At 61.2% G+C, this 55,874-nt stretch carries 58 protein-coding genes (1 of these 58 running past the window's edge); 28 read left to right on the top strand and 30 right to left on the bottom strand.

What is annotated here, in order from left to right:
* The 22 genes from ASE11_RS04710 to radA all read right to left on the bottom strand — a co-directional run.
* Positions 1 to 962, bottom strand: the 5' portion of a protein-coding gene (locus ASE11_RS04710) for a polysaccharide biosynthesis protein (RefSeq protein ID WP_056267042.1). It extends 49 nt beyond the left edge of the window; the window shows 962 of its 1,011 coding nt (coding positions 1-962); its start codon is at positions 960 to 962; the stop codon falls past the left edge of the window.
* 10 nt (positions 963 to 972) lie between these two features.
* Positions 973 to 1,827, bottom strand: coding sequence for a dTDP-4-dehydrorhamnose reductase family protein (locus ASE11_RS04705; protein WP_056267039.1), 855 nt, complete (start codon positions 1,825 to 1,827; stop codon positions 973 to 975).
* Positions 1,824 to 3,080, bottom strand: a complete 1,257-nt coding sequence (locus ASE11_RS04700) for a glycosyltransferase family 4 protein (RefSeq protein WP_056267034.1) — start codon at positions 3,078 to 3,080, stop codon at positions 1,824 to 1,826. Before ASE11_RS04700 ends, ASE11_RS04705 begins: the two co-directional genes overlap by 4 nt.
* Positions 3,077 to 4,228: a glycosyltransferase gene (locus tag ASE11_RS04695; protein ID WP_056267029.1), complete on the bottom strand. Its 1,152-nt coding sequence runs from the start codon at positions 4,226 to 4,228 to the stop codon at positions 3,077 to 3,079. The genes ASE11_RS04700 and ASE11_RS04695 overlap by 4 nt, the downstream gene beginning before the upstream one ends.
* Entirely contained in the window at positions 4,225 to 5,184 is a 960-nt protein-coding gene (locus ASE11_RS04690) for an NAD-dependent epimerase/dehydratase family protein (protein WP_056267025.1), read from the bottom strand. The genes ASE11_RS04695 and ASE11_RS04690 overlap by 4 nt, the downstream gene beginning before the upstream one ends.
* A gap of 30 nt (positions 5,185 to 5,214) precedes the next feature.
* Positions 5,215 to 6,507 (bottom strand): glycosyltransferase, encoded by a 1,293-nt coding sequence (locus tag ASE11_RS25205; protein WP_082585525.1) that lies wholly within the window; start codon positions 6,505 to 6,507, stop codon positions 5,215 to 5,217.
* A complete protein-coding gene (locus ASE11_RS04680; protein WP_235501192.1) occupies positions 6,504 to 8,318 on the bottom strand; it encodes a heparinase II/III family protein in 1,815 nt (604 codons plus the stop codon). Before ASE11_RS04680 ends, ASE11_RS25205 begins: the two co-directional genes overlap by 4 nt.
* 518 nt (positions 8,319 to 8,836) lie before the next feature.
* Positions 8,837 to 10,189, bottom strand: a complete 1,353-nt coding sequence (locus tag ASE11_RS25720; protein WP_156406236.1) for a hypothetical protein — start codon at positions 10,187 to 10,189, stop codon at positions 8,837 to 8,839.
* A gap of 55 nt (positions 10,190 to 10,244) precedes the next feature.
* Positions 10,245 to 11,222, bottom strand: coding sequence for a glycosyltransferase (locus tag ASE11_RS26970; RefSeq protein WP_082585523.1), 978 nt, complete (start codon positions 11,220 to 11,222; stop codon positions 10,245 to 10,247).
* Positions 11,209 to 12,072, bottom strand: a complete 864-nt coding sequence (locus tag ASE11_RS25195; RefSeq protein WP_082585522.1) for a class I SAM-dependent methyltransferase — start codon at positions 12,070 to 12,072, stop codon at positions 11,209 to 11,211. The genes ASE11_RS26970 and ASE11_RS25195 overlap by 14 nt, the downstream gene beginning before the upstream one ends.
* Positions 12,069 to 13,319 carry an oligosaccharide flippase family protein gene (locus tag ASE11_RS25190; protein WP_082585521.1) on the bottom strand — a complete coding sequence of 417 codons (1,251 nt, stop codon included), beginning with the start codon at positions 13,317 to 13,319 and terminating at the stop codon, positions 12,069 to 12,071. The genes ASE11_RS25195 and ASE11_RS25190 overlap by 4 nt, the downstream gene beginning before the upstream one ends.
* A 43-nt stretch (positions 13,320 to 13,362) precedes the next feature.
* A complete protein-coding gene (locus ASE11_RS25185) occupies positions 13,363 to 14,439 on the bottom strand; it encodes an acyltransferase family protein (protein WP_082585520.1) in 1,077 nt (358 codons plus the stop codon).
* Positions 14,436 to 16,409, bottom strand: a complete 1,974-nt coding sequence (gene asnB, locus ASE11_RS04675; protein ID WP_082585519.1) for an asparagine synthase (glutamine-hydrolyzing) — start codon at positions 16,407 to 16,409, stop codon at positions 14,436 to 14,438. Before asnB ends, ASE11_RS25185 begins: the two co-directional genes overlap by 4 nt.
* Before the next feature lie 137 nt (positions 16,410 to 16,546).
* Positions 16,547 to 18,703: a bi-domain-containing oxidoreductase gene (locus ASE11_RS04670; RefSeq protein ID WP_056267014.1), complete on the bottom strand. Its 2,157-nt coding sequence runs from the start codon at positions 18,701 to 18,703 to the stop codon at positions 16,547 to 16,549.
* Positions 18,700 to 19,299, bottom strand: a complete 600-nt coding sequence (gene rfbC, locus ASE11_RS04665) for a dTDP-4-dehydrorhamnose 3,5-epimerase (RefSeq protein WP_056267008.1) — start codon at positions 19,297 to 19,299, stop codon at positions 18,700 to 18,702. Before rfbC ends, ASE11_RS04670 begins: the two co-directional genes overlap by 4 nt.
* Positions 19,296 to 20,183: a glucose-1-phosphate thymidylyltransferase RfbA gene (rfbA, locus tag ASE11_RS04660; RefSeq protein ID WP_056267006.1), complete on the bottom strand. Its 888-nt coding sequence runs from the start codon at positions 20,181 to 20,183 to the stop codon at positions 19,296 to 19,298. Before rfbA ends, rfbC begins: the two co-directional genes overlap by 4 nt.
* Positions 20,184 to 20,193: 10 nt before the next feature.
* Entirely contained in the window at positions 20,194 to 21,093 is a 900-nt protein-coding gene (rfbD, locus tag ASE11_RS04655) for a dTDP-4-dehydrorhamnose reductase (protein ID WP_056267003.1), read from the bottom strand.
* Positions 21,090 to 22,160, bottom strand: coding sequence for a dTDP-glucose 4,6-dehydratase (gene rfbB / locus ASE11_RS04650; RefSeq protein WP_056267000.1), 1,071 nt, complete (start codon positions 22,158 to 22,160; stop codon positions 21,090 to 21,092). Before rfbB ends, rfbD begins: the two co-directional genes overlap by 4 nt.
* 102 nt (positions 22,161 to 22,262) lie before the next feature.
* The gene (locus tag ASE11_RS04645; RefSeq protein WP_056266997.1) at positions 22,263 to 22,469 is read right to left on the bottom strand and encodes a zinc-finger domain-containing protein; all 207 of its coding nucleotides are present in this window, start codon (positions 22,467 to 22,469) and stop codon (positions 22,263 to 22,265) included.
* Between the two features lie 5 nt (positions 22,470 to 22,474).
* Positions 22,475 to 23,425, bottom strand: a complete 951-nt coding sequence (locus tag ASE11_RS04640) for a branched-chain amino acid transaminase (RefSeq protein ID WP_056266993.1) — start codon at positions 23,423 to 23,425, stop codon at positions 22,475 to 22,477.
* Positions 23,426 to 23,490: 65 nt separating this feature from the next.
* Positions 23,491 to 23,925 (bottom strand): hypothetical protein, encoded by a 435-nt coding sequence (locus tag ASE11_RS04635; protein WP_056266989.1) that lies wholly within the window; start codon positions 23,923 to 23,925, stop codon positions 23,491 to 23,493.
* Between the two features lie 62 nt (positions 23,926 to 23,987).
* The gene (gene radA / locus ASE11_RS04630) at positions 23,988 to 25,364 is read right to left on the bottom strand and encodes a DNA repair protein RadA (protein ID WP_056266985.1); all 1,377 of its coding nucleotides are present in this window, start codon (positions 25,362 to 25,364) and stop codon (positions 23,988 to 23,990) included.
* A gap of 28 nt (positions 25,365 to 25,392) precedes the next feature.
* On the opposite strand from radA, the gene ASE11_RS04625 reads away from it, so the two are divergent.
* The gene (locus ASE11_RS04625; RefSeq protein ID WP_156406235.1) at positions 25,393 to 26,493 is read left to right on the top strand and encodes a hypothetical protein; all 1,101 of its coding nucleotides are present in this window, start codon (positions 25,393 to 25,395) and stop codon (positions 26,491 to 26,493) included.
* Here ASE11_RS04625 and ASE11_RS04620 read toward each other — a convergent pair.
* Positions 26,477 to 27,529, bottom strand: coding sequence for an NAD(P)H-dependent flavin oxidoreductase (locus tag ASE11_RS04620; RefSeq protein ID WP_056266980.1), 1,053 nt, complete (start codon positions 27,527 to 27,529; stop codon positions 26,477 to 26,479). The genes ASE11_RS04625 and ASE11_RS04620 overlap by 17 nt on opposite strands.
* 78 nt (positions 27,530 to 27,607) lie before the next feature.
* Here ASE11_RS04620 and hpaR point away from each other — a divergent pair, with 78 nt between their 5' ends.
* The 12 genes from hpaR to ASE11_RS04560 all read left to right on the top strand — a co-directional run bounded on the left by hpaR (position 27,608) and on the right by ASE11_RS04560 (position 37,600).
* Positions 27,608 to 28,090 carry a homoprotocatechuate degradation operon regulator HpaR gene (gene hpaR / locus ASE11_RS04615; RefSeq protein WP_056266979.1) on the top strand — a complete coding sequence of 161 codons (483 nt, stop codon included), beginning with the start codon at positions 27,608 to 27,610 and terminating at the stop codon, positions 28,088 to 28,090.
* Entirely contained in the window at positions 28,087 to 28,737 is a 651-nt protein-coding gene (locus ASE11_RS04610) for a fumarylacetoacetate hydrolase family protein (protein WP_056266975.1), read from the top strand. The genes hpaR and ASE11_RS04610 overlap by 4 nt, the downstream gene beginning before the upstream one ends.
* Positions 28,734 to 29,516 (top strand): fumarylacetoacetate hydrolase family protein, encoded by a 783-nt coding sequence (locus tag ASE11_RS04605; protein WP_056266972.1) that lies wholly within the window; start codon positions 28,734 to 28,736, stop codon positions 29,514 to 29,516. The genes ASE11_RS04610 and ASE11_RS04605 overlap by 4 nt, the downstream gene beginning before the upstream one ends.
* Positions 29,513 to 30,985 carry a 5-carboxymethyl-2-hydroxymuconate semialdehyde dehydrogenase gene (gene hpaE, locus ASE11_RS04600; protein WP_056266969.1) on the top strand — a complete coding sequence of 491 codons (1,473 nt, stop codon included), beginning with the start codon at positions 29,513 to 29,515 and terminating at the stop codon, positions 30,983 to 30,985. Before ASE11_RS04605 ends, hpaE begins: the two co-directional genes overlap by 4 nt.
* A gap of 295 nt (positions 30,986 to 31,280) precedes the next feature.
* Positions 31,281 to 32,204 carry a 3,4-dihydroxyphenylacetate 2,3-dioxygenase gene (gene hpaD, locus ASE11_RS04595; RefSeq protein WP_056266966.1) on the top strand — a complete coding sequence of 308 codons (924 nt, stop codon included), beginning with the start codon at positions 31,281 to 31,283 and terminating at the stop codon, positions 32,202 to 32,204.
* A 5-nt stretch (positions 32,205 to 32,209) separates the two neighbouring features.
* Positions 32,210 to 32,656, top strand: coding sequence for a 5-carboxymethyl-2-hydroxymuconate isomerase (locus tag ASE11_RS04590; protein ID WP_056266963.1), 447 nt, complete (start codon positions 32,210 to 32,212; stop codon positions 32,654 to 32,656).
* 4 nt (positions 32,657 to 32,660) lie between these two features.
* Positions 32,661 to 33,488, top strand: coding sequence for a 2-oxo-hept-4-ene-1,7-dioate hydratase (hpaH, locus tag ASE11_RS04585; protein ID WP_056266960.1), 828 nt, complete (start codon positions 32,661 to 32,663; stop codon positions 33,486 to 33,488).
* 13 nt (positions 33,489 to 33,501) lie between these two features.
* Positions 33,502 to 34,347 (top strand): aldolase/citrate lyase family protein, encoded by an 846-nt coding sequence (locus ASE11_RS04580; protein WP_056266956.1) that lies wholly within the window; start codon positions 33,502 to 33,504, stop codon positions 34,345 to 34,347.
* Positions 34,348 to 34,368: 21 nt separating this feature from the next.
* Positions 34,369 to 35,163, top strand: coding sequence for a class II aldolase/adducin family protein (locus ASE11_RS04575; RefSeq protein ID WP_056266951.1), 795 nt, complete (start codon positions 34,369 to 34,371; stop codon positions 35,161 to 35,163).
* 4 nt (positions 35,164 to 35,167) lie between these two features.
* Complete coding sequence (locus tag ASE11_RS04570) at positions 35,168 to 36,184, top strand: 2-dehydropantoate 2-reductase (protein WP_056266949.1); 1,017 nt, start codon at positions 35,168 to 35,170, stop codon at positions 36,182 to 36,184.
* A gap of 40 nt (positions 36,185 to 36,224) precedes the next feature.
* Positions 36,225 to 37,040, top strand: coding sequence for a helix-turn-helix transcriptional regulator (locus ASE11_RS26965; protein WP_056266945.1), 816 nt, complete (start codon positions 36,225 to 36,227; stop codon positions 37,038 to 37,040).
* 167 nt (positions 37,041 to 37,207) lie between these two features.
* On the top strand, positions 37,208 to 37,600 hold the full coding sequence (locus ASE11_RS04560; protein WP_156406234.1) for a uracil-DNA glycosylase family protein: 393 nt from the start codon (positions 37,208 to 37,210) through the stop codon (positions 37,598 to 37,600).
* A gap of 10 nt (positions 37,601 to 37,610) precedes the next feature.
* On the opposite strand, the gene ASE11_RS04555 is transcribed toward ASE11_RS04560, so the two are convergent.
* Together ASE11_RS04555 and ASE11_RS04550 are read right to left on the bottom strand one after the other, a co-directional pair.
* Entirely contained in the window at positions 37,611 to 37,865 is a 255-nt protein-coding gene (locus ASE11_RS04555) for a Txe/YoeB family addiction module toxin (RefSeq protein ID WP_056266939.1), read from the bottom strand.
* Entirely contained in the window at positions 37,862 to 38,113 is a 252-nt protein-coding gene (locus ASE11_RS04550; protein WP_056266932.1) for a type II toxin-antitoxin system Phd/YefM family antitoxin, read from the bottom strand. Before ASE11_RS04550 ends, ASE11_RS04555 begins: the two co-directional genes overlap by 4 nt.
* Before the next feature lie 155 nt (positions 38,114 to 38,268).
* Here ASE11_RS04550 and ASE11_RS04545 point away from each other — a divergent pair, with 155 nt between their 5' ends.
* Positions 38,269 to 39,354, top strand: coding sequence for an aromatic ring-hydroxylating dioxygenase subunit alpha (locus tag ASE11_RS04545; RefSeq protein WP_056266930.1), 1,086 nt, complete (start codon positions 38,269 to 38,271; stop codon positions 39,352 to 39,354).
* A gap of 17 nt (positions 39,355 to 39,371) precedes the next feature.
* A complete protein-coding gene (locus tag ASE11_RS04540; RefSeq protein WP_056266926.1) occupies positions 39,372 to 40,388 on the top strand; it encodes a TRAP transporter substrate-binding protein in 1,017 nt (338 codons plus the stop codon).
* 7 nt (positions 40,389 to 40,395) lie between these two features.
* On the opposite strand, the gene ASE11_RS04535 is transcribed toward ASE11_RS04540, so the two are convergent.
* The 3 genes from ASE11_RS04535 to ASE11_RS04525 form a co-directional block, all read right to left on the bottom strand.
* On the bottom strand, positions 40,396 to 41,016 hold the full coding sequence (locus ASE11_RS04535) for a MarC family protein (RefSeq protein ID WP_056266921.1): 621 nt from the start codon (positions 41,014 to 41,016) through the stop codon (positions 40,396 to 40,398).
* A gap of 148 nt (positions 41,017 to 41,164) precedes the next feature.
* Complete coding sequence (locus ASE11_RS04530; RefSeq protein ID WP_056266918.1) at positions 41,165 to 41,635, bottom strand: MaoC family dehydratase; 471 nt, start codon at positions 41,633 to 41,635, stop codon at positions 41,165 to 41,167.
* 2 nt (positions 41,636 to 41,637) lie between these two features.
* Positions 41,638 to 42,396, bottom strand: coding sequence for an SDR family oxidoreductase (locus ASE11_RS04525; RefSeq protein WP_056266914.1), 759 nt, complete (start codon positions 42,394 to 42,396; stop codon positions 41,638 to 41,640).
* An 86-nt stretch (positions 42,397 to 42,482) separates the two neighbouring features.
* On the opposite strand from ASE11_RS04525, the gene ASE11_RS04520 reads away from it, so the two are divergent.
* Genes ASE11_RS04520 through ASE11_RS04510 form a run of 3 tightly spaced genes read left to right on the top strand, consistent with a single transcriptional unit; the run spans position 42,483 to position 44,785 of the window.
* On the top strand, positions 42,483 to 43,082 hold the full coding sequence (locus ASE11_RS04520) for a 2-hydroxychromene-2-carboxylate isomerase (RefSeq protein WP_056266912.1): 600 nt from the start codon (positions 42,483 to 42,485) through the stop codon (positions 43,080 to 43,082).
* A gap of 30 nt (positions 43,083 to 43,112) precedes the next feature.
* Entirely contained in the window at positions 43,113 to 43,802 is a 690-nt protein-coding gene (locus ASE11_RS04515; protein ID WP_056266910.1) for a dienelactone hydrolase family protein, read from the top strand.
* A 5-nt stretch (positions 43,803 to 43,807) separates the two neighbouring features.
* On the top strand, positions 43,808 to 44,785 hold the full coding sequence (locus ASE11_RS04510; protein WP_056266907.1) for a hypothetical protein: 978 nt from the start codon (positions 43,808 to 43,810) through the stop codon (positions 44,783 to 44,785).
* An 8-nt stretch (positions 44,786 to 44,793) separates the two neighbouring features.
* Here the strand turns inward: ASE11_RS04510 and ASE11_RS04505 are convergent, their stop codons facing one another.
* A complete protein-coding gene (locus ASE11_RS04505) occupies positions 44,794 to 45,903 on the bottom strand; it encodes a magnesium transporter CorA family protein (protein WP_056266903.1) in 1,110 nt (369 codons plus the stop codon).
* Positions 45,904 to 45,912: 9 nt separating this feature from the next.
* Complete coding sequence (hemB, locus tag ASE11_RS04500) at positions 45,913 to 46,914, bottom strand: porphobilinogen synthase (RefSeq protein ID WP_056266897.1); 1,002 nt, start codon at positions 46,912 to 46,914, stop codon at positions 45,913 to 45,915.
* 208 nt (positions 46,915 to 47,122) lie between these two features.
* Here hemB and ASE11_RS04495 point away from each other — a divergent pair, with 208 nt between their 5' ends.
* The 10 genes from ASE11_RS04495 to ASE11_RS04450 form a co-directional block, all read left to right on the top strand.
* Positions 47,123 to 48,247 carry a hypothetical protein gene (locus ASE11_RS04495; RefSeq protein ID WP_056266893.1) on the top strand — a complete coding sequence of 375 codons (1,125 nt, stop codon included), beginning with the start codon at positions 47,123 to 47,125 and terminating at the stop codon, positions 48,245 to 48,247.
* Positions 48,248 to 48,512: 265 nt separating this feature from the next.
* Positions 48,513 to 48,941 (top strand): CopD family protein, encoded by a 429-nt coding sequence (locus ASE11_RS04490; protein WP_056266891.1) that lies wholly within the window; start codon positions 48,513 to 48,515, stop codon positions 48,939 to 48,941.
* A 4-nt stretch (positions 48,942 to 48,945) separates the two neighbouring features.
* Positions 48,946 to 50,067: a VanZ family protein gene (locus tag ASE11_RS04485; protein ID WP_056266888.1), complete on the top strand. Its 1,122-nt coding sequence runs from the start codon at positions 48,946 to 48,948 to the stop codon at positions 50,065 to 50,067.
* The gene (locus ASE11_RS04480) at positions 50,064 to 50,402 is read left to right on the top strand and encodes a (2Fe-2S) ferredoxin domain-containing protein (protein ID WP_056266883.1); all 339 of its coding nucleotides are present in this window, start codon (positions 50,064 to 50,066) and stop codon (positions 50,400 to 50,402) included. Before ASE11_RS04485 ends, ASE11_RS04480 begins: the two co-directional genes overlap by 4 nt.
* Positions 50,403 to 50,453: 51 nt before the next feature.
* On the top strand, positions 50,454 to 51,077 hold the full coding sequence (locus tag ASE11_RS04475) for an alpha/beta hydrolase (RefSeq protein WP_056266880.1): 624 nt from the start codon (positions 50,454 to 50,456) through the stop codon (positions 51,075 to 51,077).
* Between the two features lie 87 nt (positions 51,078 to 51,164).
* Positions 51,165 to 52,304, top strand: a complete 1,140-nt coding sequence (locus ASE11_RS04470; protein ID WP_056266877.1) for a D-alanyl-D-alanine carboxypeptidase family protein — start codon at positions 51,165 to 51,167, stop codon at positions 52,302 to 52,304.
* A 117-nt stretch (positions 52,305 to 52,421) separates the two neighbouring features.
* A complete protein-coding gene (gene rpsL / locus ASE11_RS04465; protein ID WP_056266875.1) occupies positions 52,422 to 52,799 on the top strand; it encodes a 30S ribosomal protein S12 in 378 nt (125 codons plus the stop codon).
* Between the two features lie 158 nt (positions 52,800 to 52,957).
* Positions 52,958 to 53,428, top strand: coding sequence for a 30S ribosomal protein S7 (rpsG, locus tag ASE11_RS04460; protein ID WP_056266870.1), 471 nt, complete (start codon positions 52,958 to 52,960; stop codon positions 53,426 to 53,428).
* Between the two features lie 92 nt (positions 53,429 to 53,520).
* Positions 53,521 to 55,623: an elongation factor G gene (fusA, locus tag ASE11_RS04455; protein WP_056266867.1), complete on the top strand. Its 2,103-nt coding sequence runs from the start codon at positions 53,521 to 53,523 to the stop codon at positions 55,621 to 55,623.
* Between the two features lie 156 nt (positions 55,624 to 55,779).
* The coding region (locus ASE11_RS04450) for a GTP-binding protein (protein WP_018003793.1) at positions 55,780 to 55,874 on the top strand (95 nt) is incomplete at its 3' end.

Raw genomic sequence — 55,874 nt, 5'->3', positions numbered from 1 at the left:
TGGACCTGTTCGATGTCGAGGCGCTCGGTGTTGTGCGAGGTGTAGTCCTCCAGGGTCGACACGCGGGTCTCGCCTTCGACGAAGTACTTGTTGTAGTTGAGGTCGCGGTCGTCGGCTGGTACCCGGTAGTAACGGCCCATGTCATCGGCGCGCGCCATCTCTTCGCGCGATAGCAGCGATTCGTACAACTTTTCGCCATGCCGCGTGCCGATCACGCGCACGGCGCTCTCGCTCTTGAACAGCGCAATGAGTGCCTGGGCGAGGTCGCCTACTGTCGAGGCGGGTGCCTTCTGCACAAAGATGTCACCTTGCACCGCGTGCTCGAATGCATGCAGCACGAGATCGACCGAATCCTCCAGCGACATCAGGAACCGCGTCATGTTCGGGTCAGTCACCGTCAGCGGCTTGCCGACCCGCATCTGATCCACGAACAGAGGGATCACCGAGCCGCGCGATGCCATCACGTTGCCATAGCGGGTGGCGCACAGCACGGTTTCGTCTTCCAGGCGCGAGCGGGCCTTGGCCACCATCAGCTTCTCCATCATGGCCTTGGAGATGCCCATGGCATTGACGGGGTAGACCGCCTTGTCCGTGCTGAGCACCACAACGCGCTTCACGCCCGCGGAGATGGCCGCGTTCATCACGTTTTCCGTGCCCAGCACATTGGTGCGCACCGCCTCCATGGGATAAAACTCGCAGGACGGGACCTGCTTGAGCGCTGCGGCGTGAAACACGTAGTCGACGCCATGCATTGCCTGGGCGACGCTATCAAGATTGCGGACGTCACCAATATGGAACTTGAGCTTCTCGTTGTTCAGCGCGATGCGCATGTCCTCCTGCTTTTTCTCGTCGCGACTGAAGATCCGGATCTCTCGCACGTCGGTATCGAGAAAACGACTCAGCACCGCGTTGCCGAAAGAGCCGGTACCTCCGGTGATCAGCAGGGTCTTGCCAGCAAACATCTAAAGTCCTTCAGTGAAAATCGCGCATCCGCGTGATGAGTTCGGGCCAAGGCGCAGCGACATACCCGGTGGCTTCCCGGAAGCGCTCGGCGTTCAGCGACCGGTCGATGGCGACACTGTCATCGGGCTTGATGTCGATATGCTTGCCGTAGGCATCGCGCACCAGTTGCAGCAGGGCAAACTTGGCGATGGGCTGCGCCGCCACATGGTAGAGGCCTGACAGTTCAGGGTGGGGTAGCACGACATCGCGCACGACGCGCGAGAGTTCCGCAGTGGGAAGGCCCGAGAAGATGGCCTTCCGATAGCCTTTGACGGAGCCTTCCTGCGCGAGAAACCAGCCGACCAGTCCGTGTGCGCTGCTCAACTCGTGGCCGATGATGGACGTGCGCAGCGTGATGGCATGCGGGTAAGTCACTTCGCCCAGGTACTTGGAGCGGCCATACAGGTCTTCCGCGTCCGACGGGTCGGACTCGTGATAGTCACCCTTTCTGCCATTGAAGACGCAGTCGGTGCTGATGTGCACAAAGCGCGCACCCATCAGCCCACACAGACGCGCCAGTCGATGAGGCAGCAGGGCGTTGATGGGCAGTGCGGACAGCGGGTCGTCCGCTTGCGCCAGTTGTTTCACGAGGCCGATGCAGTTGATCACCGCCTCAGGGCGCACCTGGGCCAGCAAGGCGGTCAGTGCGTCGACGTTCTCGACATCAATGCCTGTGACGATGCGCTGCGCCAAGGTGGCGTCGAAGTGTTTCAACACGCTGGCCGACCGGGCGGTTCCCCAGACTTCGAAGGCATCCGATTGCGTCAGGGTGCGCAGCATGGCGTTGCCCAGCATGCCCGAGGCACCCAATACCAAAACTCTCACCGTGATTTCTCCTGATTTTGAATGGCGTGTGTGGCCACAAGTTCTTCGAACTGCCCCACCAGATCACTGGCCAACCGGTCCAGAGAGAAATGAGCAAGCGCATACCGGCGGGCATTTTCGCCCATTTTGGTGCGTGAACTGCTGTCCATTTGTGTCAGAACCTGCACCGCTTCGGCCAGTGCCTGGGCATCACCGGCGGCGCACGCTATGCCCGCGCCGGCTTCTGTGACCACCCGGGCGCCCTCGCCGTTGAGCGAGGCGACGACAGGCCGTCCGGCGGACAGATAGCCTTGCACCTTGCTCGGAATCGTGTACGAAAAGATCGGTTCGTTGCGCAACGACACCAGCAAAGCTGACGCCGCTTCGTACAGCCGAGGCATGGCGGCGGGTGGAAACCGCCCGGGCAACGTCACATTGCGCAGGTTGCGGCGCTGGATCTCGTCGCTTAGCCAGTTGGAGAGACTGCCGCTGCCAATCAGAAAGAACCGCGCGTGCGATTTGGCGTTCTGAAGCCGCTCGGCCGCATCCAGGATGGTGTCGAGGGATTGGGCGGCGCCGAGGTTGCCGGCGAACACGATCGAGAAGCCCGAGGCGATGTCGTTGACCAAGGAATCCACGTCGACGGGGGCTTCGGACACTGCTTCTTCGACCCATGCGTTCGGGTAGTAGTGGATGTTGGCGGTGCCGTTTGTCAGCGCGAGGATCGGCGCCCTGAATGCCTCGGAGGGCACCAGCACACGGTCGGTATGTCGGTAGATGAAGCGCACCACGCGCGCGACCAGACCCAGAGCCATGCGGTTCTTGATGAACCCCGTCGCGGACAGACTTTCCGGCCAGAGGTCTTGAACCCATACCGCCAGCGGTGCGCGCTTGAGCCAGGCCAAAAACACGGCAGGCAAGGCTTGCAGCAAGGGCGATGGAGCGTAGACAAAAACCACGTCGAAGCGACGATCGCGTAGCAGCCACGGCGCGATCACGGTACCGGAGGCAATGAATGACAGGTAGTTCAACACCAGACGGCCCGGCGAGAGCACGCCACGCGCAACGAGTGGCAGACGAATGATTTCCACACCCATGTGCTGCTCGCGCTGCACGCCCCAGGCTGAGTACTCTTTGAAGATGTGCCCTTCGGGGTAGTTGGGTTTGCCGGTCAGCACGGTGATGTGTAAGCCGCGTTCTTGCAGGCTCCTCGCCAATGCATTGATGCCGAAGGTTTCAGGCCAAAAATACTGGCTGACCAGCAAAACCCTCATGCACGCTCCGACAAGATGTCGTTGCACAGCGAGGCGTAGCGCGCAGCCTGGACTTGCCAGAGGTACTCGTCGGCAACGATGTGCGCGAGTACCTGTGCGCTATGCCGTTGCTGCTGAGGCGAATCCAGTGCCTGTGCCAGCCCTGCAATCAGCGCGTCTGTACTGACGGCCACCATGATCCCGGCCCCGGCCTGTGCGATTTCCGACAGTCCGCACGCGTCGGTGAACAGCACCGGACATCCGCACGCACCTGCCTCAAGCACCACGATGGACATGGCTTCGCGTCGTGAAGGGATGGCCAGCAAACTGGCGAAGCGCAAGGCCTCGGACTTCTTCGCCCCGCTGATGAAACCAGAGAAGTGCACCCGGTCTTGCAGACTGTGAGCCAAAGCTCTCGCCCGCAGCGTCTCCAGCAGGCCACCGTCCGGCCCGGCCATCACGAGGTGGTGCTCTGGAAATCGGCTGGCAATGGCGGCAAAGGCCTCCAGCAACAGGTCTGGGCCTTTGATGTGGTTGAGCCGTCCGAGGAACAGAACGTAGGGGGCTCCTTTCAAACCGGAGGCGATATCGGCGCAGGCCGCGTCGCGACTTCGGACGGTGTGCGCGTATTGCTCTAGGTCGATGCCGTTGGGTATGACGCATATCCGCTCATCGGGTACGCCGAAGGCCAGGAAGTCGGCGCGCTCGTCTTGTGTAATGGCGATGCACCTTGCTGCCGAGGTGGCGATCTGGCTGCCCACCCAGGCGTTGTATAGGCGCTTGATCAGAAGCGATCGTCCAAATGGCCGCAGCGCCCCGGCCGGATTAAAAAGGTACGGCTTGCCCAGCTTGCGGCAAGCAAGGAAAACCCGAGCGTTCAACACGGTCCAGTGTCCGGAGAGATGCACCACATCGGCGTCGGCCACCAACGCCTGAAGCTCGCTGGAAGACAACTTCGGTATGAAGAACCGCTGGTTGATGCATGGAGCAGCCACCATCCTGACGTCTGCGAGTTCTTGCTGCCTGTCGGCCGTGTTGCCGATGTCCAGTGTCAGGATGGTGCATTGAACGCCCTGACGCTGGAGGAACCGCGCAATCTGGAATGTGCGCTCGGCGGTTCCGCCACCCGTGACGGTGTCCAGCAAATGGTTGACCAGGAGCACCTTCATATCGATTCTCTGGTTGACAAGCCGTCTCGATAGCGCGTTCCAAACGCCTGCAATGCGGGGACAAGTTCCAATGGCGGAACGAATCCCCACGCCCGCAGCTTGGTCGACCCGTAGGTGCAGTACGGATCAATCTCGCTGCGACCTCGCAGACGAAGGATTGCCGGCAGTAACGACTTGGGCAGCGGGAGCGGGCGAGTGGGGTAGTCGGGAACCTGCAACGCTTTCATCAGCAACTGCTCGACGCAGCGAAACGTATTGGACGAATCGTGATCTTCAGAGGCGATGAACACGTCACCTTGGAGGGTGCGCTGTGCCTGGCACAAGAAACTCAGGGCTGCCACGACGTTCTCTACCGGCACGAGATGCATGCTGCGTTGTCCGAACAGGGAGGAGCGAGCGTAGTTCAGCCACCCGGGGTTGTACACGAGGCTCTTGCACAAGGTTTGCAGTGCTTGCCCACCCTGTCCGAACACGGCGGCAGGCCGCAGCACAGCCAGTTCAAAACGGCCGTTTACCGCCCCCAGGAAGGTACGTTCAATCGCCAGCTTCTGTTGCCCGTAGTCATCGATGGGATTGCAGGGAGTCGATTCGTTGATGGAGCCTCCGGCGGTTCTTCCGAAAACCGAGATCGTGCTGCAGTGGATCAGGCGGCGGATACGTGCCTTCGCGCACCCGGTCACCATGGTGTGGGTTACCTCGACAGCGTCATTGATGGAGGGTTGCGGCACGTACGCCAGATGCACCACCGTGCAGTCAGGCACCAGCAACCGCTCCCATACTGACGGGTCTTTCATGTCACCCACGATCCATTCAATGCCGCTGCCCTCGCTGGCACGTGGTGCCCTCGACAGCGCCCGCACCGGCGTGCCCTCGGCCAACAGCAAAGAAATCAAGTGGCGACCCACGAAGCCGCTGGCGCCGGTCAGTACAACCGGCGGCATGTCAGCGGTACTCACTGGGCATTCCGAACGAGCTCAGCTTCTTGTTCATGGTTCTGGTTGTCCCGTCATTTGTGCAATGTAGAGATTTGCCACATGTGCTGCAGAAAAACGCGCCCTGATTTTCTCAACTTCACAGAAGGAGACCTCGGGCGGGCTAAGCACGAACGCTCGTAGCTTTTCCAGCTCATTCAATGTGGGCCCTTCGGAGGCTCTTATGAGCGTCAACGTGGCGGGATATTCACGAAGCGCCTGTACTGAGGTGTCCCGCTCAATACTGATGAGATTCAGGATCGGCCTCCCCACCGCCATGTACTCGATGACTTTGCTCGCCAGTTGCGAAGCAGAGTCGTTGCCGATGTTGACGAGAATGTCCGCGTCCAGCATGGCTTCATGGACTTGAGTCCGACTGACCATGCCATGTACGTAGAGCGAGCTTCTGACCTGAACAGGGCACGCCGCCAACTCCTCAGTGCAATCGTTGACGGCGCCGTAGAGGTGCAGTTCCAGTTGTCTGTCAGAAATGGTAGAGAGCAGGGCTTCGAAGCAGGCCAGCATATAGCCCGGACTGCGCAGCTTGCGGTACAGGGTGCCTATAAACACCAACCGCAATACCGGGCGTGTGGACGGCGGCGCTCCCAGCGGCAGCGCCGGCAGGGACAACAGGGGTGGCGCCAGACGGATTTTCTCGTCCGGAACCGAAAAGTGCACTTTGTACATTTGTCGTGTGGACTCGGTGGTCACGCACACCGCGTCTGCGTTCGCGAGGATGCGACTCTCGACAAATCGGTTCAGACGCGAGAAGAACCGCTGGTTGTTCGGAGCAGGTTCCGACATGAGGTGGAACGGATCACCGATATCGACCAACCATTTCGCCTTGCCCGCACCCGTCCGAGCCCGATGACCCACGACGTGGCCGGTGAAAGGATGAGAGACAGAAATCACCCAGTCAAAATCGTGGTGAGTGCACAGCTGCCTGGCGGCGGCCGTGGCGGGAACGATCCATCCGCATGCAAAGTCTGGCCAATACGTCGTTCGCCAGACCGCTCTTGCGACCTTTCGCAGCGTTGCTTTGAGTTTGTGCACGAATGTGGACTGTGGAGGATTCGTGGTGCTGGTGCTCGTTGGAGTCACTCGCCGAGATGCATTCAAGAGCCAGTCCTGAACGCGGTGCACCTTCACGCCGTCATCTGATACGGCCGGTTCTTGAGACAAACGTGCTGCACAAAGAACGTGCACTTCATGACCCAACTGCAAGAACTGTTGGGCCAATGCAGACCATCTGAATGCTCTGGGCGTCAGGTCAGGCGTATACGAATACGTGATGATGAGAATTTTCACGGTGGTGAAGGCGCATGGCTGACTGGATATCCGTAACCAGACGAAAAAGGCAGTGGCAGTGGGGTCGGGTCGGCAAGCAATAGTTCGCCTTCGGTGAAGTCCAGGACCGAAATCCCATCATCCTCAAGCGCGACGATGCGATAGACCCAAGCGCCATACCCTGAATGTCGACCGATGAACCCCTTGCTTCCGAAATACAGGCATTCGCCTTCAGCGCCTCCACGCAAGTCAAAGGGACCGAGGTTCAGGTTTGCGGGTTCGCGGCCTTTCACCCTGGGAACATGGTGTGCCGTGGCTGATCGGTATGCGTTTCGTTTCTCCATCGACGCGGTGTAGATGCAGGTTCCCGGATCACGAACGTGGTCGACTCCATCCAGCACGAGTTCGATACCGAGCTGATCGCAATGCGCGTGCGCGCCCAGCCCAGAGATGCCGATCTCACCGCAGCGAACCGCAAGATAGACGCGAGGGCTGCGGAACACAAAACACCCCATGCCCATGAAAGCTTGGTACGTCATTTCATTGAGCAAGCCCGATGGTTTGGCTGAGAAGTGAGATTTCCAGCGCCTTGTTTGAGGTGTGTTTTCGAATCGTCGCATGTGGTCTGCCCATACCTGCGCGTCGCCCACACATCTACCGCCAGACGAGTCCGTTGCTGGGAGGGCAAAGGTCGCGGTTCGATCTGTTGGATATAGCCCCGCAAACGCCCGAATGATGTGAGCAGCGGGGTCGTCGTAAGCGGTGTTGTGAGACCCGTCGGCCAAGATTGCTCGAATCCCTGCCAACAGCGAGCCGTGGTCCAGAGACCACGCGCAGGCTGCAGGGTCGTTGTCTGCTCGAATCTGCTCGCCACTGCCAATGACCAAGAAACGCCCGCTGTCGTTGTCCCCAAACTGAGTGACGGCCCCATCTGGCCGTGTCAAGGCTTGGGTGAAATCCGCCATCTTGGCGAGGCGCTCCCAACACCAAGACGGCACTGGCGACACCCGATCACTGCCCGGAACGGGATGCATCTCCCAGCTTCCTGAGCGCAATCGCGACACCTTCTTGCGGTGGTGGACGTCTTGTTGTGTCAGAGCAGCGAGTTTTTCTGCAGGCAGATTGCTCAAGAGTGCAAACCCCCAAAGCACCATTTCTGCGGACAAGCGGTGGTAACACACCGAAGCTTCAAAGTTGCTACCGTCCTCGTGGAATTGATAGTCAACCTCGGCCACGAGTTCTTGCACCGAGAATGCCAGCCATCCATCGACCTCGTCGCTCTTTGGCAAGTAGGTGGCGGCAAAGAGTAGCCCGACGATGTTGGCCAGATAGTGGTTGCCGCGATACACGGGTGACCATTCTAGATTTTTGACGACGTACCTGGCGTGAGCAAGGATGCTTGCGGTGAGCACGCGCTCAAAGACGTCATCCAGATGCTCACCAGAAGCCATGATGATGTCGCGTGCCACGAGCAGGTTTGCACAGCGTATCGCCACGTCCATCGCGCAACTCCAGTTCACGCCGAAACCGGGGGGATTCGTTGCGATGAAGTCAAGCACTTGGTTGCGAAACTCTTGGACGTACTCTGCTGCTACACGAAACCCAGGGGCTTCCGTACGCGCGAAATGGCAAGCCAGCGCCAAGGTGGGCAGGTGTTGCATGCGCCCCAACTCCCAGGGCACTTTGATGTCCACACCGGGCAATCGCCCAAAAGAAATACTTCGATGCCAGATGTTTTCACGCCAACGGTAGCCCGATTTGAAATCCAGCTGCCAGTCGATGGGCACGTAGTTCGGGCCGATCAATTGCCAAATGCGTTGGGATTCAATCAAGTTTGTGCGGTTGATTCGCCCGGTCAACCAACGTCCGGCAGTATCCGCACGAACTGGCCTGGAGGCGGGATAGGTTACTGCAACATTCCCTCTTGAGGCCATTCCGTGGAATACAACGCATCTGCCAGATCCGAGCAAGTTAAAAGAATGAGTAAGCGCAAACTCGGCCTGTTCACGCAGAAATAAGGGGAAACGAGGATATCGAATAGCGAGATATTTGATGCAAGAGCGATCAAAAGATGCAAAATAACTTGCTGTTACGAATGGATGCGCGGAATTATTTTCTGGATAGCTGGATGCAAATTGATTAAACAATTGTGCGGCTATGCTTCTCAATTCTCGATTGGATCTTCGGATTAGGCGCGTAATGATACTGAATATCCTCATACACAATCATATTGGACTTGATTCACTTGTCAAGTAAGAGGCTTAACCAAATAAATGAGCGCAAAGAAACGTAGATAAAAGTTGAGGCGTGGCCAAAATACGCTCTGTCTATTATATAAACTGCCAAGCAATCATTTGCATGAAGTCAATGAACGTGATTTCATAGACCGGAGAGAAGCGCGGTCAGTGATGATATGTGCAATTTGAAGAATCAATGCCGTGGTGATTGCAAATCCGTAGGATAATTCTTCGATCGTTGCATAGAAGGTCAGAAAATATGCCACATAAAGACAGAGTAACCAGATCGCGCTATCCTTTAGGTACAGAATTTTCGCGGTTTCACCGATCTTCTTCTCAAGTAGGGGAAATACCAATGAAACGGATAGCAAAAATATTCCAATAATTCCGGTGGATACAAGGGCATTTGTATACAGACTAAGGAAGCTGCCCGGTAGTTTACTCTTTAATGCATTCGCCAACTGAAGATTAGAAATGCCAAGTCCGATACCAGTAAGATTTACGGTGTAAAAATCGATTGCCTTGGATAAGTAAGCTCGATTTTCTGCTTGCATGCCTGATTGAGCAAGTGGTTTGACGCGATCTTCAATGATGAGCATGACTAATTGTCCTGCATGCATATGACTGGTATCAGCTATCCTGTATCCATGGGTATCTTTTTGACCATCAACTAACACCGAAAAAATACTGAGTGCGATAAATATGGACGCGAAATATCGATAGTTAACGATTTTACGAGAGTCAATTGTCCAGCTCAGAATTGCCAGTCCCCCGGTAGAGGCTACAATTACTATTCCCAGTAGGCTTCCAGTGAGAAAAATTGATCCCAACATAAGGCCGGAGCAAAGTGCAATTATTCTTGATCGCCAAATAAACTGAACTGAAAGAAAATAAGGAAGCAGTATCCATTCGACGTACAGTCCAGGCTCGCGGAAGGTTCCTAGAAGTCGGTGAAATGGATACGTAAATATTGGTTTGCTTGCCACTAAATCGCCACCCGTCCCCATCCTGTTGCGCTCAAATTCGGGTAATCCGGCCACTTGCGCGACATAGATGTAAAGTGCAATTGCCGCAAATATTGCCCCAATATAAATCACCGCAGAGATAAATGGAATAATATCTTCTCGCGAGTTAAAAAAATTGAAGTAAATAAACAACGTCGATATAAAAAAGAACAGCTTCAAAAACCTAATTAAGATAAACATCAAATCTTGAAGGGTTAATGATGAAGTCAGGTTGACTAGGGCGACACAGGTGGTTGTCATTGCCCAAGCGAAAAAAAGTAAATAAAATGTGATGGCTCTATGATTCGACAGACGTTGAGGTAAAAACAGCATTGCGATCAATGCTATTAAGTAAGAATACCAAGTGCTTGGAATGTTGAAAAACTGATACGCATCTAGACCGGAGGCGATAAAGCTCGCAACGATAAGAGTAGATGCAATTTGAGATTTTCTGAGCCTCATCGAACGATTTACCTTGATGGCAGGTTTTTCTGAAAATTAATCAAAAGAATACCAATTATGAATCCAGTTTCAAGGCATTAAAAATTTTCTTATTTAAATCATCTTGGTCACGTGACTTAAATGTGATGGTTCCGGCTGGGCGGTCGCACACATCGCTGGCAACTGCAGGGGTGCCAGCATATATAGCCTCAGCGATACTTATTCCATAACCATCAGTTGAAGTTGGACGTACCATAATGTCAGACAATTGAAATAGTGGCCACACTTCTCCCGTTCCGGTGAAAAAGAAAAAATGTTCATCGAGACCCATTGAAGCGAGTTTCTTCTGCATTAAACGCAAATATTCTGACGGCGTACTGTCTGAAAGCGCGAAAACAAATCCAGCGTTTGGTGCTCTTTCCCTTGTTGCAGCCAGCAATGAAATGCACATGTCCAATCCATATAAATCAATCCCAGCATCAGTCAAAATAATTCTGAATGCGTTTGCTGACAGCAACGGCGAGTGATTCGTGATGAATTTGTTGAGTTCGGAAGGGTACTTGGAAATAATGTCATTCTTTTCCGAAAGATCTTGCGGTAAAAATGGAGAGGAGAATTGGTATACCGTTGATTCTCTGAGATATCCCCTGGAGATGTAATTGTGCCTCGAGTGCAATCCATCAAAAAAAACCGTCGCACATTTAGACAGGCAGTGTTTCAATGCTAAAGCCTGGAAGCCATTCAATTTTGAAAGATCGTAATTATGATCGTGAAAGAAGATGCTGGCATTTCTCAAATTGAATGTTGCTCCAACCAGTCCGATGCCACTTAAATCATTGATATAGATACCATTGTTTGCAGGCGCGAATACTAGTTTCAATAGATATAAAATTTTTTGCGTCTTAGAGGCGTGGAGCAAATCCATCTGGAGAACAAATTTCCCCTGCTTTCGCCAAAGTCCAATAAGCCGTTTTGCAAAGATCGTCACTCCGCCAAATGGGGGAGGTGACGCTCCGACAAAAAACCAGCGCTTTATTGAATCAAGTTTGTGCATTATCGATCTTCCGATAATAAATATACATGTGGTCAAACAGCGGCGTATATCGCGTAGGGCTAAATCTATCAAATAGAAACATTAGTTTTGACCAGGCTTTTGCGGCCAATGGAATTCTTGAGAATGGATTGAACATTCCTCCGCTCGTGAATGTTGTTGACACCATCTCGAAATCCCGTTTCTTCATGAATTCGTCCAAATACCTGCGCGAGAAAAATCCAAGATGAAATGGTGGGTAATACTGATGCCAACTAGGCCCTTGTAATCTGGCTTTGACACTTTCATGCGATGGAACCATCAGCGCAAGTATTCCAGATGGAGCAACTGAATTTGCCAATGCATTTAGAACCTGTTCTGGCTTGGTTAGATGCTCCAAGATCGCATAACAACTAACCACATCGTATTGTAATTCCAGGTGGGATTCTTCAAGCGGCGTATTAATTACATTCAACCCCCTGGATCTTGCAACGACTGCAACGTCGTCAACAACCTCTATCCCGGTCCGAGCAATGTTCATAGGCCAATGCATCAAGAAATCACCCGTTCTGCAGCCACAGTCTAATATTGACCGTATCTTGCCTTGGTGTAAGGCAGTAATAACTTGCACCTGATGCTGCCAATACGGATTCTGAGTGAAGGCGACTTTAATGTATGGCTCCGCAAGCGAGAACTTTTCATTGGCAGTTCGGATATCTATTTCATGCTCTTTTGGGTCAAAAAACCTCGAATCGCAAGCTGCACATTGATACAGCGTGTATGCAAGCGATCCGTTAACAGGACTCGGCACATTTAAGATGGGCATTGTCTTGGTTGAGTGACAAATAATGCATGCCGGATTATTGATAATCATTTAAATTCCTTGTTGGACTGAGTCCTCAGTTGTTTGAGTGCTAATGAATTGCTCAAAAGCACAAAAACCAGCCCATAAATTAGTTTGGCCCAAACCATTCCCCAAACAGCAAACTCTAAGACAAGCAGATAACCGCAGATAAATCCCGCGATGAGTGCAGACCCCGCAATGATTGTGTTTATGGAGGTTTTGCCATAACCAATCAAAACGCTTCCGCCCAATGTCCCGCAAGATACCAACACATAGTTGATGCACAGTCCTGCAAACAGTTCGGGAGTTAATCGATATTTGTCAACATATATGATGGGAAAAACGAATGCAACAAAAAAAATGGTGCATACCGCAACACCAATGCTTAAAATTGCAAGTCGAACTTGCGCTCGTATAAATGCCTTCTTCAATCGATCAGGGGAGGCGACGCTACGAATCATATCCGGTGAAATCACCGTTTGAATTGATGTTGTAATAACCATGATTCCGCCGGCCAGAGCAGATGCAAGTGCATAAGCACCAAGGATATTTCGATCAATATCCAACGAGTCCAAAAGCAGGATATCTCCATAGCTTCCTGCAATGACAAATAAGTTGCCCAACATTGCAAATGCAGAAAATTTCAAGAATCCAGAGGGCAGTTCGGTGTGGGGAGCTGTTCCAGCTTCTCGAAATTTAAAAGAGACTTCTCTAGCAAATCGCAGTGCGCCGAAGAGAAATGATATGACGGTGCCGGCAACATAACCAGATAGAGCATATGCATAGGCTAGCGTGATTGTGATTGCGAAAGTCCAGATTCTTACAAAGATCTGTGCAGATGCGGCAGTTGCGAACTGATTCTTTGCGTATAAAAAATTACGAAACAATTCAACAACAACACCCAAAGGGACAGATATTAATGCCAGAGGAAGAAGTACTATTAATCTTGGGTCGTCCCAATTTGTAGTTGTCGTAAATATCGCTACTGATACGACTGCGATATAACCCAAAGAGGCATATGAAGTCAAGATAATCGTCTTGTTGAGTAACGCCCAATTATCTATCTGCTTATCAGATGCTGCGCAATACTTAAGGACGCCAGTAGTGAATCCGAGACTCGCAATCGTAATGCCGATAATAATGTATGCCTGTATCAATCTTACTTGGGCGATATCGGTTTCTTGTAGAAAAATTGCAAGTACCAGCACACTGCCAGACGCCAGCAGATTGGTGACGAAGTTGGCTGCAAAAGTCGATGCGATTGCACCTTTTAACATTCTGAATAAATTTCCAATTATGTAATCGTCGGTTGCGAATACATTATATTTCGAGTGGCACAATTTCTCTATTCGGTCGCTTCTTTAATTTGATACAAGGCTTTTCAACCACCATCCAAGAAAGACCGGCGATTACTGTCGTGCAGAGCATCCCAAGAATAAATGCATTGCTTCCAATCATTAAATTTGTCTGTAGCAAAAAATTAATGACCGGCATATGGTAAATGTACACTCCGTAAGAAATATCATTTCGTCTAAGAAGTTTATCGGAAAGTTTTGGGTTTAAGTATGCGCATTTGATTATTAGTGTACTCAATAAAATAAAGCATATTGGATTTATCGAATTTCCACTTCCGAACTTTATTGCGTCTGAGATGAAGTAGCAAAAACAATATGGCAGTAGAAGATAGAGCAATTTCGTTTTGATGATTTGTGAGCGCAGACGTCGTTGTGTTGACAGGAAGGCTCCAAATGCGAACATGTAGACCCAAGGAATGAAGGAGTAGTCAATTAATTGCTTTGCAATTGACGTTCTGTCATTTATGTGGTTGTTTGCAATGTTTGCAATAACAGCGATGCTCAGCAGGCTAAGTGCAATTTTTTTGTGTTTCGTCGAGAGTGCAAAAAGAAAAGGCATCAATAAATAGAACTGAACTTCTACGCCGATTGTCCACAAGCTGCCATTGAGTGCTCCCGAGCCATAACTTCTTAAGAATTCGGGATTATAGAACTGAGCAATACTATTGTGGGCAGCAATTAAGATTACCAGATCGTCGAAATACTCTTTCCGAAATATATGATAGCCACTAAGCTCTACGGATATAAGTGTTAAGCCTGTGCAGGCCAATAGCCCTGGAGCCAGTCGCAACGCACGATTTAGAAAGAAATAATGTCGCTGAGTACTTTCAGTTTCTGCGTAAGATTGAAATATCAAATATCCACTGACGAAGAAAAAAATAGGTACGCCGGGGAAATACTCTAAAATTGCTATCCACTGAGATTCAATTTTGAGATAATGCGCAAGATGTGTCGCCGCGACCTGCAATGCTGCCGCCAGTCGAATCAGATCAAAATTGTTATCCTTCAACGAGATGTTGGCAGCAGCCGCCTCAATTTTCATAAGGAAGCCTGATCAAATTGCGTGCTTTCATTGAGTCGCTTTCCATCCTCCGTACTGACTATTTGATTTTTGATGTAGGTCTTCCACCATAAGGCGAAATTAAACAAATACCATACCTGCGCAGCTTTTCGCTCTTCGATCAGTCGAAATACTTCAGCCTTGTCAAAGAAATCGGTGTCTTTACAGAATTCCGCCAGTTCTTTGCGAACTTCATCTCCCAGCTTATCCAAAAGCCATTCGTGTATCGGTACACCAAAGCCTTGTTTAGGCCGATCGATGATCTCGTCGGGGATTACGCCGCGAACGGCCTTCTTGAGAATGTGCTTGAGTGTGCCGTTTCGCGTCTTGACAGATTCAGGGATGCTCATAGCCAGTTCCACAAGCTTGTGATCAAGAAAGGGCACTCGTCCCTCAAGGCTGACCCCCATGCTCATCTTGTCCACCCTCATCAATAGCAGTTCGGGTAATCGAAGGTTGAGATCCAGATAGGTCATCCAGTTCAGCCAAGATGCATGCTGACCCTTTGCTTTTGCTTTAAATCGTTGATGAAAGGGTTCGATCGCGTTCCACGAGGAAAGTCCTTTGAGTGCCTTCCTCAGCCTCGGTGAGAGTAGTTGGGCCTTGTGTGCCTCCGTAAACGCCTCTGCACCACCCCAGAACACAGGTTGTCCTTCAACCCCGCGGCGCAACCATTCGTATGAAAAGGAGAGCTGTTTGTTGATCCCTCGCATGACGGACAGACCAATCCGTTTGAAGACCTTCGGTATAGGAAGGTCGTTGAGATGTTGCAGGCGTAAGGAGGTTTTCCATCCAGGATAGCCCCAGAACAATTCGTCAGCACCCTCACCCACTTGGCAGACGATAACGCCATTGTCACGGGCTAGCTTGGACACATAGTAAACAGGCACACATACGGGATCAGCAATCGGCTCGTCCTGAAGGTGTACCATTTCAGGCAGAAAGTCGATCAAATCACTTACCGTAAGCAGCTTTTCGTGATATTCAGCACCCACGTCCTTTGCCACGCGCCGGGCAAAGTTCAGCTCATTTTGGTAGCTGTCGTACGCCCCTTCATAGCCGATGGAAAATGTCTTGACGTGTTCGCCGGATCCGCCAGAGAAAAGTGCGGCGTTCGTGCTGGAGTCGATGCCGCCAGAAAGAAAGACGCCTACGGGTACATCGCTGACCTTCCTCAACCGAACTGCAACCTTCAGTTCGTCGAGAATCTTCGTGGCAATTTGTTCATCGTTTAAGTGACTGACGTCCACACAATGATCCAAGGCGTCCCAATAACGATGCTCCTGCAGACTTCCGTCCAAGGAGATCTTCATCCAAGTCGCTGGCGGGAGTTTTTTGATACCCGCAAACAGCGTGGAAGGGGCGGGCGTTGTCAGGAATGATAAGTAGTGATACAGCGCTTCTTCGTTGACCGCACGCTCCTGTTGCGGATCTTTAAGCAGAGCTTTAATCTCTGAGGCGAAATTGACACGCCCATTGTGAAAGCTATAGTAAAGCGGCTTAACACCCATGCGGTCACGAATCAGCCAGAGTTCCTGCTCTCTGCTATCCCAGAGTGCAATAGCAAACATGCCTCGAAATTTATGAAGACACTCAATGCCCCATTCCTCAAAGGCGTGCAAAATGACTTCGGTATCTGAATGATCGGTCTTCCACACATGTCCGCCAATCGCTTCGAGTTCCTCACGAATTGCAGCATGATTGTAGATCTCACCATTGAACACCACCTGCAAACTACCATCTTCATTGCTCATTGGTTGAGCCGCTGTATCGGAAAGATCGATGATGGACAGCCGACGATGTCCTAGACCGATGCGGCTGTCGGGTGACACCCAAACGCCACAGCCGTCAGGACCACGGTGCTTCATGGCATCTCGCATCGATTCGATAAATTCTTTGGAGATAACAAATGAACTATCGCCAATTGCTAGCGACCCTGTGATTCCGCACATTCTATTTCTGCCTTGACGTTGGAAGGTAAGTGTCTTGATTTCGGAGAATTTCGCTGCACCCTAAGAATCGAAGAATATGATCGTGGATACTTTCGAGGTGAATAGAATTCATTGATTGTGTTATCTCAAATTCACCTTCAATGTCTGTTTGACATCGATTGGAGTAGCTCATTAATTTGAAAGCTGATTCGGGTGGCCTGCACTTGCTGCCACAAAGGAATCGGCCATTCTGCCTTTCCATGAATTGCTGCTGCAAAGGCTTGCAACTCCTCTTTCTGGCCTTTTTGCGAAGCTCGAGTTTCGAAGGGCTTACTGATACCGCCCGTCACCGTCAAAGCCCGGTAATCGTTGAGCGAAATGACCATGCCGTCCACAAAAACTTCCATGGACTCCTTGGGGAAGTCGGTGTTGCCCAGCGCCGTGTAACTGAGACTGGCCACCGACCCGTCATCAAAGCCGATCGTGGCTGTAAAGTTGTCTGTCGCCGAGTAGTAGTCCGTGGTGGGTGTGAGGGCCGTGGCGTGGACCGACTTGACTTGCGATCCGGTCAGGAACGTGAATAGGTCGTAGATGTGACAAGCCTCGCCCCGGTTGCGTCCGCCGCCCTCGGGTCCGTGAACCCAGTGGTCCAAGGGTATGTACCCGGCGTTCATCCTGTAGTTGATCAACATTGGATTGGAGCGCTTCTGAACCAGGGAAGCGATGCGCTGAGCGTAGGGGGAAAAGCGCCGATTGAATCCTGTCAGAAGCACAGGCTTGGGCCCGGAGCCTTCTTGGTAGAACGCCTCAATGGCCCTCAGCTCTGTCTCATCCAGCGCCATCGGCTTCTCGAGCAGAACATGCTTGCCCGCCCGAAGCGCGTCCAAGGCCAGAGTCGCATGTGTATCGTGGCGCGTAGCAATGATCACCGCATCGATATCAGGATCCTTCAAGACCTCCTGATGATCGGTTGTGCAGTACTCTGCCAAAAAGCGTTTGCCCGTAGTCGCAGCGTTGTGCCCCGTTCGGCTCACCACCGCGCGCAAGATGAATTCTTCTTTGAGCTCCTGCAGGTTGGGCAGATGCATACCCTTGGCAAAGCCGCCGGCACCGATGAGGGCGATGCGTATGGCGCCGGATTTTGTGTTTGTCGGGCGCTGCGGCGTCAGTGGCATTCGCCGTGGCATGGCTTCGTTGCTGCGCGGATAAGAGAGCAGCACCATCAAAGGCTTCGCGGTTCCAGACTGCAGTGACCGATAAGCTTCATCCACGTTGTCGATGGGGTGCACTGCAGCGATCATGGATTTCACTTCAAGCGTACCGTCTCCAATGAGCCTCAGGTACTCGGCCATGTTGCGGCCTTCGGTCCATCTCACGTAGGCCAGCGGATAGTCAAGGCCACCTTCCTCGTACTGGGCGTCATAGCGGCCAGGCCCATAGGAGCTTGAAATCAGAAAGTCCAGCTCTTTGGCGTAGAAGTCGGCGCGCTGAAGATCCAGGCCCACATCGCCCACCAGGACCACACGGGCCTTCTTGCGGCACATGCGAAATGCCGCCGACACGATGGCGTCGGACGGACTGGCCGCAGTGATGATGACACCGTCTGCGCCGGTCCCGCCGGTGATCCGTGCCACCTGCGCCACGTCATCGGCATCGTCTGGGTGCACGCCCCAACTCATGCCGTGCTTCTCGGCAAGCGCGATTCGGGATCTGTCCAGATCGACGCCAATGACCCGGCATCCGTTTGCTCGGAGCATCTGAACGGTGAGCTGGCCAAGTATGCCCAGTCCGATGACGACGAAGGTTTCACCCAGCGTGGGTGATGCGCGGCGCACACCCTGCATGGCAATGGCGCCGAGTGCGACCGAGGACGCTGCATCGAATCCGACGGCATCGGGCACGGACACCACCAGGTTCTTGGGGACACGCACCACTTCGGCGTGAAACGCACACTGCGCGCCAGCACAGGCGACGCGGTCGCCGGGGGCAAATTCGTCCACGCCCTCACCAACCTCCAGCACGATGCCTGCGCCTGAATAGCCTGTGGGCGACTCCACCGCCAGACGCTCCTGAACCAGCCTGCGCGTTTGCGCCAAGCCGTCGGTCATAAGCATGTCCACAACCTTCTTGACATGTTGTGGCTGGCGCATTGCCCGTTTCCATAGCGGCACTCCAGACGACTTGACGCCCGACATTTCGGTGCCGATCGAGATGCACGAATGATCCATGCGGATAAGCACGGTGCCTGCTTCAACCAATGGTGCTGGCACGGTCTCCAGGCGGACGCTACCGCCACTGACAAGAACTTGTTTCATTGTTTTGGTCGATTTCGTAGGCACGCTGCCGAAGCGGTGACGACGCAGTCGTTGAACATCGCTGAAGGTGAGAAATGCTGTCCATGGCTGTCTTTGGCAGAGAGCGTTGGAGCCGCGCCTGTGTCCGGCCACGCGACGTTGATGCCCGGATCGTTCCATGCAATGCACCGCTCGTGCTCGGGCGCGTAGTAGTCGGTGGTTTTGTAGAGAAAGTCAGCCGATTCGCTCAATACCAGGAACCCGTGCGCAAAACCGGCCGGTACCCAGAGCTGTTTGTGGTTCTCTTCAGAAAGCTCCACGCCCACCCATTTGCCCAAGGTTGACGATCCCTTGCGAATATCCACGGCGACATCGAACACGCTGCCTCGTACCACGCGCACCAGCTTGCCTTGTGGCTGCTGCACCTGATAGTGCAGCCCCCGCAACACCCCCTTGGCACTGCGACTGTGGTTGTCCTGCACGAAGTTCACATCAAGACCCGTGGCTTCATTGAAAGCCTTCTGGTTGAAGCTTTCGAAGAAAAACCCGCGCTCGTCACCGAACACTTTGGGTTCGATGATGAGCACGTCGGGGATGGCGGTGGGCGTGACTTTCATCGGAGCACCGGGTCCTTGAGCAGACGCACGAGGTACTGGCCATACCCATTCTTGAGCATGGGCTGTGCCAGTGCTTCCACTTGGGCGCTGTCGATCCATCCGTGCCGCCATGAAATTTCTTCGGGGCAGGCGATCTTCAGCCCCTGGCGATGTTCCAGCGTGGCGATGAACTGGCTGGCTTCGAGCAGGCTGTCGTGGGTGCCGGTGTCGAGCCACGCATACCCGCGCTGCATGATCTGCACGTTGAGCTGGCCGAGGTCCAGGTAGGTCTGGTTCACGGCAGTGATCTCGAGTTCGCCGCGCGCGCTGGGCTTCACCGCACGGGCGATGTCCACCACCTGCTGGTCGTAGAAGTACAGGCCGGTCACCGCGTAGTTGCTCTGCGGCTTGACCGGCTTTTCTTCGATGCTGCGGGCCTTGCCTTGTGCGTCGAAGGCCACCACGCCGTAGCGCTCGGGGTCGTTCACGTGGTACGCAAACACGGTGGCGCCGCTGGCCTGTGTGTCGGCGTCGGCCAGCAGCGTGGTGAAGTCGTGGCCGTAGTAGATGTTGTCGCCGAGCACCAGGGCGCTGGGGTTGTTGCCCACAAAGTCGGCGCCAATGATGAAGGCCTGCGCGAGGCCGTCGGGGCTGGGTTGCACGGCGTACTGCAGGTTCATGCCCCAGGCACTGCCGTCGCCCAGCAGTTGCTGGAAGCGCGGCGTGTCCTGCGGCGTGCTGATGATGAGTACGTCGCGGATGCCGGCCAGCATCAGCGTCGTCAGCGGGTAGTAGATCATCGGTTTGTCGTACACCGGCAGCAGCTGTTTGCTGATGGCCAGCGTGGCCGGGTGCAGGCGGGTGCCGGAGCCGCCGGCCAGGATGATGCCTTTGCGTAGTGTCATGCGTTTTGTCTCAGAGAATTTCGGCGAGCATACGCCGCACGCCGTGCTGCCAGTCGGGCAGCGTGAGGCCGAAGTTTTCACGCAGGCGGGCCGTGTCCAGGCGCGAATTCAACGGCCGGCGGGCGGCGGTGGGGAAGGCGCTGGTGGGCACGGGCGCCACTTCCCGGGCCTTGATCGCGAGGTCTGGTTTGAGGACAAGCGCTGCCTCAAGCACGAAGCGGGCGTAGCCGTTCCAGGTGGTTTCACCTGCTGCCGCAAGGTGGTAGGTGCCGCCGCGCGCTTCCTCGCGCAGGGTCTGGCGAATGGCGTGGGCCGTCACGTCGGCGATCAACTCGGCCCCGGTGGGCGCACCGAACTGGTCGTCGATCACGGTGAGGCGGTCGCGTTCCTGCGCCAGGCGCAGCATGGTCTTGGCGAAGTTGCCGCCGCGCGCGGCGTAGACCCAGCTGGTGCGAAAGATCAGGTGGCGCGCACCGGCCGCCGCGATCAGTTGCTCGCCTTCCAGTTTGGTCTGCCCGTACACGCTCAAGGGTCCGGTGGCTGCGTCCTCGCTCCATGGCGTGGTGCCGTCGCCGTCAAATACGTAGTCGGTGGAGTAGTGCACCAGCAAGGCACCCACTTCACAGGAGGCTTGTGCCAGCGCGCCAGGCGCCAGCGCATTGGCGGTGCGCGCTTGTTCGGGCTCGCTCTCGGCCCTGTCCACAGCAGTGTGGGCCGCGGCGTTCACGATCACGTCTGGGCGCAGCCGCAGCACGGTTTCGCGCAAGCCGTCCAGGTTATTCAGGTCACCACAGCCACCGTCAGGCAGCGTGCTGTGGCGGTCCAGCGCCACCAGCTCGCCCAGCGGCGCCAGGCTGCGTTGCAGTTCCCAGCCCACTTGCCCGTTCTTGCCCAGCAGCAAGACCCTCATGCGGACACCGGCGCCTCGTACTGCGCCTGCACCCACTGACGGTACGAACCGCTCTGCACGTTGGCCACCCATTCGGGGTGGTCCAGGTACCACTGCACGGTCTTGCGGATGCCGCTCTCGAAGGTCTCGGCGGGCTTCCAGTCGAGTTCGCGTTCGATCTTGCGCGCGTCGATGGCGTAGCGGCGGTCGTGGCCGGGGCGGTCTTTCACGTAGCTGATCTGGCTGGCGTAGGGCTGGCCGTCGGTGCGCGGGCGCAGTTCGTCGAGCAGTGCACAGACGGTGCGCACGATGTCCAGGTTGGGCTTTTCGTTCCAGCCGCCCACGTTGTAGGTCTCACCCACCAGGCCGCCTTCCAGCACGCGGCGAATCGCGCTGCAGTGGTCTTTCACATAGAGCCAGTCGCGCACCTGCATGCCGTCGCCATACACCGGCAGGGGCTTGCCCGCGAGTGCGTTGACGATCATCAGCGGGATCAGCTTCTCGGGGAAATGGAACGGGCCGTAGTTGTTGCTGCAGTTGGTGGTGAGCACCGGCAGGCCGTGGGTGTGGTGCCAGGCGCGCACCAGGTGGTCGCTGGCCGCCTTGCTGGCCGAGTAGGGGCTGTTGGGCTCGAAGCCGTGCGTTTCGGTGAAGGCGGGCGCGTCGGGCGCCAGGCTGCCGTAGACCTCGTCGGTGCTCACGTGCAGGAAGCGGAACGCGGATTTCTCCTCAGCCGGCAGGGCCGACCAGTGCGCGCGGACCGATTCGAGCAGGCGGAAGGTACCGACGATGTTGGTCTGGATGAAGTCTTCGGCGCCGTGAATGGAGCGGTCGACATGGCTCTCGGCGGCGAAATTGATCACCGCGCGGGGCCGATGCTCGGCCAGCAGCCGGGCCACCAGGGCGCCATCCCCGATGTCGCCTTGCACGAACACATGGCGCGTGTCGCCCTGCAGGCTGGCCAGGTTCTCCAGGTTGCCCGCGTAGGTGAGCTTGTCGAGGTTGACGACGGGCTCGTCGGACTGGGCCAGCCAGTCGAGCACGAAATTGCCGCCGATGAAGCCGGCGCCGCCAGTGACCAGAATCATGAAACTTCCCTAAAGGTGGCGATCTTGGGGCAACCCGAGGGCCGCCATGAACCACGCATTATCTTCACCAAACCGCCGTTTCCGGCAGATACCCGTCCCGGATCAGTGTCCGTGTGAAACCGTCTCGCCGGGCTTCAGGCGGTAAACCGTGCCGCAATACGGACATTTGGCCTCGCCGGTGTGGCCCACGTCCAGATACACCTTGGGGTGGCTGTTCCAGAGCTTCATGTCGGCCAGCTTGTTCGGGCAGAACACGCCGCCTTGGGCGTTGAGGTCGCTGGCTTTGAGTTCGATGGCGGAGGTACTCATGGGGGTCAGACTTTGGTCAACCAGTGGGCGTACTTGGGATTGCGGCCGTTGACGATGTCGAAGAAGGCGCTCTGGATCTTTTCGGTGATCGGGCCACGGCTGCCCACGTAGTCGCCCTTGCCCAGCTCGATGCGGTCGAGTTCGCGGATGGGGGTCACTTCGGCGGCGGTGCCGGTGAAGAAAGCCTCGTCGGCGATGTAGACCTCGTCGCGGGTGATGCGCTTCTGGATGATCTCCAGGCCCAGGTCCTTGGCAATGTGGAACACGGTGTTGCGCGTGATGCCGTTGAGCGCACCGGCCGAGAGGTCGGGCGTGTAGATCACGCCGTTCTTGACGACGAAGATGTTCTCGCCGGCGCCTTCGCTCACGAAGCCCGAGGCGTCGAGCAACAGGGCTTCGTCGTAGCCCTCGTCGGTGACTTCCATGTTGGCCAGGATGCTGTTGGTGTAGTTGCTCACTGCCTTGGCCTGCGTCATGGTGATGTTGACGTGGTGGCGGGTGTAGCTGCTGGTTTTCACGCGGATGCCGCGCTTGAGGCCCTCTTCACCCAGGTAGGCACCCCAGGCCCAGGCCGCCACCATCAGGTGGATGGTGTTGCCCTTCGGTGAAACGCCCAGCTTCTTGTCGCCGATCCAGGTCAGCGGGCGGATGTAGCAGCTCTCGAGCTTGTTCTCGCGCACCACGGCTTTTTGCGCGTCCATGGCCTCTTCCATGGTGAAGGGCAGCTTCATGCGCAGGATCTTGGCGCTGTTGAACAGGCGCTCGGTGTGCTCTTCCAGGCGAAAGATCGCCGTGCCGCCGACCGCGTTGTAGGCCCGCACGCCCTCGAAAGCACCACAGCCGTAGTGCAGCGTGTGGGTCAGCACGTGGATCTTGGCGTCGCGCCAGTCCACCATCTGGCCGTCCATCCAGATCTTGCCGTCGCGGTCGGACATCGAGGGAACGATGGGGCTCATGGGGGTCCTTTGGATTGTTCGTGAGGGGCGCCCAACCGACAGGAATGGCCGCCAAACCGGCGATTTTACGGCGCCGGGCTGGTCGGGTCCGGTACCGGGGGTGTCGCCTCGGGGTCGGGGCGGGTCAGTTGCCAGCGCACCAGCTTGCCGTGGTTGAACTCGGCTTGCACCGTGGACAGGCCGTTGTCGGTCCAGCGGTACACCTCGGGCTCGGCGCCTTCATCCGAGATGCGCTCGCCCAGCGCGCGCGTCATCGCAATCACGTGCATCAGCGTGACGCCGGGTTTGAGTTTGGCGTTGAGCATCACCGCGCTGTCCACATGGCCGATTGGGCGGTGGGCGGCGCGTTTGAGCACCGTCATCAACCGGGTGACGTGCAGCAGCAGCCACATCAGCAAGCCGCCACCGACAGCGGCGACGCCGGGCCAGCCGGAGGCGCGGTGCGCGACCACCAACAGGGCCGCACAGCCCAGGGGAACGAGATATTTCTTGAATTGCATGGGGCGATTGTCCTTCGGCGCGGCGGGCGCGCCGCTGCGGTTTGTACGCAGGTCGCGCGTTGTCAGGCCAGGCTGCGGGCCAGCTCCATGGCCTCTTCGATGCGGTCCACGCCGTGCACGGTCAGACCTTCGAAGGACTTGTCGTTCTTCTTGGGCAGGTTGGCCTTGGGCACCACCGCCACGCTGAAGCCCAGCTTGGCGGCCTCCTTCAGCCGTTCCTGGCCGCGGGGCGCCGGTCGCACCTCACCGGCCAGGCCCACTTCACCAAAGGCGATGAAGCCCTTGGGCAGCGGCCGGCCGCGCAGGCTGGAGGTGATGGCCAGCATCACCGCGAGGTCGGCCGCCGGTTCGCTGATGCGCACGCCACCCACCGCGTTGACGAACACGTCCTGGTCCATGCACGCCACACCCGCATGGCGGTGCAGCACCGCCAGCAGCATGGCCAGGCGGTCGCGGTCCAGGCCCACGGAGAGGCGCCGGGGCGATGGTCCGCCGCTGTCCACCAGCGCCTGGATCTCCACCAGCATGGGCCGGGTGCCTTCCAGCGTCACCATCACGCAGCTGCCCGGCACGGGCTCGCTGTGTTGCGACAGGAAGATGGCACTCGGGTTGCTCACGCCCTTCAGGCCTTTTTCGGTCATGGCGAACACACCGATCTCGTTGACCGCGCCAAAGCGGTTCTTGATCGCGCGGATCAGGCGGAAACTGCTGTGCGTGTCGCCCTCGAAATAGAGCACCGTGTCCACCATGTGCTCCAGCACGCGCGGCCCGGCCAGCGCGCCTTCCTTGGTCACGTGGCCCACCAGCACGATCGCCGTGCCACTGGCCTTGGCCGCGCGCGTGAGGTGGGCCGCGCACTCGCGCACCTGCGCCACCGAGCCCGGCGCCGAGGTGAGCTGCTCCGAATACACCGTCTGGATCGAGTCGATCACCGCAATGCCGGGCCTCACATGGTCCAGCGTGGCCAGGATCTTCTCCAGCTGAATCTCGGCCAGCACGCTGACCTGCGAGCCGTCCAGCCCGAGCCGGCGCGAGCGCAGCGCCACTTGCGCCCCGCTCTCTTCACCGGTCACGTAGAGCGTCTTCACGCCCGCGCGCTGCAGCGAGTCCAGTGCCTGCAGCAACAGGGTCGACTTGCCGATGCCCGGGTCGCCGCCGATCAGCACCACGCCGCCCTCCACGATGCCGCCACCCAGCACGCGGTCGAGCTCGTCGTGGCCGGTGGGCGTGCGCTGCACGTCGGTGGCGTCGATGTCGGCCAGTGTGGTGACCTCGGCGGTCTTGGCCAGCGAGGCAAAGCGGTTCTTCGACGGCGCGGGGGATTCGGCCACCGATTCCACCAGCGTGTTCCAGGCGTTGCAGTGCGGGCACTTGCCCAGCCACTTGGGGCTGGAGCCGCCGCACTCGTTGCAGGTGAATTGGGTTTTGTCTTTGGCCATGGTGCTGGGCAATATAGTCGACACCCTCATGCCCTCACGCCGCCCTGCTGCCTCCTTGCTCGTCCTGCCGCCCAGCGCGCAGCCCCTGTCCGCGGCGGCCCGCGCCTACAACCTGCAGCTCACCCGCATTGACAAACTCAAGAGCCAGCTCGCCGAGCTCGATGCCCTGGGCCAGTTGCACCGCCAGGAGCTGCATGGCGCCATCGACCCGCTGCGCCGCCAGTTGGCGCAGAGCCAGCGCGAACTCGCGTTGGCTCTGGACGGTTTTCTGCAGGGCAAGGAGCTCAGCCGGGGCCAGGCCGACGTGGCGCGAGTGCTGCTCTGCCAGCTCGCGCGCACGTTGGCCGAAGCCGGTGGGCCGGGCAGCGAGGGCATGCGCGAACTGCACGACCGCCACAGCCCGCGCACGCTCGCCCAGATCCGGCAGGACGCCGCCGACGCCCTGCGCGCGCGGCTGGAGTCGGTGTTGGGCGAAACGCTGGACGACGAAGGCCAGGACCTCAGTGCCGAGCAGTTGCTTCGCGCCGGCATGTCGCGCCTGCGGCGCGCGCAGGAAGAGCAGCAGGACAAGAAGCGCGAGGCCGCGCAGGCCAAACGCGAACGCAAGAAACCCGGCGCCGCGCTGCGCCAGACCGAGCAGCATGACGCCGACACACTGCTGCGCCGCCTGTTCCGCCAGCTGGCCAGCGCTCTGCACCCCGACCGCGAAACTGACCCGCAGGCCCGCCTGCGCAAGACGGCGCTGATGAGCGAGGCCAATGCAGCCTATGAAAAGCGCGACCTTGTCACGCTGCTGCACATACAGAGCCGAGCCGAACTGGCCGATCCGGCAGCGGTGCACAAGCTCTCCGACGAGCGCCTGGCTTCGCTCACGCTGCTGCTGAAAGCGCAGGTGGCGGAGCTGGAGCGCGAGCGAGCGGGGCGGCAGAGCGCGCTGGCCGACGAGTTCGATCTGCCCGAGGGCTTGTCACCCAACGCCAACACGTTGCTGCAGAACCGAATCGATCAGGCGCGTGCCCTGGAGGCTGAACTCGCCGATGTCGAACACGACCTGGAACAGGTGACGAATGGCGTGCGGCTCAAGCGCTGGCTCAACGCGCAGCGCGATGCCGTCATGCGCGAGCGCTGAAGCCCTCGATCAGAGCGCGCGTGATCTCCGCCGCCGGCAGTTCGCGGCAGCCGCTGGTGTTCTGCCCCGACCACAGGGGTGAGAAGTCGCCGCTGCCCTTGGCCTCCCAGTGCGCGCGCAGCGGCGCCATGGCCGCGCCGGCCAGCGGGAAGGCGGGCGCCACCGGGTTCATCGGGCCCAGTTCCCGCATCACGCGGTTGACGATGCCGCGCGCGGGGCGGCCGGTGAAGAGGTGCGTCAAGGCCGTGTGGTGCGAGGCCTCGCTCTGGAGTGCGGCGCGGTGCAGCGCACTGGTGGTGGCTTCAGTGCTGCACAGATAGGCCGTGCCCACCTGCACGCCCGAGGCGCCCAGCGCCATGGCCGCGGCCACGCCAGCGGCGTCGGCAATGCCACCGGCGGCAATCACCGGCAGGTTCACGGCCGCCACGATCTGCGGCAGCAGCGCAAAGGTGCCCACCTGCGTGGTGAGGTCGTCGGTGAGGAACATCCCGCGGTGCCCGCCCGCCTCGGCGCCCTGGGCAATGATCGCGTCGACACCAAACGCTTCCAGCCAGCGCGCCTCTTCCACCGTGGTGGCGGACGACAGCACCACGCTGCCCCAGCTTTTCACGCGGTCCAGCAGGTCCAGGTCGGGCAGGCCGAAATGGAAGCTCACCACCTTGGGCTTGAAGCGCTCCAGCAGGTCGGCCGCCGCGCGGTTGAAGGGCACGCGACCCGGGCCGGCCGGCACGGCGTCGATGTCCAGCCCTGCCTCGCGGTAGTAGGTCGCCAGCCAGGCGCGCCATGCCGCTTCGCGTGCTTCGTCGGGCACTGGCGGGGTGTGGCAGAAGAAGTTGACGTTGTAGGGGCGCGTGGTGCCGGCCGTGAGCGTGCTCAGTTCGCGCTCCAGCGCCTCGGGCGTGAGCATGGCGCAGGGCAGCGAGCCCAGTGCGCCGGCATTGCTCACCGCAACGGCGAGTGCGGCCCCCTGCACGCCGGCCATGGGCGCCTGGATCAAGGGGACGTCGGTTCCGAGCAATGAGGTGAGTGCGTTCATGCGCGCATTCTCCGCGCGGCCCTCCGCCGGGTAAACCCTCAAACGTGTAACAGCGCAATCATTTAACATGTTAACTAAATGAGCGAACCCACCCCCTTCATCCACCGCAACCTGCCGCGCCTGCTGCTCGAAGCCCGCGAGGCCGTGATGCTGCACACCCGGCCCAGCCTGCGCGAGCACGGCCTGAGCGACCAGCAGTGGCGCGTGCTGCGCGTGCTCGGCGAACACGCCCGCCTGCCCGGTGGTGTGGAAACCGGCCGCGTGGCGCGCGAGGCCTTTTTGCTCGGTCCCAGCCTCACCGGTGTGCTCACGCGCATGGAGCGCGACGGCCTGATCGCGCGCGGCCGCTGCCCGCAGGACGCCCGCCGCACGGTGGTGCGCGCCACGCCCGCGGGGCTGAAGCTGGTCAAGCGCCTCTCCAGCACCATCGAGTCGCACTACGCGTGGATGGAAGAGCGCCTGGGCAAGGCGCGGCTGGCCCAGCTCTACGCCCTGCTCGACGAGGTGATTGCCCTGGAGCAGCCGGGCGAGGTCGAAGCCCTGGAGGAAGACATCGAATGATGAACACCCACTGGATGCCCGAGGGCACGGTTTACGGCACGTTGCTCAACTTCCAGCGCGAGCACGCGCTGTGGGCGCCGCGCATGAACGAAGCCCCGTACAAGGCGCCCCCGAGCGCGCCGGTGCTCTACATCAAGACCGCCAACACCTTCACCGCCGCGGGTCACGGCATCGCCCTGCCCGCCGGCAAGCCGGTGGTGGTGGCCGCCACGCTGGGGCTGGTGATGGGCGACACGGGGGTGGCCGGCGCCGTTCTGTTCAACGACGTGGCGATCGCGCACGACAGTTACTACCGCCCGCCGGTGAAGTTCCAGTGTGTGGACGGCTTTCTCGGGGTCGGCCCCGAGTGTGTGCCGCTGCAGCGCCTAGGTGGGCTGGTGGGCCTGTCGGACCTGCATCTGGAGTTGCGCATCAACGGCGTGCACCGCCAGACCACGGCGCTGGCCGAGCTGGTGCGCGACGCCACCACGCTGCTGGCCGACGTGGGTGAATTCATGTCGCTGCGCACGGGTGACGTTCTGATGCTGGGCAGCGACTGCCTGCCGGACGGCACACGTCCGCTGGTGCACGCAGGCGACACGGTGGAGATCAGCGCCACCGGCTTCAAGCCTGTCGTGCACAGTTTCCAGGCGGAGGTGAAGGCATGAAACACGCCCGCATCGCCTGGGCCGGCGCGGTCCACAACGCCGTAGAGGCTGGCGGCCAGCTCGAACTGCTGACCCCCGCGCTCAAGGGTCGCCGCATGGCCTTCGGCGAGGTGGTGTGGCTGCCCCCGCTCGCGCCCAACCCGCCCACGCGCCCGCGCACCATCCTCGCCCTCGGCCTGAACTACGCCGACCACGCCAAAGAGCTCGCCTTCAAGGCTCCGGAGGAACCGCTGGCGTTCCTCAAGGGTGAGGCCAGCCTCACCGGTCACAACGGCTTCACCGTGCGCCCGGCGGGCGTGCAGCACATGCACTACGAATGTGAACTCGCGGTGGTGATCGGGCGCACCGCCCAACGCGTGAAAAAGGCCGATGCGCTGGACTTCGTGGCCGGCTACACCGTGGCCAACGACTACGCGATCCGCGACTACCTGGAAAACTGGTACCGCCCCAACCTGCGCGTGAAGAACCGCGACACCTGCACGCCCATCGGCCCCTGGCTGGTGGACGCCACCGATGTGCGCGATCCGATGGCATTGGCGCTGCAGACCACCGTCAATGGAAAAGTCACGCAGCAAGGCAGCACGCGCGACATGATCTTCGACGTGCCCACGCTGATCGAATACTTCAGCGCCTTCATGACCCTGCAACCAGGGGACCTCATCCTCACCGGCACGCCCGACGGCGTGGTCGACTGCCAGCCCGGCGACGTGATCGTCACGTCCATCGAAGGCATCGGCGACCTGGTCAGCACCATCACTTCACCCTCCGAATCCGCATGACGACGATCCAGCACCTCATCAACGGCCAGTCCGTGGCCAGCGCCACCACTTTCGAGACGATCAACCCCGCCACACAGGCCGTGCTGGCCGAGGTGAGCGCCGGAGGCGCCGACGAGATCAACGCAGCGGTGCAGGCCGCCAAAGACGCGTTCCCGAAGTGGGCCGGCCTGCCCGCCACCGAGCGCGCCCGGCTCATGCGCAAGCTCGGCGAGCTGATCGCGGCCCACGTGCCCGAGATCGCACAGACCGAGACCAACGACAGCGGCCAGGTGATCGCGCAGACCGGCAAACAGCTTATTCCGCGCGCGGCCGACAACTTCCACTACTTCGCCGAAATGTGCACGCGCGTGGACGGCCACACCTACCCCACGCCCACGCACCTGAACTACACACTGTTCCATCCGGTGGGCGTGTGCGCCCTCATCAGCCCGTGGAACGTGCCCTTCATGACGTCCACATGGAAGGTCGCGCCGTGCCTGGCCTTTGGCAACACCGCGGTGCTGAAGATGAGCGAGCTGAGTCCGCTCACGGCCGCGCGTCTGGGCGAGCTGGCGCTGGAAGCGGGCATTCCTGCGGGTGTGTTGAACGTGGTGCACGGCATGGGCAAAGAAGCGGGCGAGCCGCTGTGCGCGCACCCTGACGTGCGCGCGATTTCCTTCACCGGGTCCACCGCCACCGGCAACCGCATCGTGCAGAGCGCTGGACTGAAGAAGTTCAGCATGGAGCTGGGTGGCAAGAGCCCGTTCGTGATCTTCGACGACGCGGACCTGGACCGCGCGCTGGACGCCGGGGTGTTCATGATCTTCAGCAACAACGGCGAGCGCTGCACGGCGGGCAGCCGCATCCTGGTGCAGCAGAGCATCTACGCAGATTTCGCGCAGAAGTTCGCCGAGCGCGCCAAGCGCATCACCGTGGGCGATCCGCTGGATGAAAAAACCATCGTGGGTCCGATGATCAGCCGGGCGCATCTGGCGAAGGTGCGCAGCTACATCGAGCTGGGCCCGAAGGAGGGCGCCACGCTCTTGTGCGGCGGGCTGGATCGTCCGTCGTATGCGGCGGAGTTGTCATCACGCGTGGCCAAGGGCAATTACGTGTGGCCGACCGTGTTTGCCGATGTGGACAACCGCATGCGGATCGCACAAGAAGAAATCTTCGGCCCTGTCGCCTGTCTCATTCCGTTCCGTGACGAGGCGCACGCGATCGAGCTGGCCAACGACATTCAATACGGCCTCTCCAGTTATGTGTGGACGGAGAATCTCGGCCGTGCGCACCGGGTGGCGGCCGCTGTGGAGGCGGGCATGTGTTTCGTCAACTCACAGAACGTGCGGGATCTGCGCCAGCCGTTTGGCGGCACCAAGGCCAGTGGCACGGGGCGCGAAGGCGGGACCTGGAGCTATGAGGTGTTTCTGGAGCCGAAGAACGTGGCCGTGTCTCTGGGGTCGCATCACATTCCGCATTGGGGGGTTTGAAATGCTTTCGCTCCAGCGGGTTGGCGGGATCGAGAAGGCCGGGCGCTCTGCTCCGCGAATGTCCCCCGGTCCGGGCCTTGATTTCGCTGCGCAGAACGCCCGGCCTTCTCGATCTGAAGTGGCACGTTGGCGCCGGTCCGTTCGCATGCGCGGTCCGCAGTGGCATGAGGCCTTGGGGTGTCCACCGCAGCGAAATCAAGGAGGAGGGGCCGCAGGCCCCGGGGGACATTCGCGGAGGTGGACACCCCAAGGCCTCATGCCACGGAGCAACCAACACACAGCAGAGGGAAAAGACATGGGAAAACTAGCACTCGTGGCCAAGGTCACCCACGTCCCCTCGATGTACCTCAGCGAACTCGACGGACCGCGCAAGGGAACACGACAGGACGCCATCGACGGCCACAAAGAGATCAGCCGCCGCTGCCGCGAACTCGGTGTGGACACCATCGTCGTCTTCGACACCCACTGGCTCGTCAACGCCAGCTACCACCTCAACTGCGCACCGCACTTTGAAGGCCGCTACACCAGCAACGAACTGCCGCACTTCATCAGCAACCTGCCGTTCGAGATCCCGGGCAATCCCGCACTCGGTCAGATCCTGGCCCGGGTGTGCAACGAACATGGCGTGGAAACCCTGGCGCACGACGCCACCACCCTCGGCCCCGAGTACGGCACCCTCGTACCCATGCTTTACATGAACGCGGACCAGCACTTCAAGGCCATCTCGGTTTCCGCGCTGTGCCAGGCCCACTACCTCAACGACAGCGTGCGCCTGGGCTGGGCCATGCGCCGCGCGGTGGAAGACCATTACGACGGCACCGTCGCCTTTCTGGCCAGCGGCAGTTTGAGCCACCGCTTCGCGCAGAACGGTCTCGCACCCGATTACGCCTTCAAGATCTGGAGCCCCTTTCTGGAAACGCTGGACCGACGCGTCGTGCAGATGTGGGAGCAGGGTGAATGGAAAGCCTTCTGCGAGATGTTGCCCGAGTACGCCGCCAAGGGCCACGGTGAGGGCTTCATGCACGATACCGCGATGATGCTGGGCGCGCTCGGCTGGAGCGACTACACCGGCAAAGCCGAAGTCATCACGCCGTACTTCGGCGCCTCCGGCACCGGCCAGATCAACGCCATCTTCCCCGTCACGCCACAGACCGGCGCCACCATTCCCGCCGCACAGGCCTCGGCCGCCAAAGGCTACCAAGCCGTCTCCCGACTCTGAACAACATGCCCCACCTGGTCATCCTCTACACCCCCAACCTCGACAAGCCCGAAGCGCAAGGCGGCATCGACATGAGCCGGCTGTGCCGCGTCCTCTGCGACGCCATGCTGGCCGTGCGAGATGAGGCCGACAAACAGGTCTTCCCAACCGGTGGGACGCGCGTGCTCGCCTATCCGGCCGCGCACAGCGCCGTGGCCGACGGTGGCGCCGCCGGCGAGGCTGCAGGCCTGGGCAGCGACTACGCCTTCGTCTACATGAACGTGCGCATGGCCAAGGGCCGCAGCGCAGTGACGCACCAGCGCGTGGGCGACGCGCTGCAGGCCTGCGTCAAGACGAACTTTGCCGCGCAACTCGCCGCGCGCCCGATCGGCATCACCGTGCAGGTGGACGAAGGCCACGAGGTGTTCGACGCCAAGAACAGCTCCATCCACCCGCTGTTCAACCGGACTTGACCCCATGCTCGACGACACCCTCATCCAGCAACTCGCCACCGAGCTCGACCAGTCCGAGAAAACCCGCGTGCCGCTGGAGCACTTTTCCAAACGATTCCCGGGCATGACCGTGGAGGACGGCTACCGCATCGGCCGCGCCTGGGTCGCGTTGCAGATCGCCGCCGGCAACAAGGTCATCGGCCACAAGATCGGCCTGACCAGCCGCGCCATGCAGATGGCCAGCCAGATCGATGAGCCCGATTTCGGCACCTTGCTGCAGAGCATGTTGTTCACCGCGCAGGCCGGGCAGGTTCTGGAGATTCCCGCCAGCCGCTTCATCGCACCGCGTGTGGAGGTGGAACTCGCCTTCGTGCTCAAGGCCCCGCTCAAGGGCACCGGCGTGACGGTGGCCGATGTGATCAACGCCACCGAATACGTGACCCCCGCCATCGAGATCATCGACGCGCGCATCGAGCAGCTCGACCGCCACAGCAAAGCGATGCGCAAGGTGTTCGACACCATCAGCGACAACGCGGCGAATGCCGGCATCGTGCTGGGCACGGGCGACGAGCGCTACCGCGCCGACCCCCTCACCACCGACCTGCCCTGGTGCGGTGCCGTGCTGAAACAGAACGGCGTGGTGGAAGAAACGGGTCTGGCCGCCGGCGTGCAGGGCCACCCTGCCGTCGGCATTGCCTGGCTGGCGCACAAGCTCGCGCCCTGGGGCGAATCGCTGCGGGCTGGCCAGATCGTGCTGGCCGGTTCGTTCACGCGGCCGGTGGCCGCGAAGGTGGGTGACCTGTTCGAAGCCGACTACGGCGCGCTGGGTTGCCTGACTTTCAAATTCGTCTGAACTTCCTCTCACCATGCAAACCCCCACCAACCCCTTCAAACAAGCCCTCGCCGAGCGCCGTGTGCAGATCGGCCTCTGGCTCGGCCTGGCCAATCCCTACAGCGCGGAAATCTGCGCCGGCGCCGACTTCGACTGGCTGCTGATCGACGGTGAACACTCGCCCAACAGCCTGAAAGACCTGCTGGCCCAGGCCCAGGCCATCGCGGCCTACCCGGGCTCGCACGCCATTGCACGCGTGCCGGTGGGCGACACGGCGCTCATCAAGCAGTACCTCGACATCGGCTTGCAGACGCTGCTGGTGCCCATGGTCGACACGCCCGAGCAGGCGGCGCAGCTGGTGCGCGCCTGCCGCTACCCGCAGGACGATGACGTGAGCGGCCAGGGCGGCCAGGGCGGCCAGGGCGGCATGCGCGGCATGGCCGGCGCACGCGCCTCGCGCTGGGGCCGCTACCCGAACTACGCGAAAGAGGCCAACGCCCAGGTCTGCCTGCTGGTGCAGGCCGAGACGCGCGCGGCCCTGCAGCAGCTTGACGCCATTGCCGCCACACCGGGTGTGGACGGCGTGTTCATTGGCCCGGCCGACCTGTCGGCCTCGCTCGGCCACGTGGGCAACCCGGGCCATCCCGAGGTGCAGGCGGCCATCGAGGATGCCATTGCGCGCATCCTGCGCGCCGGCAAGGCGCCGGGCATCCTGACCACGGACGAGGCCCAGGCGCGCCACTACCTGGCGCTGGGCGCGGTGTTCGTCGCCGTGGGGCTGGACACCCAGATCCTTGCGCGCCAGACCAGCGCACTGGCCGCGCGTTTCAAGACCGATGCGCCGGCCGTGCCGGCACCCGCCAAGGGCAGCGTGTACTGAACCGATCACCAGGAGACACCGATGAACGCCGCCTTGCAACCCACCGCCGCCGCACCCGCCGGCATGCACGCCGACGAATGGGCCGCGCGCGTCGAACTCGCCGCGTGTTACCGCGTCTTCGCCATGCTGGGCTGGACCGAGATGATCTACAACCACATCACGCTGCGCCTGCCCGATTCGGTGGCCGCTGGCGAGAAGCAGTTTTTGATCAATCCGTTCGGGCTGCATTACAGCGAGGTCACTGCGAGCAACCTTGTGAAGATCAACCTTCGGGGCGAAGTGCTCGACGGTTCGGTCCACCCGGTCAACCCGGCCGGCTTCACGGTGCACGCCGCCATCCACGACGATCTGCCCGGCGCGCACTGTGTGATGCACACCCACACCACCGCCGGCGTGGCCGTGGCCTGCCTGAAGGACGGTCTGCAGCAGACCAACTTCTACACCGCGCAGCTGCACGGCATGCTGGCGTACCACGACTTTGAAGGCATCACCATCCACGCCGAAGAAACGCCGCGCCTGCTCAGAAGCATTGGCGACAAGCCGGCCGTGATCTTGCGCAACCATGGCCTGTTGGCTTGGGGTGCCACGGTGCCGCAGACCTTTGCCATTCTGTGGACCTTGCAGCGCGCCTGCGAAATCCAGCTCGCCACCTTCAGCATGGGGGGAGCCGCTGCCGCGCTGCCGGTGCCCGAGGCGGTGGCCGCACAATGCACGCGCGACGCGCTGCAGTTCAACCCGCAGCACGGCGCAGGCCGTGACGTCTTCGACGCACTGGTGCGGCAGGTGAATCGCCTGGACAGCAGCTACCTGGAGTGAGCTTGTGACGAACCCGGATTTCCAGCGTGTGGCCATCGTGGGCGCCGGCGCCATTGGTGGGTGGCTCGGCGTGCTGCTCTCGCACACCGGCTGCATCGTGAGCGCACTGGCCCGCGGCGAGACGCTCGCGGCGCTGCGGCGCGATGGGCTGCAACTGCACGAGAACGGGCGCCTCATCGGCGCGCCGGTGGAGGCCTCGCCCAGCGCGGCGGCCCTCGGTGTTCAGGACCTGGTGGTCGTGGCGGTGAAGGCGCCGGCATTGGCTGAAGTGGCGCGCGGCATCGCACCCCTGATCGGTCGCCACACGGTGGTGCTCACCGCCATGAACGGCGTGCCCTGGTGGTTCTTCAATGAGTTCGGCGGTGAGCGCGCCGGCACGCGGCTGCAGTCGGTCGATCCCGGCGGCGAGATCGATCGCGCCATTCCCGCTCGCCATGTCATTGGCGGCGTGGTGCACGCCAGTTGTTCGGTCGATTCGCCCGGCGTCATCCGCCACCACTTCGGCAACGGCCTGATCATCGGCGAGCCCTCGGGCGAAGCGAGCGAGCGTGTGGCGGCGCTGGCCGCGCTGCTGCAGCGCGCCGGGCTCAACGCCACGGTGTCGCCGCAGATCCAGAAAGACGTCTGGTACAAGCTCTGGGGCAACATGACGGTCAACCCGGTGAGCGCGCTCACGGGGGCCACCACCGACCGCATCCTGGGCGACGACCTGGTGCGCGGCTTCATCAGCAGCGTGATGCTGGAGGCCAAGGCCATCGGTGCGCGCATTGGCATCCCGATCGACCAGCAGCCCGAAGACCGCCATGCGGTCACGCTCAAGCTGGGGGCCTTCAAGACCTCGATGTTGCAGGATGTGCAGGCCAGGAAGTCGGTGGAGCTCGACGCGCTGGTGACCGTGGTGCGCGAGCTCGGCCAGCTCACCGGCGTGCCCACGCCGTTCACCGACGCGCTGCTCGGCCTCTCGCGCCTGCAGGCGCAGACGCTGGGGCTGTACCCGGACGCACCGGCCCGACAGGGTTAGCCCGCTGGCGGTTCGCGGCCCGGCGCTGAAGAATCCGCCCATGCCCTCCACCTGGACGCTCGATACACCCGCTGCCGGCCTCGCCGTGCCGGCGCCGGTTGTTCAGGGCCTGCTCGAGGTGGCCAGCGCGCCGCTGAGCGCGGCCCGCCTGTTGCAGGCCGTGCAGGCGGTGGTGCCGGTGCAATACCTCTCGCTCGTGGCCTTCCGCCGCGACACCCCCGAACTGGTTGAAGGCAGTTCGCGCGACACGCAGGGCCGCGATGTGGTGGCCGAGTGTTTCGCCATCTACCGCCGCAGCTACTTTCGCAGCGACGCGGTGATGCGCATCGCCGACCAGGTGGCCGGGCGCCCGGCGCGCGAGGTGGCGGTGCTGCATTGCCGCGCCGACGAGCTGCCCGTGGCGGGTTGGCGTGACGACATCTATGTGCGCGAGCGCCTCACCGAGCGCTTCACGCTGCTGCACGCACCCGCGCCTGGCGCGGTGCAGGCCATCCACCTCTACCGCGACGACCGCCAGGGCCTGTTCCGGCCGGACGAGATCGGTCAATTGCTGGCATTGGCGCCGCTGCTGCGCCAGGCCCACCAGGCCGCGTTGCAGCTGGGCGCGGTGGTGGCCGACCGCCAGGCCCAGGTGGCGCAGGCCGCGCAGCGCCTGGAGCGGCTGGCGCCCGCGCTCTCGCCGCGCGAGCGCGCCGTGTGCGCGCGCATCGCCTGCGGCCTCAGCGCCGACGGCATCGCGGCCGACCTCGACGTGGCGCCGTCGACCGTGGTGACGCTGCGCAAGCGCGCCTACCTCAAGCTGGCTGGGGCCGGCCTGCCGGCGGATCGGCTGCGGTTGGCGCGGTGGCTGGGGTAGTTCAAGAGCGAAGTTCGGTACTCATTCGCAAATGATCGCCATGCTTGAGCATTTCGCGACCCTGGTTCCGAGTCCTCTTCTAGGTGAGTGTGGCAAGGTGTTCTATTCCGGGCGATGGGCCTTTTCGGAGCCGCGTCCGTTGTATGTGCTGGGTTTGAATCCAGGCGGTGACGCCAAAGATCATGGCGATGAGACTGTTGGACGGGAAGGTACCGGCAAGCAACCTGATCTTTGTGCGCTCTCGACGAGAGGAGTTCATCAAAGAGGTAAAGAGCGGGCTGGCAGCGCTTTGCTGGCCGTTCCACGCGCAGGTGATCGCTGAACTCCGGCCGCGTGTGGTGTTGTGCCTCGGCGCAACCGCAGGAAACTTTGTGCGAGAACGATTGCTGGCGACGCGACTTGTTGGACAGTTCATTGAAGTCAACAACCGTCGCTGGAAGAGCCAAGTCTTTGATGGCACCTCCGGTCTGAAGGTCGTGGTCGCCATGCACCCAAGCATTGCAGATTGGTGTGCTGCCGCCACTGATCCTAGTGCTCTCGTCGAGGCCGCACTGCGATAACCTCGTCGGTTCAGTAGTGATATCTCAACTGAGCAATCAGCAACGCATCCCCCTCTACTTTGTAGACCATGCGGTGCTCGTCGTTGATACGGCGTGACCAGTAGCCTGCCAGCGCGTGCTTGAGTCCTTCGGGTTTGCCGGTGCCTTCGAATGGCGTGCGGCAAGTCTCCTTGATCAGGCCGTTGATGCGCTTGAGCATCTTCTTGTCGGTGTCCTGCCCGTACAGGTAGTCCTCCCAGGCCTGCTCCGCAAAGACCAGTTTCATTCGACCAGTCCCCGCTCCTTGCCTTGCCCTCCTTCTAGGCTGGCGACGGCTTCCAGCAGGCGTCTGGCGTTCCGGGGCACGCGCAACAGGTAGGCAGTTTCTTCCAACGCCTGAAAGTCTTCGAGCGACATCATCACCACCGACTGCTGGCTGTTGCGGGTGATGATCAAGGGCTCGTGGTTCTCGCACACCCGGTTCATGGTGTGGGCGAGATTGGCGCGGGCGGTGGTATAGGTGATGGCGTCCATGTTGAAAGCTCCAGATATGTACGCGAAACTGTACATGTTTTCACCGAGACGAGCCAGTGGATAGCGGCATACCCCTATCCATCCCCCTCGAAGGGGACGGGGTGCGGCACCTCCCCGCCTAGCATGGGCTGTCCCGATACGAAAGGAGACAGGCCATGTGGCTGCGCAACTGCTGGTATGTGATCGCCTGGGACCACGAGATTCCCGCGGCCGACGCGCCGCAGCTCTTCACCCGCACCGTGCTGGGCGAGCCGGTGCTGGTCTACCGCACCCAGGCCGGCGCGCTGGTGGCGCTGGAAGACCGCTGCTGCCACCGCCACGCGCCGCTGTCGGCGGGGCGGCGCGAGGGCGACTGCGTGCGATGCGGCTACCACGGCTTGAAGTTCGACGCCCGGGGGCAGTGCGTGGAGGCGCCCGGCATCGAGATCGTGCCGGCCAAGGCGCGCGTGCGCCGTTACCCGGTGGCCGTGAAGAACCGCTGGGTGTTCGTCTGGATGGGCGACCCCGCGGGGGCCGACGAAGCGCTGCTGCCCGACAACTTCAGCTGCGACAGCCCCGAATGGCGGCACCAACCCGGCTACCTGCACTACGACACGCCTTACCTGCTGATCTGCGACAACCTGCTCGACTTCTCGCACCTGAGCTACGTGCACGAGAAGTCGCTCGGCGGCTCCACCCGCATCGCGCAGTCGCGCCCGGTGATCGAGCCGGTGCCCGGCGCCACGGCCGACTGGCCGCAGATGGGCATCAAGGTCTCGCGCCACGTGAACGACGTGCCGCCGCCGCCGTTCTACCAGCGCTTCCGCCGCTTCGAGACGAACCTGGACCGCTGGTTCGTCTACGAATTCCTGCTGCCCGGCACGCTGCTCATGCACTCGGGCGGGCGCCCCACCGGCACCGCGCCCGACGCGCCCGGCCCCTCGGTGCGGCTGCACAGCTGCCAGACGCTCACGCCCGAGACCACCACCTCCACGCACTACTTCTTCCAGCAGTCGCACCCGGTGAACGAGGGCGACGACAGCGTGACCGAGAGCATCTTCAACAGCCTGGTTGGCGCGTTCAACGAAGACCGCGACATGATCACCGCGCAGCACCGCAACATCCAGCTCAACCCCGCGCTGCCCATGATGCCGCTGGCCATGGACGCCGCGCTGATCGCCTTCCGGCGCCTGCTCGAAGCCCGTGTCCAGGCCGAGCGCAACGCCGCCACCGCTTCCCCTCAACCGGCCGTGACGGCCTAGAACACCGGAGACCTTCGATGACCCGCAAGACCTTCCTGTCCTCTTCCATGGCCGCCGCCGCGCTGCTGACCACGGGCCTGGCTGGCGCCCAGACCGTGCTCAGCGTCTCCACCTGGCTGCCGCCCGCCCACGGCGCCACCGTGGCGCAGAACCAGTGGTGCGAGGCGGTGGAGAAGGAGAGCAAGGGCAGCGTGAAGTGCAACCTGCTGCCCAAGGCGGTGTCGGCACCACCCGGCACCTTCGACGCGGTGCGCGATGGCCTGGCCGACGTCTCGTTCACGGTGGACGGCTACACGCCGGGTCGTTTCATCTTCACGCAGGTGGCCGAGTTCCCCTTCCTGGGCGACAGCTCCACCGCCACCTCGGTGGCCTACCAGCGCATTTACGACAAGTACTTCGCGCCGCTGGGCGAGCACCGCGGCATCAAGACGCTGGCGGTGTTCACGCACGGCCCGGGCATCATCTTCACCGTCAAGCAGCCGGTGACCAGCGCGGCCGATGCGGGCAAGCTCAAGTTCCGCATCGGTGGCGGCAACATCAACGAGCTCTCCAAGCTCATGGGCTGGAACACCACGCTCAAGCCCGCCACCGAATCGTTCGAGCTGTTGTCCACCGGTGTGATGGACGGCACCTTCTTCCCCGACGAGTCGCTGCAGTCCATGCGCCTGTCGATGGTGAAGTACGCCACCACCTTCCCGGGCGGCCTCTACAACATCAGCTTCGTCTTCATGATGAACAAGGCCAAGTACGACGCGCTGTCGGCCACCGACAAGGCGGCGGTCGACAAGGTCTCGGGCGAGGCCGCGGCGCGCCTGTTCGCCGCTGGCTGGGACCGCACCGATGCGGCGTCGCGAGACATCCAGAAGACCACCGGCGTGCAGCGCCAGATGGCCAGCGACGCCTTCGTGAGCGAGGTCAAGGCCAGGCAGGCCGCGCTGGAAGACAAGTGGGTGGCCGCCGCCGAGGCGCGGGGCCTGAAGAACGCGCGCGGTGTGCTGGCGGAGTTTCGCGCCGAAACACAAAAGTTGAAGTGAATAGATCCTAGCCCGCGAGGGCTGGGAACAGCTTCACCAGGCCCGTGGCCATCACCTCCACCGACAGCGCGGCCAGGATCAGGCCCATCAGCCGCGTCATCACGTTGATGCCGGTCTGGCCCAGGAAACGCGCGATCGGCTCGGCCAGCGTGAAGCAGATCGCGGTGGCCAGCGCGATCACCACGCCGTAGCCCACCAGCGCGGCGTGCTGGAAGAAGGTCTTGGCCTGGTCGGCGTAGATCACCACGGTGGACATGGTGGCCGGGCCGGTGAGCAGCGGAATGGTGAGCGGCACCACCGCGATGGAGGCCCGTGCCGAGGCGTCGCTCACCTCCAGTTCGTTGGTCTTGGCTTCGGCGGGTTGTGCGTTGAGCATGGACAGCGCCGAGGTCAGCAGCAGCATGCCGCCACCGACCTGGAAGCTGGCCAGCGAGATGCTGAAGAACTCGAGGATCTGCAGGCCGATGATGGCGCAGGTGGCGATCACCGCGAAGGCGCTGAACGCAGAAATCATCACCGTGCGCCGCCGCTGCTTGCGCGAAAAGCCCTGCGTGTAGTGGATGAAGAAAGGCACGATCGCCAGCGGGTTGACGATGGCCAGCAGGGTGATGAGCGGCTTGAAGTCCATGAGTGATTGTGGCCCACCCCCGCCGCGCTGCGCGCGTCCCCCTCAAGGGGGCGCACGCTGGGACCGGCGGAGCCGGATCCTCGCGCGCCCTGGATGGTGCACTTCGCGCCGGTGACAGTGCCTTTCGGGGACTGGCGAAGCAAGCGCGCTAGGGGGTTCCCGGCTCGCGTCTTCTGAACATGCCGTAACCCTCCATGAACAGCACCTTGTCGCCATGCTGGTTGAACATCTCCCAGCTTGTGCGCACCAGGCCCACGTCCAGCCGCTTGCTCATGGGGCGTTTTTCCAGGATGGTGTGTTGCAGACGCAGCGTGTCGCCGGGGAACACGGGCTTGAGCCACTTCAGGCTCTCCAGACCCGGCGAACCCAGGCTGGAGCTCTCATGCAGGAAGTTCGTCACCATCAGCCGCATGGCCATGGCGCAGGTGTGCCAGCCGCTGGCACTGAGCGCGCCGAACACCGACGCCTTGGCCGCCTCGGCATCAAGGTGGAAGGGCTGCGGGTCGAACTGGCGCGCGAAGGCCACCGTTTCCTCTTCGGTCGGCGTGATCGTGCCCAGGTCGCGCGTCTCACCGACCTGCAGGTCTTCCCACCAGTACTTGATGTGTGTGTTGGTCATCTTCAGCGTCCTCCGGATACGTCGAGCAAACTCATGGTGGTGTAGCTGGCCGCGTCGGACAGCAGCCAGGCGATGGCCTGCGCCACCTCGCCCGCCTGGCCGCCGCGCTGCATCGGCACCAGGTGCTGCAGGTCGCGCACGCGGTCGGGCAGACCGCCCGAGGCGTGGATCTCGGTCTCGATCAGGCCGGGTCGCACCGCGTTCACGCGAATGCCTTCGGCGGCCACCTCCTTTGCCAGGCCGATGGTGAAGGCGTCGATGGCGCCTTTGGCCGCGGCGTAGTCCACATACTGCCCTGGCGAGCCCAGGCGCGATGCGGCACTCGACACGTTGACTATTGAGCCGCCTTCGCCGCCGTGTTTCGTGCTCATGCGGCGCACCGCCTCGCGCGCGCACAGCATCGAGCCGATCACGTTGATGTCGAACATGCGGCGCCAGCGCGCCACGCTCATCTCGTCGACCCGCGCGCTCACATCGACCACGCCCGCGTTGTTCACCAGTCCGGTGAGGCGGCCGAGTTTGGCGTCGATCTTCTGGAACATCGCCAGCACCTGGGCCTCATCGGCCACGTCGGCCTGCACCGTGATGGCCGTGCCGCCCAGCTCGCGGATGCCGCGCACCACCTCGTCGGCGGCCAGCGAGTTCGTGGTGTAGTTCACCGCCACCGCCCAGCCTTGCGAGGCCGCCAGCCGCGCCGTGGCCGCACCGATGCCGCGCCCGCCGCCGGTGACCAACAGCACCCGCCCACTCGCCTTGTCCATAACCCGCCTCCTGCAGAATGTGGCGGCATCGCGTACAACACGGGCTCGCCACCAGCCGGTCATTACAACAGCGTCAGGAGATCACCATGCGTCGCACAGTCGACTACTTTTTTGCACCGCAGAGCCCCTGGACCTACCTGGGCCACGAGCGCTTTGCCACCCTGGTGCGCGAGACCGGCGCTGTTGTGCGCGTGCTGCCCATGGACCTGGGCAAGATCTTCCCGCTCTCCGGCGGCCTGCCGCTGCCCAAGCGGGCGCCGCAGCGCCAGGCCTATCGGCTGTTGGAGCTGCGTCGTTTCAGCGACGCGCTGGGCCTGCCGCTGAATCCCGAGCCGCGTTTTTTCCCCGTGGCGGGTGATCCGGCCGCGCGCCTGATCACCGCGGTGGCCATGCACGACGGCGCCGATGCGGCCATGAAGCTGACCGGTGCCGTGACCGCTGCCGTGTGGGCGCAGGAGCGCGACATCGCCGACACAAGCACGCTGGCGGCCTTGCTGGCCGAGTGCGGTCTGGATGCGGCGCGGCTGGGCCAGTCGGAGCAGCCCGATGTGCAGGCACGCTACGACGAACAAACGCAAGCGGCCATCGACGCCAGCGTGTTCGGCGCACCCAGCTACGTGATCGACGGCGAGCTGTTCTGGGGTCAGGACCGGCTCGACTTCGTGGCGCGCAAACTGCGCACTTGAATTTTCTCAACCGACAACAGGAGATATCCCATGGGACACATGATTGAACTCAAGTCCGCTGACGGCACCACCTTTCCGGCTTACGTGGCTGGGCCTGCGGGCAACCCCAAAGCCAAAGGTGGTCTGGTCGTGCTGCAGGAAATCTTCGGCGTGAATTCACACATCCGCTCTGTGGCCGATGGCTACGCGGCCGATGGTTACTTTGTCGTGGCACCCGCCACCTTCCACCGCGTCCAGCCCGGTGTGGACCTGGGCTACACCGAGGCGGACATGAACGCCGGTTTCGGTTTCAAGACCGCCGTGGAGGGCCTGCCCGCGCCCGGCGTGATGGCCGACATCCAGGCCGCGATCGACCACGCGGCCCAGGCCGGCAAGGTCGGCATCGTCGGCTACTGCTGGGGCGGCCTGCTCACCTGGCGCGCGGCCTGCACGCTCACGGGCTTGTCGGCCGCCGTGCCGTACTACGGTGGCGGCATGACCGCGGCTGCCGAAGCCGCGCGTGAGCCGACCGTGCCCGTGATGGTGCATTTCGGCGATCAGGACCATTGGATTCCGATGGACACCATAGAGGTTTTCAAGAAGGCGCAACCCGACGTGACGGTGCACGTGTACGAAGCGAACCACGGCTTCAACTGTGACCAGCGCGGCTCGTACAACGAGGCCGCCGCCAAGCTGGCACGCGAACGCACACTGGCTTTCTTCGCCCAGCACATCGGCTGACGGCGATGCGGCGCGTGGGCCTGCTCAGCGGTCTGATGGCGGTGTGCACGGCCGCAGCGGCGACCGATTACAGCGGCCCGTTGTTTGACGCCCACCTGCATTACAACGACGAGGCCTGCACCCACGACGCGCCGGCGCCGGGCTGCCCACACCCCATGGCCGATGTGCTGGGGCGCATGCAAAAGATCGGTGTGCGCGCGATCGTCGCCAATTCGCGGCCCAACGACGGCACCAAAGCCCTGGCCACCGCGCGCGAGCAGACCCGCGCCGCCGGCGTGGCCGTGGTGCCCTTCGTGCGCCTCTACCGCAACCGCGCCGACTACAGCAACTGGTTCCGCGACCCCACCATCGTGGACATGGTGAACACCGAGCTGGCGCGCTGCACTCCGGCCGGGCCCTACCGTGGCCTGGGTGAGTTTCAGCTGTACGACAGTGCGAACGCCAACGGCCCGGTAGCGAAGCAGCTGATGGCGCTGGCCGAGGCGAAGGACCTGGCTGTGCTGGCGCATGTGGACGATGTGGCGATCGACCTGTTGATGGCGAACACAAGAGCTGGCAGCGCCGATCTGGCGCCGGGCCGCCCCAAGCCGGATCAGCCCCCCCGGGGGGCAGCGACCCGCGAAGCGGCGGAGCGTGGGGGCTTTCGTTTGATCTGGGCGCACACCGGCATCGGTGGCACGCCCGCTGCCCGGGTGGACGAGTTGTTCGCGCGGTATCCGAAGTTGATGGGCGAACTCTCCTACCGCCCGGGCCTGACATGCGCCGATGGCCAGCTCTGCCCCGAGTGGCGGGTGCTGCTGCTCAAGTACCCTGACCGTTTCCTCATCGGCTCGGACACCTGGATCAACCAGCGCTGGCAGTACTACGACGAGCTCATGAAGGGCTACCGCACCTGGCTCGGCGGCTTGCCCATCGATGTGGCGCGGCGCATCGCCTGGGACAACGGCGCCCGGCTGTTTGGCGTGGCCACGCCCACACCCTGAGAGGGACGTCAGCGCCCCGATCGCACCAGGTACCGCTTGCGCCAGAACAGCACGCCCAGCACCACGGCGGTCAGCACCATTGAACCAATGGCCCACCAGAAGCCGGTCTGCTGGTGAAGCAGAGGGATGAACTGAAAGTTCATGCCGAAGATGCCAGCGATCAGATTCAGCGGCAGGAAGATGGCGGTGAGCGCGGTGAGCGTGCGCATGATGTCGTTGGTGCGGTTGCTCTGCGCCGAGAAATGCATCTGCACCGCGGTCTCGGCGTTCTGCTCCAGCCGGCGCACGTGGTGCACCACGCGTTCGATGTGCTCAAGCACATCGCGCGATCGCACCTTGAGCAACTCCAGCCCGCGTTGTCCGCCGATGGACTCGTTCGGTTCCCAGGTGGCGATCGCTTCGATCCAGTCCTGGATGGCCGAGCGCTGGTCTTCGCAGATCTCGTCGAGCTGGTGCAGCGAGATGCGCGCGTCCAGCAGCGAGCCCCAGTTGCTGAAACGGGCCTTGGGTTGCAGGAGTTCGGTTTGCCAGTGATCGAGCTGGCGCGTGAGTTCGCGCCGAAGATCCAGGTAGCCATCCACCATCTGGTTGACGATCCGCAACATCAGGTCGGCCGGACTGGGGGGCAGGTGCACACCTGCGGCGCGCGAGGCTGCGCTGGCGGCGGACATCAAGCGGGTGGTGTATTGGTCCAGCACCTGGCAGCCTGCGGGGTGCACGGTGAGCAACACGCGGTCGAACACCGCGAAGCCCACCGGGCTGGTGTCGATGCGCCGCAGCACCGGCGGGCCGCCACGCTTGGTCGACTGCGTGAGGAACGTGCCCGGGTGAGCGAGATCGGTTTCGGTGTGACCGGCCGCCAGCCGGCGAAACACCAGGATGTCGTACTGCGAGGTGTAGTCGTAGTGCGAGGGCAGCTGGTTGTTGAGCAGGTCAGACGTGTGCAGGTCCACCAGTGTCATGCCGCACAGCACCTGCAGCGTGGATTGCACGGCGCCCTGCTCCAGCTCGAACTCACGCCGCCCGCAGGCGATCCACACGTAGCCTTTTCCGGGCAGCACCATCGGCAGGCTCGTGGACTCGCTCACCGAGCCGGGCAGGATGTGGAAGATGCGCATGGGGTGGGTTCAGCCGCGCAGCAGCCGGGCGGCGTCTCGCGCGAAATAGGTCAACACGCCGTCGGCACCCGCGCGCTTGAAGGCCAGCAGGCTTTCCATCATCACCGCGTCGTGGTCCAGCCAGCCGTTGATGGCCGCGGCCTTGAGCATCGCGTACTCACCGCTCACCTGATAGGCGAAGGTGGGCACGGCGAACTCGTCCTTGACCCGGCGCACGATGTCCAGGTAGGGCATGCCGGGCTTGACCATCACCATGTCGGCGCCCTCGGCCAGGTCCAGCGCCACCTCGCGCAGCGCCTCGTTGGAATTGCCCGGGTCCATCTGGTAGACCTTCTTGTCGGCCTTGCCCAGGTTGGCGGCCGAACCCACCGCGTCTCGGAACGGGCCATAGAACGCGCTGGCGTACTTGGCGCTGTAGGCCATGATCTTCGTGTGCACCAGACCGTTGGCTTCGAGTGCCGCGCGAATGGCGCCGATGCGCCCGTCCATCATGTCGCTGGGCGCGACCATGTCCACGCCCGCCTGGGCCTGGGTCACCGCCTGCTTCACCAGGATCTCCACCGTGGGATCGTTCAGGATGTAGTTGTGCTCGTCCAGCAGGCCGTCCTGGCCGTGGCTGGTGTAGGGGTCGAGCGCCACGTCGGTCATCACGCCAAGCTGCGGAAAGCGCTTTTTCAGTTCGCGCACCACGCGCGGCACCAGGCCGTCGGGGTTCAGTGCTTCCTGGCCGTCGGGCGTCTTCAGGGACTGGTCGATCACCGGAAACAGCGCCATCACCGGAATGCCCAGCGCCACACAGTCCTCGGCCACTGGCAGCAGCAGGTCCAGGCTCAGGCGCTCCACGCCCGGCATCGAGCCCACCGCTTCGCGTCGAGCCGCGCCGTCGAGCACGAACACGGGGTAGATCAGGTCGGCCGGGCTCAACCGATGCTCGCGCACCAGATCGCGGGTGAACGGATCCCGGCGCAGGCGACGGGGGCGGCTGAAGGGGTAGGGTGCGGGGTTGTGCATCGGCCTATTGTGGCAAACGGCAAACCGTTGCGTGTGACGCTCGGTGCCCTTGCTCCGGGTAGGGTGCGGGCTTGGGCGATCTGAAATTAGGCAGCATTGTGTTGAACTCCACAGTAAGAAGAAATGATTGGTACCTCCCTACGGTTCCCACGGACCCGATGGTGATAATTTCGGGTCCCAGCCCGCGTGCGGCCCCATTTCATCGACCATGCTTTCAGTCAAAAAGAACATTGCCAGCGTGCCTGCCGCCGCGAAGTCGGGCGGCCAGGCCGATTTGCCCTGGTCGCTGGACGAGCATTGGCCCGCCCTGGTGGCGCGCTTGGCCGACCAGGTTACCGAGGGCGTCAGCGCGCTTCAAAACAGCATCGATCTGTTGCTTTCGAAGGAGCGCATCACGCGCTTGGAACACCGGGCACTGAGCATCCCCACCGAACGCTTGAAGGTCGCCGGCATCAGTGCTCAGCAAATCAACCGCTTCTACGGTGGCCGCATTCGCCAGTCGCACGAAAAGGTCGACATGGCCCAGTTGGTCGAGGGTGTGCTACAGGAGCGCAAGAACGAACTCAGCGTGCTCGGTATCGAGCTGCGCCGAAAGCTCAAGTCGGTGGAGGTGCTGGTGGACCCCACGGTGGCCTACGCCTTCGTGAACGCGGTGCTCGACTGGGGATTGCCGTTTGGCAGTCGCATCGACGTGCGCATGGACTTGAACGCCTGGCCCAGGCACGCTCGCTTGCAGGTTCGCGTGTCCAACGATGGCCTGCCGCCATCCAGTACCGCCATGTTGGACAGTTTGAGCTGGGTGCTCATCCGTCAGATTGCACAGACCGCTGGCGGTATCGAAATCGCCCGAGAGACCACCGACGATGGTGTGAATTTCACGGCCATGTTCACGCGCACCGTCCAGGCCGTGGACGGCATTTCCGCCGTGGAGCTCTCCGATGACCATTCATCGATGTTCAAGTCGCTCTCCGGGATCTATGTATTGACGATTTCGCCAGCGCTGCAGATTCGTGCCGATGTGCGAGACGCTCTGCGCGAAATTGGTGTCCTGTCTGACAGCGTGGTCGATTTCGAGCAAGCCCGTGAGGCGATTCGCAGCCGAATGCCGAACCTGATCGTCGTGGACGCAGGGATCAAGGGCGACGCTTTCGATCTCTTCCGGCGCGAACTGCTTCGCGAGGTCTTCGAGTTCCCCTTCATTGAGATCTCGCCCGACGACAGCTCGTTCGACATGTCGGGCTTCGGTGAACTTTCCATGGCCAAAGTCGGGCGCGGGAACATCCGTGAGGCGCTGGGCACAGCGGTCATGTTCGAACTCGCCAAGATGATGTAACTCAATTTGCCTACATCATCTCGGCAGCAGATTCAATGTCAAAGTTGACAGGTCAAAGTTGGATATCCGTTTTTATTGGTGTACTATTTAAGTGGGCCGCTGAAAGGTGGCTCCCCGCTTTTCCTCCCTGAGCGGGTGCCTTAGTGTGTGACAGCAAAAAGGCTTCCCAACCCGGCCCATCTGGCCGGGTTTTTTTTGGTTGCCAGCTGACAGAGCCCGCAGACTGCGCCCTGTCAATGACTGTGGCGCGCACTACACTGACCGCATGCTCTGGGTCAAATCCTTTCACATCGTTTTCGTGGCCAGCTGGTTCGCCGGTCTCTTCTACCTGCCCCGAATTTTTGTGAATCTGGCCATGGTGCCGCCCGAGAGCGTGGCCGAACGTGAGCGCTTGCTCTTGATGGCGCGCAAGCTGATGCGGTTCACCAGTTTGCTGGCTGTGCCTGCGTTGATCCTGGGGCTGTGGTTGTGGCTGGGCTATGGGATCGGCTGGGGAGCGGGCAATGGATGGATGCACGCCAAACTGTTCGTGGTGCTGCTGGCACTGGGCTATCACCACACCTGCGGCGTGATGCTCAGGCAGTTCTCCCGAGGCGCCAACCGTCGCAACCATGTCTGGTACCGCTGGTTCAACGAGGCGCCGGTGATCCTGCTGGTGGCCGCGGTGGTCCTGGTGGTCGTCAAGCCCTTCTGACGTTTTGAAAGCGCGCTCATCCGCCTGGCCTCTGGCGTTTCTGTTCGCCTGTCTGGTGGCGTACGCCAGCCTGTACCCCTTCACCGGGTGGCGTGATCAAGGCGTGGTGCCGCTGGCGTTCTTGCAGGCGCCTTTCCCCCAGTACTGGACTGGTTTCGATGTCGCTTCCAACCTGGTGGGCTACGCTCCGCTGGGCTTCCTGTTGGCGCTCGCCTTGCAACGCTCCGGCTCCTCTCACTGGTCGTGGGTGGTGGCGCTGGGTTTGCCGGCGTTGCTGTCCTTGACGGTGGAGATGTTGCAGAGCTACCTGCCCATGAGGGTGTCGTCGAATGTGGATCTGGTCTTGAATGTGGCAGGCGCAGCGCTGGGGGTGGCGCTGGCGCTGCTGATCGAGCGCCTGGGCGCGCTGCGCCGCTGGAGCCAGATCCGCGCCAACTGGTTCGAGCCCTCTGCCCATGGGAGCCTCGTTCTGCTGGCGCTGTGGCCTTGTGCCCTGCTGTACCCCCAGCCGGTTCCATTCGGCCTGGGCCATGTCTGGGACCGGCTGGAGTCGGGCCTTACCGCGTTGCTGGTCGACACGCCGTTTCTGGAGTGGGTGCCCGTGCGTGAGTTCGCACCCGCACCCTTGAGCCCGCTGGCCGAGGCGTTCTGCATTGGCCTGAGCGTGTTGGCACCCCTGCTCATGGGCTACGCCGACATGCGTTCGCGGACCCGTCGGATAGTCTTCTGCGGCTTGCTGCTGGGTGGCGCCGTGTGCGTGGCAGGCTTGTCGGCCGCACTGACCTATGGCCCTGACCATGCGTGGGCATGGATCACGCCGCAGGCCCAGCTCGGCCTGACAGCGGCCCTGGTGGCGGGAGTGCTTTTTGTGGCCCTGCCACGCCGTATGTGCAACGTGGTCATGCTGTTGTGCTTGGCGGTGTCGCTGAGCCTGCTCAATGGCGCGCCCGTCAGCCCCTATTTCGCCCAGTCTCTGGAGGTCTGGGAGCAAGGGCGTTTCATCCGATTCCATGGCTTGTCCCAATGGCTGGGCTGGTTGTGGCCCTTCGCCGCGCTCGTGTTCGGGTTGTTGGCGGTCTCCCGTTCAGCGTCTGCGTCCGCACGCGCCTCTAAAATCGATTCATGACTGAAAACAAGTCTTATTACGAGCGCCACATCTTTTTCTGTCTCAATCAGCGGGACAACGGCGAAGCCTGCTGCGCCGATCACAAAGCGCAGGCTGCATTCGACCGCTGCAAATCACAAGCCAAGTCGCTCGGCCTTCTGGGCGCGGGCAAGGTTCGCGTGAACAAGGCGGGTTGTCTGGACCGTTGCGCAGGTGGCCCGATCGCCGTGGTCTACCCGGAAGCCGTCTGGTACAGCTACGTCGATGAGCACGACATCGACGAAATCGTGCAATCGCACCTGCGCGACGGCGTGGTGGTGCAACGGCTGGTGACGCCGGCCGATGTGGGGCGCTGAGCTTCCAGTGCACGCAAATCACGTGGTGAATCCAGACCCCGAGGCCGGAGTATGAACGCCCAAACGGAAGTCCTGACGATGACGGGCCCTTCGGGGCAGATTGAGCTGGCCGTTGACAGGCCCGAGCTTGCCTCGCGAGGCGTGGCGGTGATCGCGCATCCTCATCCGCTGCATGGCGGCACGCTGACCAACAAAGTGGTGCAAACGTTGGCTCGGGCCTGTGTGCAGGCGGGTTTGACTGCGGTGCGGTTCAACTTCAGGGGGGTGGGTGCCAGCGAGGGCGTGTACGACGAAGGCCGGGGCGAGCTCGATGATCTGTTGGCCGTGGTCGCCGCCCATGCCGCCGAAGGCCCTCTGTTTCTGGCTGGCTTCTCGTTCGGGGCATTCGTCACCAGTCACGCGGCCGTTAGGTTGCACGCGTCGCGCGACATCCAGCGCCTGGTGCTCATCGGTACGGCAGCCAGCCGATTCGACGCTGCGCCCGTGCCCGCGGAACTCCACGCCCGAACCTTGGTCGTTCATGGGGAGCAGGACGATACTGTTCCCTTGTCCAGCGTGATGGACTGGGCCCGACCCCAGGTGTTGCCGGTGTTGGTGGTGCCCGGCGGAGGCCATTTTTTTCACGGCCAGCTCCCTATGTTGCGGGAATTGGTGTTGCGTCACCTGCGCGCCTGAGGCTGCGCAGGCGTTTTTTTGACCCCCTTCTCTAAGGACCGGATTTTGTTGCGTCGCCTTTCTTCTGTTTTTCTGTCTGCCTGTCTGATGGCAGGCTCGGTGTTGCCTGCTTCGGCCCAGATGCCTCAAGCCCCGGAGGTGGCGGCCAAGGCATATCTGTTGATGGATGTGACGTCCGGGCAGATCTTGGCAGCCATGAACCCCGATCAGTCCGTTGAGCCCGCATCGCTGACCAAGCTGATGACGGCCTACATTGTTTTTGACGCGCTCAAGGCCGGCAAGATCAGCCTCACGCAGACCATGCCTGTGAGTGAGCGCGCCTGGAAGATGCCCGGCTCACGCATGTTCATCGACCCCAAGATGCAGGTGCCGGTGGAAGATCTCATCAAAGGCATGATCGTGCAGTCGGGCAACGACGCCACCGTGGCCTTGGCCGAAGGCGTGGCCGGTTCGGCGGAGCGTTTTGTGGAACTCATGAATGCGCAAGCCAAATCCCTGGGCATGAATTCGACCAGTTACCGCAACGCGGAGGGTCTGACCGAGGCAGGTCATACAACCACTGCCCGTGACCTGGCCATCCTGGCCAACCGCCTGATGACCGACTTCCCGCAGTACGTTCCGTACTATTCGATCCAGCGTTACCGCTATCCCGGCACGCCTGCGACCAACGACACCAACCGCAACCTGCTGTTGTTTCGCGACCCCAGCGTGGATGGCTTGAAGACGGGGCACACCAGCGCAGCGGGATATTGCCTGGTCGCGTCGGCGCGGCGTCAGGTGCCAGGTCTGGGTGAAGGCGCACAGGGCCAGCGACGTCTCATCAGCATCCTGCTGGGCGCGTCCAGCGAAAACGCCCGTGCTGCAGAGACCCAGAAACTCCTGAATTGGGGCTATACCGCCTTTGAGGCTGTGCGCCTGTTTCCTGCCGATGGCCCCGTGGCCACGCCCCGAGTCTGGAAGGGCAAGTCCGAACAAGTCCGCCTGGGTCGTCCCGAAGGCGTGGTTGTCTCTGTTCCGGCGGGCGAAGGCTCGAAGCTCAAGACCGAGGTGGTTCGCCCCGACCCGCTGGTGGCGCCGTTCAACCGGGGCGACGCTCTGGGTACGCTGCGCGTGAGCTTGGCCAACGGCACGAAAGTGGCCGAAATTCCCCTTGTCGTCATGGACACGGTGGAAGAAAGTGGCGTGTTTGGCCGTGCCTGGGACGCCATCCGCCTCTGGATCCAGTGATCCTTCTGTGGCCCTGAATTGCCAGGGGGCCGGCCCCGTGCTACATTAGTCGGCTTTTCGGAATTTTCCGAAGAGCTTTCCGTTTTCGCTTTTTTCAAACGTTTAGGGACGTTTTCAATGCCAACCATCAATCAACTCGTGCGCCACGGCCGGGAGGTCGAAAAGACCAAATCCAAGAGCCCGGCCATGGAAAACTCTCCGCAGCGTCGCGGTGTGTGCACCCGTGTGTACACCACGACCCCCAAGAAGCCCAACTCCGCTCTGCGTAAAGTCGCCAAAGTGCGCCTGACCAACGGTTTTGAGGTCATCTCCTACATCGGCGGCGAAGGCCACAACCTCCAGGAGCACAGCGTCGTGCTGGTTCGCGGTGGTCGTGTCAAGGATTTGCCCGGTGTGCGTTATCACATCGTGCGTGGCTCGCTCGACTTGCAAGGCGTGAAAGACCGCAAGCAGTCTCGCTCCAAGTACGGCGCGAAGAAGCCCAAGGCCAAGTAATCCTGGTTCGAATTCAAGGTGCTGTTTCCCGCGTGGCGCGGTGAATCAGCGTAGTGACCCGAAGCGCGGAATTGTCCGTGTGGGTCGAGTAAGTGGGGGTTCCAATGACCTCCGCGGTGCCTGCCCAGGTGCCAACTGAAGCAATATGAGGTGAAAAAATGCCACGTCGTCGCGAAGTCCCTAAACGTGAAATCCTGCCGGATCCCAAGTTCGGCAATGTCGAGCTCTCCAAGTTCATGAACGTGATCATGGAGGGCGGCAAGAAAGCTGTCGCCGAGCGCATCATTTATGGCGCGCTGGAGCAAATTGAGAAGAAGAGCGGCAAAGACCCGGTTGAAATCTTCTCGGTCGCCATCAACAACGTCAAGCCCATGGTGGAGGTCAAGTCCCGCCGTGTCGGTGGCGCCAACTACCAGGTGCCCGTTGAAGTGCGCCCCGTCCGTCGTCTGGCGCTGTCGATGCGCTGGATCAAGGAAGCCGCGCGCAAGCGCAGCGAAAAGTCCATGGCCCTGCGCCTGGCAAACGAGCTGATTGAAGCCACCGAAGGCCGTGGCGGCGCCATGAAAAAGCGCGATGAAGTGCACCGCATGGCCGAGGCCAACAAGGCCTTCAGCCACTTCCGCTTCTGATCCGGGCTACAGCCCTTTAGAGCATCCAGAACCGAGAGCCCGCATCCCTTGTCCCAAGGGTGGCGGGCTCGACCCCTTTTCGGAGTATTTCCATGTCCCGCATCACGCCCCTCGAGCGCTATCGCAACATTGGTATTTCCGCGCACATCGATGCCGGCAAGACCACCACCACCGAACGCATCCTGTTCTACACCGGTGTGAATCACAAGATCGGTGAAGTTCACGATGGCGCTGCCACCATGGACTGGATGGAGCAGGAGCAGGAGCGCGGCATCACGATCACTTCGGCTGCCACCACCTGCTTCTGGAAGGGCATGGACATGTCCTTCCCCGAGCACCGCATCAACATCATCGACACCCCCGGCCACGTGGACTTCACCATCGAGGTGGAGCGTTCCATGCGCGTGCTGGACGGCGCCTGCATGGTTTACTGCGCAGTGGGCGGTGTTCAGCCCCAGTCGGAAACCGTCTGGCGCCAAGCCAACAAATACAAGGTGCCCCGCTTGGCTTTCGTGAACAAGATGGACCGCACCGGTGCCAACTTCTTCAAGGTCGTCGAGCAGATGAAGTTGCGCCTGAAGGCCAATCCCGTGCCCATCGTGATCCCGATCGGTGCCGAGGAAAACTTCACTGGTGTGGTTGACCTGCGCAAGATGAAGGCCATCATCTGGGACGAAGCATCCCAGGGTATGAAGTTCGAGTTCCAGGAAATCCCGGCCGAACTGCTCGAAACCGCCAAGATCTGGCGCGAGAAGATGGTCGAGGCCGCTGCGGAAGCGTCGGAAGAGCTGATGAACAAGTACCTCGAAGAGGGCGACCTCTCCGAGGAAGAGATCACCCGCGGCCTGCGCGTGCGCACGCTGGCGGTCGAGATCCAGCCGATGCTCTGTGGCACCGCCTTCAAGAACAAGGGTGTGCAGCGCATGCTGGACGCCGTGATCGAACTCATGCCTTCGCCTGTGGACATTGAAGACGTCAAGGGCACGGATGATGACGAGGAAGTCACCAGCCGCCGGCCCGATGACAACGAGAAGTTCTCTGCCTTGGCATTCAAGCTGATGACCGACCCGTACGTGGGCCAGCTCACGTTTGTGCGCGTGTACTCCGGCGTGATGAAGAAAGGCGACTCGGTCTACAACCCCATCAAGGGCAAGAAGGAGCGCATCGGCCGTATCGTGCAGATGCACGCCAACAACCGCCAGGAAGTGGAAGAGATCCGCGCCGGTGACATCGCTGCCTGCGTGGGCCTCAAAGACGTGACCACGGGCGAAACCCTGTGCGATCCCGAAGCCATCATCATGCTGGAGCGCATGGTCTTCCCCGAGCCCGTGATTGCACAGGCCGTGGAACCCAAGACCAAGGCCGACCAGGAAAAGATGGGCATCGCCCTGCAACGCCTGGCCGCTGAAGATCCTTCGTTCCGCGTCAAGACCGACGAAGAGTCGGGCCAGACCATCATCGCCGGCATGGGCGAGCTCCACCTCGAAATTCTGGTGGACCGCATGAAGCGCGAATTCGGCGTGGAAGCCAACGTGGGCAAGCCACAAGTGGCCTACCGCGAAACCATCCGCAAGGAAGTGCCGGATGCCGAAGGCAAGTTCGTTCGCCAGTCGGGCGGCAAGGGTCAGTACGGTCACGTGGTGTTCAAGATCGAGCCCAACGAAGCCGGCAAGGGCTTCGAGTTCGTTGACGCCATCAAAGGTGGTGTGGTGCCGCGCGAATACATCCCTGCGGTGGAAAAGGGCGTCATCGAAGCGCTGACCACGGGCGTGCTCGCCGGCTATCCGGTGGTGGACGTCAAGGTCACGCTGCACTTCGGCTCGTACCACGACGTTGACTCGTCTGAAATGGCCTTCAAGATGGCTGCCATCTTCGGTTTCAAGGAAGGCTGCCGCAAGGCCAGCCCGGTGATCCTGGAGCCCATGATGGCCGTGGAAGTGGAAACGCCAGAAGACTACGCCGGCAACGTGATGGGCGATCTGTCCAGCCGCCGCGGCATGGTGCAGGGCATGGAAGACATGGTCGGTGGCGGCAAGGCCATCAAGGCAGAAGTGCCCCTGTCCGAGATGTTCGGCTATTCCACGACCCTGCGTTCGATGTCGCAAGGCCGTGCCACGTACTCGATGGAGTTCAAGCACTACGCCGAAGCACCGCGCAACGTGGCTGAAGCCATCGTTGCCGCTCGCGCGAAGTGAGAAAGTTGAGGGCAGGTCACCACAGGTGCTCTGCCCTCGGCCAACAAAGTTTTAGCCGGTCTGCGATCACGCGCCGCCCTGTCCCCGTGCGGGGCGAACCAGCAGTGTGGTGCAGACCTTAAACCGTGACACGGGTTTGTTCTTTAGGAATTGAAAATGGCAAAAGAGAAATTTGAGCGGACCAAGCCGCACGTGAACGTGGGCACGATTGGACACGTTGACCACGGCAAGACGACGCTGACGGCGGCGAT

Origin of the sequence: Hydrogenophaga sp. Root209, from assembly GCF_001428625.1 — a bacterium.
GTDB lineage: Bacteria > Pseudomonadota > Gammaproteobacteria > Burkholderiales > Burkholderiaceae_C > Hydrogenophaga.
This window is presented reverse-complemented; position numbering and strand designations above follow the sequence as displayed.

Coding starts and splice junctions, on each gene's coding strand:
- ASE11_RS04700 (WP_056267034.1), bottom strand. CDS start 3,080: ATGAGGGTTTTGCTGGTCAGCCAGTATTTTTGGCCTGAAACCTTCGGC.
- ASE11_RS04695 (WP_056267029.1), bottom strand. CDS start 4,228: ATGAAGGTGCTCCTGGTCAACCATTTGCTGGACACCGTCACGGGTGGC.
- ASE11_RS25720 (WP_156406236.1), bottom strand. CDS start 10,189: ATGAGGCTCAGAAAATCTCAAATTGCATCTACTCTTATCGTTGCGAGC.
- ASE11_RS26970 (WP_082585523.1), bottom strand. CDS start 11,222: ATGCACAAACTTGATTCAATAAAGCGCTGGTTTTTTGTCGGAGCGTCA.
- ASE11_RS25195 (WP_082585522.1), bottom strand. CDS start 12,072: ATGATTATCAATAATCCGGCATGCATTATTTGTCACTCAACCAAGACA.
- ASE11_RS25190 (WP_082585521.1), bottom strand. CDS start 13,319: ATGTTAAAAGGTGCAATCGCATCGACTTTTGCAGCCAACTTCGTCACC.
- ASE11_RS25185 (WP_082585520.1), bottom strand. CDS start 14,439: ATGAAAATTGAGGCGGCTGCTGCCAACATCTCGTTGAAGGATAACAAT.
- asnB (WP_082585519.1), bottom strand. CDS start 16,409: ATGTGCGGAATCACAGGGTCGCTAGCAATTGGCGATAGTTCATTTGTT.
- ASE11_RS04670 (WP_056267014.1), bottom strand. CDS start 18,703: ATGAAACAAGTTCTTGTCAGTGGCGGTAGCGTCCGCCTGGAGACCGTG.
- rfbC (WP_056267008.1), bottom strand. CDS start 19,299: ATGAAAGTCACGCCCACCGCCATCCCCGACGTGCTCATCATCGAACCC.
- rfbA (WP_056267006.1), bottom strand. CDS start 20,183: ATGACACTACGCAAAGGCATCATCCTGGCCGGCGGCTCCGGCACCCGC.
- rfbD (WP_056267003.1), bottom strand. CDS start 21,093: ATGAGGGTCTTGCTGCTGGGCAAGAACGGGCAAGTGGGCTGGGAACTG.
- rfbB (WP_056267000.1), bottom strand. CDS start 22,160: ATGATTCTGGTCACTGGCGGCGCCGGCTTCATCGGCGGCAATTTCGTG.
- ASE11_RS04645 (WP_056266997.1), bottom strand. CDS start 22,469: ATGAGTACCTCCGCCATCGAACTCAAAGCCAGCGACCTCAACGCCCAA.
- ASE11_RS04640 (WP_056266993.1), bottom strand. CDS start 23,425: ATGAGCCCCATCGTTCCCTCGATGTCCGACCGCGACGGCAAGATCTGG.
- ASE11_RS04635 (WP_056266989.1), bottom strand. CDS start 23,925: ATGCAATTCAAGAAATATCTCGTTCCCCTGGGCTGTGCGGCCCTGTTG.
- radA (WP_056266985.1), bottom strand. CDS start 25,364: ATGGCCAAAGACAAAACCCAATTCACCTGCAACGAGTGCGGCGGCTCC.
- ASE11_RS04625 (WP_156406235.1), top strand. CDS start 25,393: ATGCCCTCACGCCGCCCTGCTGCCTCCTTGCTCGTCCTGCCGCCCAGC.
- ASE11_RS04620 (WP_056266980.1), bottom strand. CDS start 27,529: ATGAACGCACTCACCTCATTGCTCGGAACCGACGTCCCCTTGATCCAG.
- hpaR (WP_056266979.1), top strand. CDS start 27,608: ATGAGCGAACCCACCCCCTTCATCCACCGCAACCTGCCGCGCCTGCTG.
- ASE11_RS04610 (WP_056266975.1), top strand. CDS start 28,087: ATGATGAACACCCACTGGATGCCCGAGGGCACGGTTTACGGCACGTTG.
- ASE11_RS04605 (WP_056266972.1), top strand. CDS start 28,734: ATGAAACACGCCCGCATCGCCTGGGCCGGCGCGGTCCACAACGCCGTA.
- hpaE (WP_056266969.1), top strand. CDS start 29,513: ATGACGACGATCCAGCACCTCATCAACGGCCAGTCCGTGGCCAGCGCC.
- hpaD (WP_056266966.1), top strand. CDS start 31,281: ATGGGAAAACTAGCACTCGTGGCCAAGGTCACCCACGTCCCCTCGATG.
- ASE11_RS04590 (WP_056266963.1), top strand. CDS start 32,210: ATGCCCCACCTGGTCATCCTCTACACCCCCAACCTCGACAAGCCCGAA.
- hpaH (WP_056266960.1), top strand. CDS start 32,661: ATGCTCGACGACACCCTCATCCAGCAACTCGCCACCGAGCTCGACCAG.
- ASE11_RS04580 (WP_056266956.1), top strand. CDS start 33,502: ATGCAAACCCCCACCAACCCCTTCAAACAAGCCCTCGCCGAGCGCCGT.
- ASE11_RS04575 (WP_056266951.1), top strand. CDS start 34,369: ATGAACGCCGCCTTGCAACCCACCGCCGCCGCACCCGCCGGCATGCAC.
- ASE11_RS26965 (WP_056266945.1), top strand. CDS start 36,225: ATGCCCTCCACCTGGACGCTCGATACACCCGCTGCCGGCCTCGCCGTG.
- ASE11_RS04555 (WP_056266939.1), bottom strand. CDS start 37,865: ATGAAACTGGTCTTTGCGGAGCAGGCCTGGGAGGACTACCTGTACGGG.
- ASE11_RS04550 (WP_056266932.1), bottom strand. CDS start 38,113: ATGGACGCCATCACCTATACCACCGCCCGCGCCAATCTCGCCCACACC.
- ASE11_RS04545 (WP_056266930.1), top strand. CDS start 38,269: ATGTGGCTGCGCAACTGCTGGTATGTGATCGCCTGGGACCACGAGATT.
- ASE11_RS04540 (WP_056266926.1), top strand. CDS start 39,372: ATGACCCGCAAGACCTTCCTGTCCTCTTCCATGGCCGCCGCCGCGCTG.
- ASE11_RS04535 (WP_056266921.1), bottom strand. CDS start 41,016: ATGGACTTCAAGCCGCTCATCACCCTGCTGGCCATCGTCAACCCGCTG.
- ASE11_RS04530 (WP_056266918.1), bottom strand. CDS start 41,635: ATGACCAACACACACATCAAGTACTGGTGGGAAGACCTGCAGGTCGGT.
- ASE11_RS04525 (WP_056266914.1), bottom strand. CDS start 42,396: ATGGACAAGGCGAGTGGGCGGGTGCTGTTGGTCACCGGCGGCGGGCGC.
- ASE11_RS04520 (WP_056266912.1), top strand. CDS start 42,483: ATGCGTCGCACAGTCGACTACTTTTTTGCACCGCAGAGCCCCTGGACC.
- ASE11_RS04515 (WP_056266910.1), top strand. CDS start 43,113: ATGGGACACATGATTGAACTCAAGTCCGCTGACGGCACCACCTTTCCG.
- ASE11_RS04510 (WP_056266907.1), top strand. CDS start 43,808: ATGCGGCGCGTGGGCCTGCTCAGCGGTCTGATGGCGGTGTGCACGGCC.
- ASE11_RS04505 (WP_056266903.1), bottom strand. CDS start 45,903: ATGCGCATCTTCCACATCCTGCCCGGCTCGGTGAGCGAGTCCACGAGC.
- hemB (WP_056266897.1), bottom strand. CDS start 46,914: ATGCACAACCCCGCACCCTACCCCTTCAGCCGCCCCCGTCGCCTGCGC.
- ASE11_RS04495 (WP_056266893.1), top strand. CDS start 47,123: ATGCTTTCAGTCAAAAAGAACATTGCCAGCGTGCCTGCCGCCGCGAAG.
- ASE11_RS04490 (WP_056266891.1), top strand. CDS start 48,513: ATGCTCTGGGTCAAATCCTTTCACATCGTTTTCGTGGCCAGCTGGTTC.
- ASE11_RS04480 (WP_056266883.1), top strand. CDS start 50,064: ATGACTGAAAACAAGTCTTATTACGAGCGCCACATCTTTTTCTGTCTC.
- ASE11_RS04475 (WP_056266880.1), top strand. CDS start 50,454: ATGAACGCCCAAACGGAAGTCCTGACGATGACGGGCCCTTCGGGGCAG.
- ASE11_RS04470 (WP_056266877.1), top strand. CDS start 51,165: ATGGCAGGCTCGGTGTTGCCTGCTTCGGCCCAGATGCCTCAAGCCCCG.
- rpsL (WP_056266875.1), top strand. CDS start 52,422: ATGCCAACCATCAATCAACTCGTGCGCCACGGCCGGGAGGTCGAAAAG.
- rpsG (WP_056266870.1), top strand. CDS start 52,958: ATGCCACGTCGTCGCGAAGTCCCTAAACGTGAAATCCTGCCGGATCCC.
- fusA (WP_056266867.1), top strand. CDS start 53,521: ATGTCCCGCATCACGCCCCTCGAGCGCTATCGCAACATTGGTATTTCC.